This window comes from Exiguobacterium sp. Leaf187, from assembly GCF_001423925.1.
GTDB lineage: Bacteria > Bacillota > Bacilli > Exiguobacteriales > Exiguobacteriaceae > Exiguobacterium_A > Exiguobacterium_A indicum.
Window position 1 is genome coordinate 373 of record NZ_LMPR01000012.1, and the last position, 57333, is coordinate 57705.

General features: G+C 48.1%; 63 protein-coding genes and 1 riboswitch (1 of these 64 only partly in view). Of the genes, 41 read left to right on the forward strand and 22 right to left on the reverse strand.

Annotation, left to right across the window (positions count from 1 at the left end):
* Positions 1 to 212: 212 nt before the first annotated feature.
* The 10 genes from rocF (at position 213) to ASF99_RS15350 (ending at position 10338) form a co-directional block, all read left to right on the forward strand.
* Complete coding sequence (gene rocF, locus ASF99_RS15305) at positions 213 to 1121, forward strand: arginase (RefSeq protein ID WP_055969816.1); 909 nt, start codon at positions 213 to 215, stop codon at positions 1119 to 1121.
* A gap of 125 nt (positions 1122 to 1246) precedes the next feature.
* Positions 1247 to 1810 (forward strand): RNA polymerase sigma factor SigW, encoded by a 564-nt coding sequence (gene sigW / locus ASF99_RS15310; RefSeq protein WP_023466660.1) that lies wholly within the window; start codon positions 1247 to 1249, stop codon positions 1808 to 1810.
* Between the two features lie 16 nt (positions 1811 to 1826).
* Entirely contained in the window at positions 1827 to 2447 is a 621-nt protein-coding gene (locus ASF99_RS15315) for an anti-sigma factor (RefSeq protein WP_023466661.1), read from the forward strand.
* A gap of 79 nt (positions 2448 to 2526) precedes the next feature.
* Positions 2527 to 3387 (forward strand): diadenylate cyclase CdaA, encoded by an 861-nt coding sequence (gene cdaA, locus ASF99_RS15320; protein WP_023466663.1) that lies wholly within the window; start codon positions 2527 to 2529, stop codon positions 3385 to 3387.
* Positions 3387 to 4673, forward strand: a complete 1287-nt coding sequence (locus ASF99_RS15325) for a CdaR family protein (protein WP_023466665.1) — start codon at positions 3387 to 3389, stop codon at positions 4671 to 4673. Before cdaA ends, ASF99_RS15325 begins: the two co-directional genes overlap by 1 nt.
* Positions 4674 to 4702: 29 nt before the next feature.
* The gene (glmM, locus tag ASF99_RS15330) at positions 4703 to 6058 is read left to right on the forward strand and encodes a phosphoglucosamine mutase (protein ID WP_023466667.1); all 1356 of its coding nucleotides are present in this window, start codon (positions 4703 to 4705) and stop codon (positions 6056 to 6058) included.
* Between the two features lie 412 nt (positions 6059 to 6470).
* The gene (gene glmS / locus ASF99_RS15335; RefSeq protein ID WP_023466669.1) at positions 6471 to 8267 is read left to right on the forward strand and encodes a glutamine--fructose-6-phosphate transaminase (isomerizing); all 1797 of its coding nucleotides are present in this window, start codon (positions 6471 to 6473) and stop codon (positions 8265 to 8267) included.
* A gap of 75 nt (positions 8268 to 8342) precedes the next feature.
* The gene (locus tag ASF99_RS15340; protein WP_055969819.1) at positions 8343 to 8909 is read left to right on the forward strand and encodes a hypothetical protein; all 567 of its coding nucleotides are present in this window, start codon (positions 8343 to 8345) and stop codon (positions 8907 to 8909) included.
* Between the two features lie 23 nt (positions 8910 to 8932).
* Positions 8933 to 9700, forward strand: a complete 768-nt coding sequence (locus tag ASF99_RS15345; protein WP_055969822.1) for an alpha/beta hydrolase — start codon at positions 8933 to 8935, stop codon at positions 9698 to 9700.
* A gap of 38 nt (positions 9701 to 9738) precedes the next feature.
* Entirely contained in the window at positions 9739 to 10338 is a 600-nt protein-coding gene (locus tag ASF99_RS15350; RefSeq protein ID WP_055969825.1) for a short chain dehydrogenase, read from the forward strand.
* Between the two features lie 37 nt (positions 10339 to 10375).
* On the opposite strand, the gene ASF99_RS17300 is transcribed toward ASF99_RS15350, so the two are convergent.
* Positions 10376 to 10549 carry a hypothetical protein gene (locus ASF99_RS17300; protein ID WP_156357224.1) on the reverse strand — a complete coding sequence of 58 codons (174 nt, stop codon included), beginning with the start codon at positions 10547 to 10549 and terminating at the stop codon, positions 10376 to 10378.
* A gap of 129 nt (positions 10550 to 10678) precedes the next feature.
* On the opposite strand from ASF99_RS17300, the gene ASF99_RS15355 reads away from it, so the two are divergent.
* From ASF99_RS15355 to ASF99_RS15370, 4 genes are all read left to right on the forward strand, one after another.
* Positions 10679 to 11239 (forward strand): isochorismatase family protein, encoded by a 561-nt coding sequence (locus ASF99_RS15355; RefSeq protein ID WP_023466677.1) that lies wholly within the window; start codon positions 10679 to 10681, stop codon positions 11237 to 11239.
* Positions 11240 to 11252: 13 nt separating this feature from the next.
* Entirely contained in the window at positions 11253 to 11735 is a 483-nt protein-coding gene (locus ASF99_RS15360) for a GNAT family N-acetyltransferase (RefSeq protein WP_023466678.1), read from the forward strand.
* A complete protein-coding gene (locus ASF99_RS15365; RefSeq protein WP_055969828.1) occupies positions 11732 to 12625 on the forward strand; it encodes a phosphotransferase family protein in 894 nt (297 codons plus the stop codon). Before ASF99_RS15360 ends, ASF99_RS15365 begins: the two co-directional genes overlap by 4 nt.
* Positions 12626 to 12689: 64 nt before the next feature.
* Entirely contained in the window at positions 12690 to 13682 is a 993-nt protein-coding gene (locus ASF99_RS15370; protein ID WP_055969832.1) for an NAD(P)/FAD-dependent oxidoreductase, read from the forward strand.
* Between the two features lie 61 nt (positions 13683 to 13743).
* Here ASF99_RS15370 and ASF99_RS15375 read toward each other — a convergent pair whose 3' ends face one another.
* Positions 13744 to 14076, reverse strand: a complete 333-nt coding sequence (locus ASF99_RS15375; RefSeq protein WP_023466681.1) for a winged helix-turn-helix transcriptional regulator — start codon at positions 14074 to 14076, stop codon at positions 13744 to 13746.
* Positions 14077 to 14198: 122 nt separating this feature from the next.
* Between ASF99_RS15375 and ASF99_RS15380 the strand changes: the two genes are divergently transcribed.
* From ASF99_RS15380 to ASF99_RS15425, 10 genes are all read left to right on the forward strand, one after another.
* On the forward strand, positions 14199 to 15053 hold the full coding sequence (locus tag ASF99_RS15380) for an NAD(P)H-binding protein (RefSeq protein WP_055969835.1): 855 nt from the start codon (positions 14199 to 14201) through the stop codon (positions 15051 to 15053).
* A gap of 74 nt (positions 15054 to 15127) precedes the next feature.
* Positions 15128 to 15982, forward strand: coding sequence for a PPK2 family polyphosphate kinase (locus ASF99_RS15385; RefSeq protein WP_055969837.1), 855 nt, complete (start codon positions 15128 to 15130; stop codon positions 15980 to 15982).
* A 192-nt stretch (positions 15983 to 16174) separates the two neighbouring features.
* Positions 16175 to 16600 (forward strand): DMT family transporter, encoded by a 426-nt coding sequence (locus ASF99_RS15390; protein WP_023466686.1) that lies wholly within the window; start codon positions 16175 to 16177, stop codon positions 16598 to 16600.
* 12 nt (positions 16601 to 16612) lie between these two features.
* On the forward strand, positions 16613 to 17275 hold the full coding sequence (locus ASF99_RS15395) for a Crp/Fnr family transcriptional regulator (RefSeq protein WP_035399306.1): 663 nt from the start codon (positions 16613 to 16615) through the stop codon (positions 17273 to 17275).
* Positions 17276 to 17287: 12 nt separating this feature from the next.
* On the forward strand, positions 17288 to 17758 hold the full coding sequence (locus ASF99_RS15400) for a DMT family transporter (RefSeq protein ID WP_055969840.1): 471 nt from the start codon (positions 17288 to 17290) through the stop codon (positions 17756 to 17758).
* A gap of 2 nt (positions 17759 to 17760) precedes the next feature.
* Positions 17761 to 18462: a YjjG family noncanonical pyrimidine nucleotidase gene (locus ASF99_RS15405; RefSeq protein ID WP_055969843.1), complete on the forward strand. Its 702-nt coding sequence runs from the start codon at positions 17761 to 17763 to the stop codon at positions 18460 to 18462.
* Positions 18463 to 18569: 107 nt separating this feature from the next.
* Entirely contained in the window at positions 18570 to 19007 is a 438-nt protein-coding gene (locus ASF99_RS15410) for a GNAT family N-acetyltransferase (protein WP_082487279.1), read from the forward strand.
* 37 nt (positions 19008 to 19044) lie between these two features.
* Positions 19045 to 19527 (forward strand): GNAT family N-acetyltransferase, encoded by a 483-nt coding sequence (locus ASF99_RS15415; RefSeq protein WP_055969848.1) that lies wholly within the window; start codon positions 19045 to 19047, stop codon positions 19525 to 19527.
* 98 nt (positions 19528 to 19625) lie between these two features.
* Positions 19626 to 20693, forward strand: a complete 1068-nt coding sequence (locus tag ASF99_RS15420; protein WP_035399298.1) for a YcjF family protein — start codon at positions 19626 to 19628, stop codon at positions 20691 to 20693.
* Between the two features lie 40 nt (positions 20694 to 20733).
* The gene (locus ASF99_RS15425; RefSeq protein WP_055969851.1) at positions 20734 to 21393 is read left to right on the forward strand and encodes a peroxiredoxin-like family protein; all 660 of its coding nucleotides are present in this window, start codon (positions 20734 to 20736) and stop codon (positions 21391 to 21393) included.
* A 60-nt stretch (positions 21394 to 21453) separates the two neighbouring features.
* On the opposite strand, the gene ASF99_RS15430 is transcribed toward ASF99_RS15425, so the two are convergent.
* Positions 21454 to 22572 carry a glycosyltransferase family 4 protein gene (locus tag ASF99_RS15430; protein ID WP_055969854.1) on the reverse strand — a complete coding sequence of 373 codons (1119 nt, stop codon included), beginning with the start codon at positions 22570 to 22572 and terminating at the stop codon, positions 21454 to 21456.
* A 193-nt stretch (positions 22573 to 22765) separates the two neighbouring features.
* On the opposite strand from ASF99_RS15430, the gene ypfJ reads away from it, so the two are divergent.
* Both ypfJ and ASF99_RS17305 read left to right on the forward strand, forming a co-directional pair.
* Entirely contained in the window at positions 22766 to 23608 is an 843-nt protein-coding gene (ypfJ, locus tag ASF99_RS15435; protein WP_055969857.1) for a KPN_02809 family neutral zinc metallopeptidase, read from the forward strand.
* An 82-nt stretch (positions 23609 to 23690) separates the two neighbouring features.
* Positions 23691 to 23858, forward strand: a complete 168-nt coding sequence (locus tag ASF99_RS17305) for a hypothetical protein (RefSeq protein ID WP_156357225.1) — start codon at positions 23691 to 23693, stop codon at positions 23856 to 23858.
* Positions 23859 to 23919: 61 nt separating this feature from the next.
* On the opposite strand, the gene ASF99_RS15440 is transcribed toward ASF99_RS17305, so the two are convergent.
* Positions 23920 to 24288, reverse strand: a complete 369-nt coding sequence (locus ASF99_RS15440; protein WP_023466710.1) for a nuclear transport factor 2 family protein — start codon at positions 24286 to 24288, stop codon at positions 23920 to 23922.
* A gap of 22 nt (positions 24289 to 24310) precedes the next feature.
* A complete protein-coding gene (locus tag ASF99_RS15445; RefSeq protein ID WP_055969858.1) occupies positions 24311 to 24793 on the reverse strand; it encodes an Rrf2 family transcriptional regulator in 483 nt (160 codons plus the stop codon).
* A 208-nt stretch (positions 24794 to 25001) separates the two neighbouring features.
* Between ASF99_RS15445 and cydD the strand changes: the two genes are divergently transcribed.
* From cydD to ASF99_RS15460, 3 genes are all read left to right on the forward strand, one after another.
* Positions 25002 to 26732 carry a thiol reductant ABC exporter subunit CydD gene (cydD, locus tag ASF99_RS15450; protein WP_055969860.1) on the forward strand — a complete coding sequence of 577 codons (1731 nt, stop codon included), beginning with the start codon at positions 25002 to 25004 and terminating at the stop codon, positions 26730 to 26732.
* Positions 26729 to 28438 carry a thiol reductant ABC exporter subunit CydC gene (gene cydC / locus ASF99_RS15455; protein ID WP_055969862.1) on the forward strand — a complete coding sequence of 570 codons (1710 nt, stop codon included), beginning with the start codon at positions 26729 to 26731 and terminating at the stop codon, positions 28436 to 28438. The genes cydD and cydC overlap by 4 nt, the downstream gene beginning before the upstream one ends.
* Positions 28439 to 28562: 124 nt before the next feature.
* Positions 28563 to 29201 carry an alpha/beta hydrolase gene (locus ASF99_RS15460; protein ID WP_055969865.1) on the forward strand — a complete coding sequence of 213 codons (639 nt, stop codon included), beginning with the start codon at positions 28563 to 28565 and terminating at the stop codon, positions 29199 to 29201.
* Positions 29202 to 29238: 37 nt separating this feature from the next.
* Here the strand turns inward: ASF99_RS15460 and kynB are convergent, their stop codons facing one another.
* The 4 genes from kynB to kynU are packed head-to-tail and all read right to left on the reverse strand — an operon-like array spanning position 29239 to position 33406.
* Entirely contained in the window at positions 29239 to 29862 is a 624-nt protein-coding gene (kynB, locus tag ASF99_RS15465) for an arylformamidase (RefSeq protein ID WP_055969866.1), read from the reverse strand.
* Positions 29863 to 29875: 13 nt separating this feature from the next.
* The gene (kynA, locus tag ASF99_RS15470) at positions 29876 to 30715 is read right to left on the reverse strand and encodes a tryptophan 2,3-dioxygenase (RefSeq protein WP_055969867.1); all 840 of its coding nucleotides are present in this window, start codon (positions 30713 to 30715) and stop codon (positions 29876 to 29878) included.
* Positions 30716 to 30765: 50 nt separating this feature from the next.
* Entirely contained in the window at positions 30766 to 32118 is a 1353-nt protein-coding gene (locus tag ASF99_RS15475; protein ID WP_055969869.1) for an amino acid permease, read from the reverse strand.
* Between the two features lie 10 nt (positions 32119 to 32128).
* Entirely contained in the window at positions 32129 to 33406 is a 1278-nt protein-coding gene (kynU, locus tag ASF99_RS15480; RefSeq protein WP_055969872.1) for a kynureninase, read from the reverse strand.
* Positions 33407 to 33513: 107 nt separating this feature from the next.
* Between kynU and ASF99_RS15485 the strand changes: the two genes are divergently transcribed.
* Genes ASF99_RS15485 through ASF99_RS15495 form a run of 3 tightly spaced genes read left to right on the forward strand, consistent with a single transcriptional unit; the run spans position 33514 to position 35208 of the window.
* Positions 33514 to 34143 carry a TetR/AcrR family transcriptional regulator gene (locus ASF99_RS15485; protein ID WP_055969875.1) on the forward strand — a complete coding sequence of 210 codons (630 nt, stop codon included), beginning with the start codon at positions 33514 to 33516 and terminating at the stop codon, positions 34141 to 34143.
* A 49-nt stretch (positions 34144 to 34192) separates the two neighbouring features.
* Complete coding sequence (locus ASF99_RS15490; RefSeq protein WP_055969879.1) at positions 34193 to 34645, forward strand: DUF4385 domain-containing protein; 453 nt, start codon at positions 34193 to 34195, stop codon at positions 34643 to 34645.
* 35 nt (positions 34646 to 34680) lie between these two features.
* Positions 34681 to 35208 (forward strand): DM13 domain-containing protein, encoded by a 528-nt coding sequence (locus ASF99_RS15495; RefSeq protein WP_055969882.1) that lies wholly within the window; start codon positions 34681 to 34683, stop codon positions 35206 to 35208.
* Positions 35209 to 35268: 60 nt separating this feature from the next.
* On the opposite strand, the gene ASF99_RS15500 is transcribed toward ASF99_RS15495, so the two are convergent.
* The 5 genes from ASF99_RS15500 to ASF99_RS15520 all read right to left on the reverse strand — a co-directional run bounded on the left by ASF99_RS15500 (position 35269) and on the right by ASF99_RS15520 (position 40415).
* Entirely contained in the window at positions 35269 to 36465 is a 1197-nt protein-coding gene (locus tag ASF99_RS15500; protein WP_055969885.1) for an MFS transporter, read from the reverse strand.
* A 222-nt stretch (positions 36466 to 36687) separates the two neighbouring features.
* On the reverse strand, positions 36688 to 37245 hold the full coding sequence (locus ASF99_RS15505; RefSeq protein ID WP_023466727.1) for a nitroreductase family protein: 558 nt from the start codon (positions 37243 to 37245) through the stop codon (positions 36688 to 36690).
* A 121-nt stretch (positions 37246 to 37366) separates the two neighbouring features.
* On the reverse strand, positions 37367 to 37924 hold the full coding sequence (locus ASF99_RS15510) for a hypothetical protein (RefSeq protein ID WP_023466728.1): 558 nt from the start codon (positions 37922 to 37924) through the stop codon (positions 37367 to 37369).
* Between the two features lie 130 nt (positions 37925 to 38054).
* Positions 38055 to 39746 carry a DHA2 family efflux MFS transporter permease subunit gene (locus ASF99_RS15515; RefSeq protein WP_055969888.1) on the reverse strand — a complete coding sequence of 564 codons (1692 nt, stop codon included), beginning with the start codon at positions 39744 to 39746 and terminating at the stop codon, positions 38055 to 38057.
* Positions 39747 to 39758: 12 nt separating this feature from the next.
* On the reverse strand, positions 39759 to 40415 hold the full coding sequence (locus tag ASF99_RS15520; RefSeq protein ID WP_035399222.1) for an HlyD family secretion protein: 657 nt from the start codon (positions 40413 to 40415) through the stop codon (positions 39759 to 39761).
* 192 nt (positions 40416 to 40607) lie between these two features.
* Between ASF99_RS15520 and ASF99_RS15525 the strand changes: the two genes are divergently transcribed.
* On the forward strand, positions 40608 to 41213 hold the full coding sequence (locus ASF99_RS15525) for a TetR/AcrR family transcriptional regulator (protein WP_055969891.1): 606 nt from the start codon (positions 40608 to 40610) through the stop codon (positions 41211 to 41213).
* A 43-nt stretch (positions 41214 to 41256) separates the two neighbouring features.
* Here ASF99_RS15525 and ASF99_RS15530 read toward each other — a convergent pair whose 3' ends face one another.
* Entirely contained in the window at positions 41257 to 42348 is a 1092-nt protein-coding gene (locus ASF99_RS15530) for a diguanylate cyclase (protein WP_235515959.1), read from the reverse strand.
* Positions 42349 to 42484: 136 nt separating this feature from the next.
* Positions 42485 to 42940 (reverse strand): MarR family winged helix-turn-helix transcriptional regulator, encoded by a 456-nt coding sequence (locus tag ASF99_RS15535; protein WP_050677326.1) that lies wholly within the window; start codon positions 42938 to 42940, stop codon positions 42485 to 42487.
* Positions 42941 to 43105: 165 nt separating this feature from the next.
* A riboswitch (Lysine riboswitch) is annotated at positions 43106 to 43294 on the forward strand.
* A gap of 131 nt (positions 43295 to 43425) precedes the next feature.
* Here ASF99_RS15535 and ASF99_RS15540 point away from each other — a divergent pair.
* The 5 genes from ASF99_RS15540 (at position 43426) to ASF99_RS15560 (ending at position 49213) form a co-directional block, all read left to right on the forward strand.
* A complete protein-coding gene (locus ASF99_RS15540; protein ID WP_055969897.1) occupies positions 43426 to 44907 on the forward strand; it encodes an amino acid permease in 1482 nt (493 codons plus the stop codon).
* 80 nt (positions 44908 to 44987) lie between these two features.
* Positions 44988 to 45170, forward strand: coding sequence for a hypothetical protein (locus ASF99_RS15545; RefSeq protein ID WP_035399267.1), 183 nt, complete (start codon positions 44988 to 44990; stop codon positions 45168 to 45170).
* Positions 45171 to 45239: 69 nt separating this feature from the next.
* Positions 45240 to 46187, forward strand: a complete 948-nt coding sequence (msrA, locus tag ASF99_RS15550) for a peptide-methionine (S)-S-oxide reductase MsrA (RefSeq protein ID WP_055969900.1) — start codon at positions 45240 to 45242, stop codon at positions 46185 to 46187.
* Positions 46188 to 46255: 68 nt separating this feature from the next.
* A complete protein-coding gene (locus tag ASF99_RS15555; RefSeq protein ID WP_055969903.1) occupies positions 46256 to 47551 on the forward strand; it encodes a DUF2252 domain-containing protein in 1296 nt (431 codons plus the stop codon).
* Positions 47552 to 47776: 225 nt separating this feature from the next.
* On the forward strand, positions 47777 to 49213 hold the full coding sequence (locus ASF99_RS15560; RefSeq protein WP_055969905.1) for an amino acid permease: 1437 nt from the start codon (positions 47777 to 47779) through the stop codon (positions 49211 to 49213).
* A 46-nt stretch (positions 49214 to 49259) separates the two neighbouring features.
* Here the strand turns inward: ASF99_RS15560 and ASF99_RS15565 are convergent, their stop codons facing one another.
* Positions 49260 to 50921 (reverse strand): glycerol-3-phosphate dehydrogenase/oxidase, encoded by a 1662-nt coding sequence (locus tag ASF99_RS15565; protein WP_023466743.1) that lies wholly within the window; start codon positions 50919 to 50921, stop codon positions 49260 to 49262.
* A 32-nt stretch (positions 50922 to 50953) separates the two neighbouring features.
* Positions 50954 to 51922: a Gfo/Idh/MocA family oxidoreductase gene (locus ASF99_RS15570; protein WP_023466744.1), complete on the reverse strand. Its 969-nt coding sequence runs from the start codon at positions 51920 to 51922 to the stop codon at positions 50954 to 50956.
* Positions 51923 to 51979: 57 nt separating this feature from the next.
* On the opposite strand from ASF99_RS15570, the gene ASF99_RS15575 reads away from it, so the two are divergent.
* From ASF99_RS15575 to ASF99_RS15585, 3 genes are all read left to right on the forward strand, one after another.
* Positions 51980 to 52246, forward strand: a complete 267-nt coding sequence (locus ASF99_RS15575) for a DUF5327 family protein (RefSeq protein ID WP_023466745.1) — start codon at positions 51980 to 51982, stop codon at positions 52244 to 52246.
* A gap of 60 nt (positions 52247 to 52306) precedes the next feature.
* The gene (locus tag ASF99_RS15580) at positions 52307 to 52957 is read left to right on the forward strand and encodes an SDR family NAD(P)-dependent oxidoreductase (protein ID WP_055969908.1); all 651 of its coding nucleotides are present in this window, start codon (positions 52307 to 52309) and stop codon (positions 52955 to 52957) included.
* 75 nt (positions 52958 to 53032) lie between these two features.
* Entirely contained in the window at positions 53033 to 53743 is a 711-nt protein-coding gene (locus tag ASF99_RS15585; RefSeq protein ID WP_235515960.1) for a thermonuclease family protein, read from the forward strand.
* 41 nt (positions 53744 to 53784) lie between these two features.
* On the opposite strand, the gene ASF99_RS15590 is transcribed toward ASF99_RS15585, so the two are convergent.
* From ASF99_RS15590 to ASF99_RS15605, 4 genes are all read right to left on the reverse strand, one after another.
* Positions 53785 to 54762: a cation diffusion facilitator family transporter gene (locus tag ASF99_RS15590; RefSeq protein ID WP_023466748.1), complete on the reverse strand. Its 978-nt coding sequence runs from the start codon at positions 54760 to 54762 to the stop codon at positions 53785 to 53787.
* Positions 54763 to 54794: 32 nt separating this feature from the next.
* Entirely contained in the window at positions 54795 to 55580 is a 786-nt protein-coding gene (locus ASF99_RS15595; protein ID WP_023466749.1) for an SDR family oxidoreductase, read from the reverse strand.
* Between the two features lie 17 nt (positions 55581 to 55597).
* Complete coding sequence (locus ASF99_RS15600) at positions 55598 to 56449, reverse strand: GRP family sugar transporter (RefSeq protein ID WP_200934669.1); 852 nt, start codon at positions 56447 to 56449, stop codon at positions 55598 to 55600.
* 156 nt (positions 56450 to 56605) lie between these two features.
* A protein-coding gene (locus ASF99_RS15605) for an ABC1 kinase family protein (RefSeq protein ID WP_050677314.1) crosses the window boundary here: on the reverse strand, positions 56606 to 57333 show its 3' end. Its footprint extends 901 nt past the window's final position; only the last 728 of its 1629 coding nucleotides appear in the window; the start codon falls outside the window, past its right edge; it ends in the stop codon at positions 56606 to 56608.

Sequence of the window (57333 nt, forward strand, 5' to 3'; positions counted from 1 at the left end):
ATTTTATTTAAAGATCTTAAGCGAGTTTCGTTCGTCTTAAGTTTTTTTTATATGAAATGCCAAGCATAACCAGAGTACGTACGCAAGAACACCGTGATTCCCTTCACGGTGTTTTTTTTGTATATTCATGCGTTTTTTTGTTGAGTTGAACCACTTGTTTGTTACCGCTTACAATACATGTAGAAGTGACTATGACATAGGGGGAATATCGTATGAACATCGCGTATATCAGCGTACCGTACCGTTATGGACAAGGAAAGCCAGGCACTGAACACGGACCTGCTGCTGTCGAAAAAGCGGGTCTACTCGCGACACTCGAAGCACGGGGACAAGAAGCAGTACGCTACGGGGAAGCGGCTGTTTTATCCGAGGATGCAGTCCGGGAAGAAGATCCTAAGCTGAAACGTTTGGAAGGCGTCGTCCATACGACGAATGACTTGCACCTGATCGTACGTGACGCGTTATCGGAACAACGTTTTCCGTTGTTAGTTGGTGGCGATCACAGCATGGCGATCGGAACGATTGCTGGGTTACGTCAGACTGTACCACGTCTTGGCGTCATCTGGTTCGATGCACACGGTGATTTGAATACACCGGAAACATCACCGTCTGGTAACATCCACGGTATGCCGCTCGCTGTAGCCCTTGGGGAAGGACATCAGCGTTTAACGGAAGTCGGAGGAACAGATATCAAGCTGCAACCGGAACACCTCGTCTTCATCGGATTACGTGACGTTGATCCAGGGGAACAAGAGCTGATTGATCGTCTTGGTATTCGGGTCTATGATATGGAAGCGATCCGAACTCGGGGAATGGACGCGATCATGGAAGAAGCGATTGCTTATTTGAAGGAAACGACGGATGCATTCTATCTTAGCTTTGATATGGATGGTCTCGATCCATCACTCGTCGTCGGTACAGGTACACGTGTCGCCGATGGCATTTTCTTAGACGATGCGAAAACGGTGCTCAAGCATTGTGCAACGGCAGAAAACTTCATTGCAGCTGAATTCGTTGAAGTGAATCCGTTACTTGAAGAAGGAAATGGAACAGCGGAACTTGCGAATGAACTGATCGGAGATCTACTTTTGGCAATGGAAACACATCGCTTAGTAAAATAATGGATAGAACTTGAACTCTTTTCAGCGGAGTTCAAGTTTTTTTTGTTACAATTTAAAAGGAGATGAAACATTTATCGGTCGACTTCGTATAAGAGATTGACCGCATAGAGCGGGGGGTATTCAAAGTGGAAGAAACGACACTACGCTTAATTGAGCGAGTGAAACAAGGAGACCGTGATGCATTCGCGGCACTTGTTGATCTATATAAGGAAGGTGCCTTTCTTGTGGCTTTCCGCGTCTTGCGCGATCGAATGGAAGCGGAGGATGCGACACAAGAAGCCTTCATCCGTGTATTTACGAAGATTGATTCGTATAATGCACAATGGAAGTTCCGGACTTGGTTGTACCGAATCGTCACGAACGTATCGATTGACCGATTACGGAAAAAGAAACCTGATTATTCTCTTGATGCTGAGATGTCAGGTACTGAAGGACTGACATTGTATTCACAACTCGAGAGCAAGGATACCTTGCCGGAGGACCAAGTGGTCGATAACGAGCAACGAAACGAAGTCGGGGACGCGATTGCAGCTTTACCAGAAAAATACCGTGTCCCACTCGTCCTGAAATATGTAGAAGATCTTTCGCTAAAGGAAATCAGTGAAATGATCGAATTACCTGTCGCTACTGTCAAAACTAGAATTCATCGTGGACGAGAAGCGCTGAAGAAGCATTTTGCCAAACGATGAGAAGGAGGAACTCACCATGTCACGAGAGCATGTACATGAACGGATCCAGGATTATTTAGACCAAAACCAACCACCTGAGGAATTCGAGCGATTAGAAGCAGAGTTACGAGAAGTAGACGCGATGGACGAGTTCGAAGAGTATCGGCTCCTTGATGCTCGACTGCGTCAACTTCCAGCGCCTAAATTATCGGCAGATTTTACATCCCGCGTGCTGGCACAATTGCCTGAACAGGTGGAGACGCCAAGCGCTGCTTTGCTGCACCAACCGCAACCGTCTCGTTTTGGAGGTAAGATGAAGCAGTACCCATTGCTCGCGGCAGCGGCTGTTTTCTTACTCTTGTCGGTCGGTAGCCTAGGTGGTTATATGGCACAAGAAGAACATGACTTATCTTATACGAATGCACCAGGTATCGTCGCTCAAAATGGTGAGGTCGTTGTCCCGAAAGGCGTCACGGTCGACCAAGATCTATATGTCGAAGGCGGGAACGTCCGCATCGAAGGGAAAGTCAATGGCGATGTCATGACCGTTGACGGGAAAGCGTACACGGCGAGTGCTGGTAGCGTGACCGGAGAAATCAAGGAAATCGATCAATTATTCGAACGCGTATGGTACGGAATCAAGCGTCTATTTCAATAATCAGCTGGGACGAGTCGAACTCGTCCCTTTGTGCTATAATGGAAACTGTTTAAATCAGATGAGTTAGGGGGCACGGTTGGTGAATTACTTCAGCTGGCAACCACTTCAATTTCAATTGTTGAAACTGGGAGAAAACGTACATTGGTACGATTATATTAATGACGTGATTGATATTGCGGTCGTGACGTTCGTCATTTACCGTCTCATGATCATCGTCAAAGGAACAAAAGCGGTCCAGCTCATTAAAGGGATCTCGGTCATTTTGATCAGTTGGTTCCTGAGTGGCTTTTTTGGACTCAAAACACTGCAATTCTTACTGAATCAAATCATCACCTATGGGTTACTGGGGATTATCATCATCTTCCAACCCGAACTCCGGCGTGGACTGGAACATTTAGGACGAACGAGTAAATTCTTCTCGCGTAGTGCGGTCAGTGATGAAGATGAACAAATTCGAATCGTCGATGCGCTCGTATCGTCTGCTCAGTACATGTCAAAACGGCGTATTGGGGCACTCGTGACGATTGAACGGGAGACTGGACTGAGTGAATACGTGGAGACGGGTATTCCGCTCGGCTCACAAATCACGAGTCAGTTGCTGATCAACTTGTTCATTCCGAATACACCCTTACATGATGGTGCCGTCATCGTCCAGCAAGGCAAGTTAGCAGCAGCCGCTTGTTACTTACCGCTGTCTGAGAGTGCACATATCTCAAAAGAGCTTGGAACACGTCACCGCGCAGCAATTGGTGTCAGTGAGGTGACGGATAGTGTCACGCTCGTCGTCTCGGAAGAAACGGGTGGTGTCTCACTCGCCATCAATGGACGTCTATACCGGGAACTCGACGAAGAATCCTTGCGGACGAAGTTACTTGAGACAATCGTCAAGGCCGAACCGACGAATACTTCCTTCTTGAACTGGATGGGGGCGAAAAAATAATGTTCGAAAAGTGGTTCAATGAACGCTGGTTTTTACGTATCGTTGCCGTTGCCTTAGCCGTCATGTTGTATTTGATGGTCGCAGGTTCGAATACGACGGGAAAAAGCGATGCGGCTAGTCTGTTACCGATCGCAGGACAAGGCTCGACGAAGTTTGACGTACCGGTCACGGTCCAGTATGATGAATCGCAATGGGTCGCCTATAATATTCCAAATACGATGGAGGTCACCGTTAAAGGTCCTTCGAGTAGCTTGACGATGCTCCGGCTTGTTCAGGATTTTGGATTATCGATTGATTTGAAAGGCCTCGACCCGGGCTATCATCGTGTCCGTGTCACACCGACCGGCTTCGGAAAAGATGTCGAAGTGACGCCGAAACAACAGACGATCGAAGTCTTCCTCGATAAGAAGATTACGAAAGAAGTACCGGTACAAGTCGCCTTACTCAATAAAAACAAAATCGCTGAAGGATATGTCGCTGGGGAAGCGCAACCGAACCAACAAACTGTTGAAGTCACGGGAGGCGCGGAGAAGTTACAGGCGATTTCAGCAATCCAAGTACCGATTGATGTGACCGGTCGGGCAGAGACGTTCAAAGAGACGTTCAATGCTAAAGCGACGGATGCGAACGGGAATACGATTAATGCATCTTATCAACCGGAGCAATTAGAAATCACAGTACCGATCTATAAGGAAAGTAAGACGGTACCAATCAATGTGAAGACAAAAGACAACGTCAAAAAAGGGTATACCGTTGTCAAGATCGTTCCCGTCACGACGGAAGCTCGTCTATATGGAACAAAAGAAGAGTTGGAACGGATTGGTTCCGTTGATACAGAAGCGGTCTCGCTTAAGGGATTGACGAAGACGACGGAAAAAACCGTCAAACTCGTGGAACCGGAAAACGCGACGGCGATGGATCCGACACAGGTTACCGTCAATATCGTCGTTGAAAAGGAAAACGCGAAATCGACGACAGAAACCGTCGAGGATCGAGCAGAGAAAACGATCCCGGGTGTGACGGTCACATTGAACGGGTTTGATGAGTCGAAGTATACGATTGATTATAACCAAACGATGGATGTCGTTGTCCGTGGGAAAGAATCGGATCTAGCATCGATTGATGCGACGGATATTAAAGCGGTCATCGATGTGACAGGCTTAAAGGAAGGGACGCATGGATTGCCGATTTCATACCAGACGTCGAAAGCCTTCGATGTCTTGCGTCCGGATAACATGGATGTCACGTTAAAAGCCGTGCCTCGGACATCCGTTCCGACCAATTAAAACAAATTAGTGAAATGAGGAAATAACATATGGGTAAGTATTTTGGAACTGACGGCGTACGCGGCGTCGCAAACGTAGAATTGACACCGGAACTGGCGTATCGCCTCGGTCGAACAGGTGGTTACGTGTTAACAAAACACGAAAGCACACGACCTAAAGTCTTAATTGGACGCGATACACGTGTTTCTGGTCAAATGCTTGAGAACGCACTTATCGCGGGTCTTTTATCGATCGGTGCAGAAGTCATGCGTCTAGGTGTCATCTCGACACCAGGTGTCGCGTATCTGACAAAAACAATGGATGCGACAGCAGGAGTCATGATTTCCGCGTCGCACAATCCAGTAGAAGATAACGGGATCAAGTTCTTCGGATCAGACGGCTTTAAGCTTGATGACGCAACAGAACTTGAAATTGAAGCATTACTCGATGAAGCAGAAGATACATTGCCACGCCCAGCCGGAAAAGAACTCGGCTTCGTTCATGATTATTTTGAGGGTGCACAAAAGTATCTGCATATGCTTCGTCAGACATCGGATGAAGATTTCTCAGGCATCCATGTCGCGATTGACGGTGCACACGGAGCGACGTCAAGCCTCGCACCACGTCTATTTGGTGACTTGGAAGCAGAAGTATCGACGATCGGAACGAATCCGAACGGACTCAACATCAATGATGGTGTCGGTTCGACACACCCTGAACACCTTGCTGCCTTCGTCAAAGAAAAGAGCGCAGATGTCGGTTTGTCATTTGATGGCGACGGCGATCGCTTGATTGCAGTCGATGAGAACGGCGATATCGTCGATGGTGATAAAATTATGTTCATCTGCGGGAAATACTTGAACGAACTTGGTCGTCTGAAAGACAACACGATCGTTGCGACGGTCATGAGTAACCTTGGTTTTCATAAAACCGTCAAAGAAAACGGGATGACGGCGCTTCAGACAGCAGTCGGTGACCGTTATGTCGTCGAAGAGATGCGTAAGAACGACTATACGCTCGGTGGCGAACAGTCGGGGCACATCATCTTCATGGATTACTCAACGACAGGAGACGGCATGTTGTCAGGCGTCCAGTTGTTGCAAATCATGAAAGCGACAGGGAAGAAGTTATCAGAACTCGCAGCTGAGATGCCGATCTTCCCACAACGTCTCGTCAATATCCGTGTTTCAGATAAAAATGGCGCAATGAGCGGTCCTGCTGTACAAGCAATCATTGCGGAAGTTGAAGCGGAAATGGCGGGGAACGGACGGATCCTCGTTCGTGCGTCAGGAACAGAACCACTCGTTCGTGTCATGGCGGAAGCTCCGACACAAGAAGCGTGTGATGCGTACGTCGAGCGGATCGCGAATGTCGTTCGTGAGAACTATGCGTTACAAGAAAACTAAGAAACCCGAAGCAGAGCGATTGCTCTGCTTCTTTTTTTACAATTATTTTAGAAAAACAGCTTGAGATTTTTACAAAAAATAGGGATTATACGTATTGATTAGTGAAATATCGGGAATAGTTACAACTACGTTACCTTTCTTGCTTTTTCAAAGTAAAGTTCGTATGATGGTGAAGTCGGACAGAAACGGGGTCAGACGGAACTAAAAAGCGCCAGGGCTTTCTTCGTAGGTTGAAAGCTGACGAGGTGGAGGTTTATCGAATCATTCGGCGGATGCCTCCCGGTAACAGGTCCATACCGTAAATCGTTCTGAAATCGTCCAAGTGATTGGGCGGACAAACAGACCGATCGGGACCCTCTCAACAAGAGCCGTTTCCTCTTCAGGGAAATACTTGTAAATGGAGAGATGTAACATGTGCGGAATCGTAGGTATGATCGGACAGGTCAACACGAAAGAAATTTTATTAAAAGGTCTCGAGAAGCTCGAGTACCGCGGCTATGACTCGGCAGGTCTTGCGTTCGTCAACGACGGCGTCCAAGTCCATAAAGAAGTAGGCCGGATTGCTGCGCTACGCGAAGTCGTTCCTGCAGAGGCAGACGGCACAGTCGGAATCGGACACACACGTTGGGCGACACACGGTGTCCCAAGCGTACCAAACGCGCACCCACACCAAAGTGCGTCAGCACGTTTCACACTCGTGCACAACGGTGTCATCGAGAACGATGAGCAGTTGAAAGCAGAATTGAACGTCGATCTCCTGAGCGACACGGATACAGAAGTCATCGTTCAGATGATCGAAAAGAACTTCAACGAGACAGGCGACGTCGCGGAAGCATTCCGTCAAACACTCCGCGTCTTGCATGGTTCGTATGCGCTCGCATTGATCGATGCAGAAAACCCGGACGTCTTATACGTCGCGAAAAACAAATCACCACTTCTCGTTGGTCTCGGTGACGGTACGTTCAACGTCGTCGCTTCAGACGCAATGGCAATGTTGCAAGTAACGGATCAATTCGTTGAGTTGCATGATGGTGAGATGATCATCTTGACGCGTGATAGCGTGACGATCCAAGATCTCGACGGGAACGTCCAAGAGCGTGAAGCGTACACGGCTGAAATCGATGCATCAGATATCGAAAAAGGAACGTACGCGCACTATATGCTCAAAGAGATGGATGAGCAACCAGCAGTCATCCGGAACATCGTTCAAAAATATCAAAACGAAGCAGGCGACATCACACTCGATCAATCAGTCCGTGATCTCGTACTCGGTCGTGACCGTGTCTATATCATTGGTTGCGGAACAAGCTACCATGCTGGTTTGATCGGAAAACAGTTGATCGAACAAATCGCAGGCATCCCGACAGAAGTGCACATCTCTTCTGAGTTCGGATACAACATGCCATTATTGACAGAGAAACCGCTCTTCCTCTTCCTTTCACAATCAGGTGAAACAGCGGATAGTCGTGCCGTTCTCGTCGAAGCGAAGAAACTTGGTCACCCGGCACTGACGATCACGAACGTTCCAGGATCAACATTGTCACGTGAAGCAAACGCAACATTGTTGCTCCACGCGGGCCCAGAAATCGCCGTTGCTTCAACAAAAGCGTATACAGCTCAAATCGCTGTTCTCGCTGTCCTTGCGTTTGACCTTGCTCAAGCAAAAGGGGTTGCCGTCAACTTCGATCTCATGAAAGAACTCGGTAAAATCTCAAGTGCGATGGAGTCGGTCATGTCTCAAAAAGATCGCTTCCAAGAAATCGCGACAGAATACTTGTCTGAGTCACGCAATGCGTTCTTCATCGGTCGTGGACAAGATGCATACGTCGGGATGGAAGGTGCATTGAAACTCAAAGAGATCTCGTATATCCAAGCAGAAGGATACGCGGGTGGAGAGCTCAAGCACGGTCCGATCGCTTTGATTGAAGACAACACACCGGTCATCGCGCTCGTGACACAACCACACGTTCATCTCAACAACCGTGGGAATATCAAGGAAGTCGTCGCACGTGGGGCAAATGCGTGTGTCATCGCAGCAGAAGGTCTTGAATTGCCAACAGATGCATTCGTCATTCCAGCAGTCGAGCCACTCTTGTCACCACTCTTGTCGGTCTTACCACTTCAATTAATCTCATACTACGCGGCACTCGGTCGCGACTGTGACGTCGATAAGCCACGTAATTTGGCGAAGTCGGTAACGGTTGAATAAGGAAACAAATCGACTCCAAATGACAGGCGTGTAAGCGTCTGTCGTTTGGAGTTTTTATATTAGGAGGAGAACGAGATGAACCGCTGGATCACCGCATTTCCTAAGAGATATGAACAGGACGTTCGGGTCGTTAAAGCATGTCTACCGTTTGGATGGACACGATTATCACCAGGGGCGATCGAAGTAAATATAGAACAGGAACACATACAGATTCCGATGCGTTTGTATTTATCAGAAATCGACTCGGAGCGGATCAAGCAACTGACGTCGACTCAGCAGACGATTTTATATTGCCTTTACACCCGTCACCATGATGGTCATGTTCGTGAGCAGTATCTTCAGCAGTTACTTAAAAACTATCCACACGACGGATGGGTTCTTGCCTATATCATCGAACTTGCTAGTGAATACGTCCGTGACATCGTCGACATCATCGTACCCGCAATCGAGCAATGGGATCCGGAAGTGAAGCGGCGATTCGTCGAGGATGATCCGGCATACATGAAGCGAATCGAAGACCGGATGATCAGTTACTGGAATGCTTATTATCGGTCAAGTGGCGAACGACGATCCGAAGCGAACTACCCAGGCTTTCGGATTATAGAGTCGTTACGGGAGGATGCTTCGGTGGAGGAAGTGTGAAGAGATGAAAAGGAGGGGCGCACTTGATTACGAAATCAAAGGATCTGTACTTAGAAGGACCCGGACCTGCTGTTTTGTTGTTACATAGTTTTACTGGAAGTGCGAATGAGATGCGGGGACTCGCTCGTTTTTTACATGCAGCCGGCTATACCTGTTACGCGCCCAATTACGCCGGGCACGGGGAATCGCCGGAGCGCTTGTTTGAGACGACGATCGAAGACGTCTGGCAGTCCGCGCAAGTCGGACTCGCGTTTTTACAAGATCGAGGACACAAAGACATCTTTTTGATCGGACAATCACTCGGTGGAGTAATGGCACTTCGACTAGCAGAACAGTCAGGATGCGCTGGACTCATCTTACTCTCGACGCCGATTCTTGAGCGGACGATTGCCGGACTTGAGCACCGCGTCCGTCGGTATACGGAACGGTATTTTCAATTTGACGATCGTTCGCCAGAGTGGATCTTAGATTTTGTCGACCGTCATTTTCCACGCCCGGAAAAAGACTTACGGGCACTGCAACAGTTCATCCTCGACACGGGAGTTGTCTTGCCGAAGATCACGCAACCCATCGCTCTATTCCTTGGTGCCTTAGATGATGCCGTCTATCATGCAAGTCTCGAGCGAATCGAAACGACAGTGCCGAGCCGAGATCAGAAAAAGGTCCTTCTTCCGAACAGTAAACATTTACTGACGCTCGATCGGGATAAACAACGTTTGTTCGAAGAAATCCTTATCTTCTTGAAGACGCATCCGGTAGATTCCTTGAAACCATCAGCTGCTGTGCAGTAGGCTAGATAGGTAAGCTAGACGTGAAAGGGGAAGGGATCATGCGAATTTTAGTAGTAGGAGCAAGCGGAACGATTGGGCAGGCAGTCGTCGAACGGCTGAGTGGGCGGCATGACATCATTCGTGCCGGACGAAGCGGAGCGGATGTACAAGTCGACATCACATCAGAGGAAAGTATTCGGGCGATGTATGAAACAGTCGGTTCTGTTGATGCCGTCATCAGTGCCACAGGTGGTGCTCATTTCGGTCCATTGACGGACTTAACACCGGAGCTTAATCAAATCGGAATCGACAGTAAACTAAAAGGTCAGGTCAATCTTGTCTTGCTTGGTTTAGAGTCAGTACGAGACGGGGGAAGCTTTACGCTGACGACCGGCATCATGATGGACGCTCCGATTCGCCAAGGCGCATCCGCTGCGCTTGCGAACGGTGGGGTCAAAGCGTTCGTTCACGCAGCAGCGATCGAGATGCCACGAGGTATTCGGATCAACAGTGTCAGTCCGAACGTACTGATCGAGTCGCTTGAAAAGTACGGACCCTTCTTCCGTGGTTTTGAAGCCGTTCCGGCGTCACGTGTCGCGACGGCGTTCGAAAAGAGTGTCGAAGGGGCACAGACAGGGCAAAATTACGAAGTCTATTAACTAAAAAAGCAGGTAGCGAAAATCGCTACCTGCTTTTTTAGAACCCGGATATGACATAACGTTCGATTCCGAATAGTAATAGAGTGATCCCGAGACAAATGAGTAAGTTGCGTACGAACCAACGACCTGTCATCGTCCGGTTCATGATCAGTTTCTCCAGTGTCAGATTGACGAGAAGCACACATAAGAAGATGACGCCAAACCAAATCATCCAGACACATCCTTTCCTTCTTCTTAACGAATCCAACAGCTAAAAAGTTTCACGCCCGTCAAGAGCAGGAAATCATTCAGATGAACGGGAAGGAAACAAGCAGTCGATTTTACAAGGAGGAACATGACGATGAAACAAGCAGTCCTAGTGATTGATTTTCAACAGGAACTCGTCGACGGAAACACAGAAGAACGACCGGTATACTTAAAAGAGCAAGTTGCGCACGTCATCGAAGCGGTCGTGCTTGAAGCAGACGAACGAAACGTTCCGGTCGTCTTCATTCGGGATTTGGACGTCGCTGGCGGAACAGGACCTGGGTTTGCAGTCCATGACTCGATTCCCGTTCCAGCGTCCAGTGTCACGTTCGATAAAGCGGCGACGAATGCGTTCCATGATACACCCTTGCTCGATCATCTACGCCAAGCATCGATTGAACATCTGATCGTTTTAGGCTGTAAGACGGAACACTGCATCGATACCGCGGTGCGCAGTGCGACGGTGCACGGCTTTGATGTCACACTCGTCGCCGACGGGCATACGACGAACGGCTCCGATGTCCTGACGCCGGAGCAAATGATCGCCCACCACAATCAAGTCTTGCACGGTCATTATAACGTCGAGCACTTTGCGATTGTTCGTCCGTCAACGGAAGATGTCTTCACCCCAACCCACAATGACTACCGGACATGAAGAGGAGAATAAGATGATTGAATTACGAAAAATAACAGCGTCCGATTACGATCGCTACGCGACGCTCGTCCAAAACGAACGTGTCATGCGTTACATCACGGAACAGGCATTAACAGATACGGAAACGAAACAACGCTTTGACCGAATCCTTGAACAACAGCAGCACGACCGACTCGGATCGTATCTGATTTATACCGAAGAGACATGGATTGGAATCGGGCACATGACCCGGAGTCAAACGCAACCGTTCGAAGCAGAGCTCGGTTACATGCTGCTACCCGATCAGTGGGGACGCGGATACGGCACAGCGATTGCAGAGCGTCTCTTACAGTTAGCGACAGAAGAAGAGTTACAGGTCGTCACGGCAACGATTGATCCAGCACATGAAGCGTCGCGCCGTATTTTGATCGGATTAGGTTTTGAATCGACCTATGTTGGACCGATTGACGGTCTACCAGGTGAAACGCTACAGAAAATAGTGGGGACGACAGAATGACACGAGACGAATGGATTGAACATTTTCAACTCGATGTCGCAGCATGCGCGACTGTCGACGAATCGTATAGTTCTGAAGTCGATCGTCTCATTTTAGCGGATGGTCAGGTCGTTTTCTTAAAGCGCCCCTATACGGCTGAAAAGTGGTACCGGGAGCGAGGCTGGATTCATGCACTAGAAGGGTTTGTACCCGTGCCGCACATCTTAGCTGAAGCAGCTCCCGGGCAGACGACCGGGGCGTTCGTGCTTGCTGCCTTACCGGGACAGGCACCGGTCACGATGACTAAAAAATTGGCGTACGAAATTGGTCGAACGCTCGCAATGCTGCATACGTGTACAGGAGAAGCTTACGGCGAGTATACGGAAGATGGATTTTATGCCTATCCGGTTCAGAACTGGCGACGCTTCCGGAATGAAAAACTCGATGGATTCATGCCGTTCATCACATCCGAACTCGATCCCGTTTTTTTAGAGAACATCCAAACAGAGTTAGTCAGACGAGAACAGTCGTTACCGGAGCCTTCATGTCCCGTTGCCACACATTGTGACTTCCGCCTAGCAAATTTACTGACGGTAGGTGATCAAGTCATAGGGGTGATCGATTTCGAGACGACCCGTTATGGGGCGATCGAGATGGACTTCACGAAGATCATCCGTAATCTCAATACGTTCGGTTCCATTTACGTCACGGCATTTCAAGAAGGATACGCGACGTTACACTCAGACGTGCCAATTGAGATGTATCTAGCACACTATCGTTTGTGGGAAGCACTCACGGCTGTTGGCTGGTGCATCAAACGTGGACTAGAAGAGCACCGGGCGTTCTTTGAGGAGAACATCATGCTCATCGAGCAGGAATTACAGATGACGAGCATATCGGACGGGTATTGATTCACCCATGTCTTGGAAGAAACCTCTATACTTAGGGAAATGAGGAATATGAGGGGGAAGCGAGATGACAGGGAAACGAATCGGAATCATCGGTGGTGGACTCGCCGGAATCTTTGCGGCACGTCAATTGCAGGCAGCAGGACATGCTGTTGAAATCATCGAAAAAAGCCAGAGCGTCGGGGGGCGAATGGCAACTCGTCGGATTGATGAAGGAACAGCGGATCATGGTGCCGTCTTCTTCACGGTTCGGACGGAAGAGTTGGAACGCGAAGTCGACGAATGGCTTGAGAAGGGATGGGTTCGTAAGTGGTTCGGAACGGATTTTCCACGCTATGTCGCAACGAACGGTATGAATCAACTCGTACAAGCGATTGGTCGAGGGATTCCCGTTCAGTTGAATGAGCAGGTCACGCATATTACGGCAACAGAGGATGAACTCGTCACACAAGCGACGGATCATCAAGGTACGTATGATGCGTTACTCGTGACGGCGCCTGTGCCGCAAGCATATGAACTGTTGCAGTCTTCTGATCTGGCGCTTGGAGATGACGATCATGAGCAGTTACGCCAAGTGACGTTCGAGCCGACATTCGTGGGTCTGTTTGAAATCAAAGAGCGACTGACGATCGGAGAAGTTGGTCTACAAGACGAACAACTTGTCGATGGGATGTTAAAACTCGTCAATAATGCCGAAAAGCAGATTTCGAAGACGACACTCCTAAGCGTCTATATGACAGCCCGCTTCAGTGAAGACTGGTACGAGCGTCCGGAAGAAGAGACACTCGCTGAAGTCGAGCGGCTGTTACAACAGCAACTCGGACCGGCGACGATTGTTTCGCGTCAGCTCAAACGTTGGCGTTACGCTCAGGCACGTGCGGTTTACCGGACACCGCATTTGAAACTAGCGGCACATCCGCTTTGGCTTGCCGGGGATGCGTTCCTTGAAGCCGATGATGCGTCAGGGCGGACGCGCGTCGAGAGTGCTGTCATCTCCGGATTACGCGTCGCAGAGGCGATTGATACCCACTTACGTCAGACGGTGACAGCGACGGAATGAACGACAACATGCACTTCTTTTCTGAATCGAGAAGAAGCGCATGTTTTTTTGTTACTCACGATCATTCCCCCTGGAAGTGTTGCTCACTCCAAGCTGCCATTTGGTCAAGAATCGGTAAAAAACTATGTCCGGCATCCGTCAGGGAATATTCAACGCGAGGAGGAACTTCGCCAAAGACGTGTCGTTGAATCAAACCGTCCGCCTCGAGCTCGCGAAGCTGACGCGTTAATGTTCCTTTAGAGATGCCTGTTAATTGTTGCAGTTCATGAAAACGATGCGTCCCGTGTGTCAGGTGCCAGAGCAAGATGATCTTCCATTTGCCAGCGACCATCTGTTGGACCCGAGTGACTGGACAAGCCGTCCGTTGATTAGTTGTTGAATCGAATACAGCCACGTTCATCCTCTCCCATTGGTTCGTTTTGAGGGACCTAGTTTCAGATAAGTGCCTACTTTTTTTAGTGTATCACCTGGCGTATCATGAAGAACAACATCAAACTTCAAAGGAGTGGTTTCATCATGAAATGGTTAATTACAGGAGCAACCGGAAAATTAGGGGCGCGCATCGTGCAACATCTCAGTGAACAAGTCGGCAACGAACATGTAGCGGTTAGTGTCCGTGACGTTGAAAAAGCAGCGTCGCTTGCAGCGCAAGGAATCGACGTCCGGCATGGTGATTTCGATCAGCCGGAAACACTCGGACACGCGTTTCAAGGTATCGATCGTCTGCTGATCATCTCGACGGACGGTGAAGAAGCAACACGGATCCGGCAACATCAAGCCGCTGTCACGGCAGCACAAGCGGCAGGCGTCAAGCTGATCGGTTATACGAGTATCGCCAATGCGGCACAGAGCACGAACGGACTTGCGCGAACACATCGGGTCACAGAAGAAGCGATTCAAGCGACAGGTATCCCGTATGTCTTTTTCCGCAACAACTGGTATCTCGAAAATGAACTCGGAACGATGGATGCCGTCGCACAAGGTGCAGACTGGTTAACAGCAGCAGGTGAAGGCAAAGTCGGATGGGCGTTACAAGAGGAGTATGCGCTAGCGATTGCGACGGGACTGACGCTCGAGCATCCAAAAGCGATCTATGAACTATCAGGTCCGTTGCATACACAAGCAGAACTCGCGAATGCAGTCGGAACAGTACTTAACCGATCGGTCGCTGTAGATGAAGTAGATAGCGCGACCTATGGCGAGCGGATGCAAGCAGCTGGCTTACCTGACTTCTTGATTCCAATGTTGACGGGTATCCAGGCAGATATCGCAGCCGGAACCCTTGCGGTGGAAAGTACTGATTTTAAAGAATTACTCGGTCGTCCTGTGACGACGCTAGAAGAGGGAGTCCGTCTCCTTTTGAAAAGATAAGTTCATCTGAACGTTTTCAGGATGAACGAGTAGGGTAAATCCCCTTTAGAAGCAATTAAAGGAGGAGCCCTACCATGAAACTGTCATCCTATCGTGTCAAGGAAGGCGAGCAAGTCTCGTTTTCGAATTACCCGACATCAGAAAAACATGAGATTTCGGAAGCGGAATTGCGAGAGAAGCGGATTCCGAAAAGTGTCGAGACGTTACAAGAGTTACACTGGCGTTTACATGCCGAAGAGAAGAACGGCGTCCTCGTCATCCTGCAAGCGATTGATGCAGCGGGGAAGGATGAGGCAATCAGCTACATCTTTTCTAACTTGAACGCACAAGGACTCCGGACGATTTCCGTCAAAAAACCGTCGGATACGGAGCAAAAACACGACTATCTATGGCGGATCCACGAAGGACTACCGGAAAAAGGCGAAGTCGGCATCTTGAACCGTTCCTATTATGAGGAAGTCATTGCGCCACGCATCCATGATTTGCTCGAGGAAGAGGAAAAGCCGGATGACGGAGATGTCTGGCAGATGCGCTATCGCCAAATCAATGACTTTGAACGCTATCTCGTCGAGAACGGCTTCCGGGTCGTCAAGTTTTTGTTCCATGTCTCAAAAGAAGAGCAACGGCAACGATTATTGACTCGTCTGAAGGATCCAACGAAAAACTTTGAATTTTCGTTCAGTGATATTGAAGAACGCAAGCACTGGGACGAATACCATGAGATTTTTGCTGAACTCGTCTCGGCGACGTCGACATCGTATGCACCATGGTACATCTTGCCGGCAGATGACGAATGGTATTCTCGCTATATCGTCACCGAAGTCATGAATGACGTTTTGAAGGAAATTGATCCGCAATATCCGAAGTTGTCGGAAGAGGATCAGGAACAACTAGATGAAGCGATTAAACTATTGGAAGAAGAAGCATAAATCATTTACACCAAAAGCGATTGTTCTCTTGCTGAGAAGAATCGCTTTTTTTTTGATGCATTTGGCTTTGTATGAATTTTTTTCAGTTATCATGAAGCATGAACTTATTCACATCTCAGGACAAATGTCCTATTCAAGTCAGAAGGACTCTCGTTAAATGAAAGTATCATGGAACAAGAGAGGAGTATGCACATGCGTGGTGTCTTATTTGCGATTGCTGGTGGCTTTTTCTTGACGCTCCAAAGTGTCGCCAATGCCCGGATCAGTCAAACGATCGGGACGTGGCAAGCGGCGACGATCACTCAGATGACTGGGTTCATCGTTGCGATTCTCTTAGCAATCGTCTTACGGGATCGCAGTTTTTCAGCGATGCGACGTGTCAAACCACTCTATCTGGCAGGGGGAGCCTTTGCGGCGATCATATTATTCAGCAACATGACGGCTGTCCACCGGATGGGCGTGACTTTGACGATTTCGCTCTTTTTATTGGCGCAATTAGCGCTGGCACTCTGGATTGACGGAAGAGGCTGGTTCGGCGTCATGAAACGTCGACTGCGGGGTCCGCAGATCATCGGCATCTTGATGATGGTAGCAGGCATCTTCATCTTAAAGAGCTAAGGAGGAGAAGAAGTGACGGACATTGTGACCTATTTGGAACGGTATCAGTTAATGCATGTCTTTGATGCATCACTACGCAAGGCGATGCACATCCAGACGTTCGCACCGGGTGAGGCTTTATGCCGACAAGGCGATGTTGCGCATGAACTCTACCTGCTCGTCGAAGGGAAATTGAAGATCACGCATATGTCGGCAACGGGGAAACGTCTCGTGTTGTCCTTCAAGCATCCGTTTGATCTCGTCGGTGATATTGAGTTCGTCCGAAAGATTGATTTGATGAACACGGTCGAGGCAGTGACACCAGTGACCGTCTTACGCATTGCCTATCCGGATTTGGAAGAAGCACGTGTCCATCATTCTGCCTTTTTATTATTTTTACTCGAGACGATCACGAAAAAGTTTGAATTAAAATCGCATACGCTCAGCTTCAATCTGTTGTACCCGGTTGAAGTTCGGCTCGCCAGTTATTTGCTGTCGATGACACCTAATACGGATGCTTTTGCGAGTAAGGAACTCGTCGATGCGGCAGATTTGATCGGGACGAGTTATCGTCATGTCAATCGTGTCTTACGCCAGTTCGTCGATGATGGGTTGATTCGCCGGACGCAGCATACGATTGAAATCATTGATCGAGACGGATTGATGGAGCGCGTTGGAGAAAGCATTTACGAATGAAAGAGGTGTGATATGGTTACAGGAATCATTCTTGCCCTTTGTGGGGGCATGCTCGTCTGTATTCAAAATACGTTTAACGCAAAAGTCAAAGAATACGTCGGCGCTTGGGCGACGACAACGTTAGTCCTTGGACTCGGGTTCCTCGCTTCACTGACGATTGGTTTGATCGTCGAAGGATCACAACTGTTTGCACTAAAAGAGGCACAAACCTGGTTTTGGTTCAGCGGGATCATTGGTGTCGGTGTCGTCCTCTGTGTGACGCAAGGCGTTCAACAACTCGGACCGAGTCGAGCGATTTCGATCGTCATGGTATCACAAATCCTGTTTGCCTTACTCTGGGATACGCTCGGCTGGTTTGGTTTACAGACCGTTCCGTTTACGTGGACGAAAGCACTCGGCGTGCTATTGATTGGTGGTGGCGTGCTATTATTTCAACTAGGTGGCAAAACAACGACTGTACAACACGTACGAAAAGGAGCTTGACTATGTTTTACACGACGGTATTATTCGATATTGACCATACATTACTCGATTTTGAAGCGACGGAACGGATTGCCTTTCGCCGCCTGCTCGAGCAACAAGATTTGCAGTGGACACCGGAGCGAGAAGCGCGCTATAAAACACTCAATCAAGCGCTTTGGAAAGCACTCGAACGAGGTGAGGTGACACGCGAGGAAGTCATTCACTCACGGTTCGTGACGTTCTTCGCGGAAGAAGGACGGACGGTCGACGGACGAGAAGTTGACGAAACGTATCGCGGCTATCTCGCACAAGGAACAGAATTGATTCCGGGTGCGACGGCGCTGCTTGAGCAGCTAGCCGGAAACGTCACGATGTACGTCGTCACGAATGGTATCTCGAAGACGCAACGCGCACGGCTCGAGGGCGCCGAATTAACGGACTTCTTTGAAGGGATTTTCGTTTCAGAGGAGACGGGTTTTCAAAAGCCGATGGCAGGATTCTTCAATCATGTGTTTGCGCGAATTCCGCAATTCGACCCAGCGCGAACGATCATCGTCGGGGATTCCTTGTCAGCTGATATCGCAGGTGGCAATCAAGCCGGTATCGCAACATGTTGGTTTAATCCAGAAGGAAAATCAGCGACGGATATCAAGCCGACGTTTACGATTACGTCGTTAGCCGAACTACCTGCGGTGGTTGAAAACGCAGCAGTCCTTCAACAATGAATCAAACCAACCGATAGGAAAGAGAAGGAAAGGGGGCGATCACTGTGCAACGATGTGATCAACAGACGCTGGAGGCAACTCCCGTCTAACTAAAAGGGGAAATGAACATGATTCAACTTGTACCGGTAACAGCAGAAAACTGGGAAGCGTGTTGTGAGCTAGCACTGACAGTAGAACAGCAAGACTTCATGGAAGCGAATGTCTACTCGATCGCGCAAGCGAAGTTCGAACCGAGCCTTGTCCTTCGGGCGATCATTGCAGGTGAAGCCGTCGTTGGTTTTGTGATGTACAACACGGAGCTAGAAGAACTCAACGGCTACTGGATTTACCGCATCATGATTGATCAAGCGCAGCAAGGGAACGGAATCGGACGATTGGCGATGCAAGCCGTAATTGACGAGATGCGCGTGTTACCTGCAGCTAAACGAATCGTCGTCGGCTATCGGCCGGATAATCAGGCGGCACACCGTCTGTATGCAAGTCTCGGCTTCATCGACCACGGGGATCGATTCGGTCGGGAAATGGCAGTGCGATTAGAAGTATAAAACTTGATGAGATGATAGAACGAATAGAGGAGACACCATGCACATTCGACTAATGAAAGAATCGGATTATCCAGAAGTCGTTCGAATCTACGAACAAGGAATAAAGACGGAGAATGCGACATTTCGCACGGAAGCAATACCGTACGAAGAATGGACGAGGCATCACCACGCACACAGCCGCCTCGTTGCAATGGAAGACGAGCAACTGCTCGGCTGGGTCGCGTTAAGTCCATTCTCTTCGATTCCGGCATACGCCGGTGTCGCTGAAATCAGCCTCTATATCGCGGAAGAAGCACGCGGTAAAGGTGTCGGCACACGCTTGATGGACGACGTCATTCAAGCAAGTGAAGCAGCCGGAATCTGGACGTTGCAATCGCAAGTCTTTCCGGAAAATCAAGCGAGTCTACGCCTTCATGAACGTTTTGATTTTCGGGAAGTCGGTCGCCGAGAGCGAATTGGTCGGCTCGGAGGCAGATGGCGCGATACGGTATTGCTCGAGCGACGCAGCACATATCTCTAAAATTCGGCAAGTGGACACAATGTTCCCTTGCCTTCTTTGTGTTGAAAGCAAGGGATAATGGGAAAAGACAGACAGCAGAAGAAGGGGGAGGGATCACGATGGATGATTTTTTTGGTGAAGGACTTGAGACCAATCAGCAAAAACGGAAACGCAAACTGGAGGAAATCTTTGATCAGTCGTTTGAATCGGAGCGACGGGATTTCAATCAATCGCTGGAGCAGGACGTGACGGTTGCCTTGATCGGAGATGTCAATGCGGGAAAATCCTCGACCTTGAACGCGATTCTTGGTCGTGAAGTCGCAACGGTCGGAGCGCGCCCGGGTGAAACGGTCCGGATTGATCAAGTAAGGCAGCATCCGGAAGATAAAGTCATCTTCGTCGATACACCAGGATTGAATGATGCCAATACACAGAACTCGGAAGCGACGTGGACGTACTATCAAAGTGCCGATGTCATCCTTTATTTTTTAAATGCGGCAGGTACCGTCTTATCTGAGACGGAGACGAAAAACTTCCGTAAGATCTATCAACATAACCAAAATGTCTTGATCGTCGTTACGAAGATGGATGCGACGGATGATGTCGACACGATCGTTCAGCATATTGCAGAAAAACTACCAGGACCCAAAATCATTCCCGTATCAGCACGAGAAGGAACGAACATTGATCGGCTCCGTCGGGAGGTCCTCGACATCTTAAAAAAGTTCGACAAGGATAATGTGTTCGTTCGTCAGATGGATCCGACCGTTCGTGGCAAGATCGCCAACAACTGGATTGTGGGTGCCGGAACAGCCGCAGGTGCGATTGGTGCCGTCCCGTTCCCGGGAGCTGATATCATTCCATTGACTTCAATTCAAATCGGCTTGATGCTCAAGTTATCGAATCTGTACGAACGACAGTTATCCAAGGAGAGTGCGAAGGAGTTGCTTGTCGTGACAATCGTCGGAAACTCCGGAAAAACCGCCTTTCGGCAAATGGCGAAGCTCGTTCCGGGGTATGGTGCCGTCATTGCCGCGGGCGTTGCTTCGACCGCCACCCTTGCACTCGGATATGGAACAAAATATGTCTATGAGAATAAGCTCGAGCTGACACCGGAACAACTGATGGGGTTCGTGAAACGATTCCGGAAGAAGGCAGAAGAGTCGTCAGAAGAGACAAACGAGTAATCTCCCTGTTATTCTATACAGCAATAAAGGGGGAGAACATATGACACGATTACTCGAAGAAATCAAACAGTATCAATCGGAATTCCGACAAAAGGCACCTGCTGAGAAACAACGGTTGATGGCGGAAGCGACAGCAGAACTTACTGCTTCTGGTATCGCAAAAGGTCTAGGTGTCGGTGATACGATTCCACACTTTACGTTACCCGATGTATCTGGCAAGCCTGTGGCGATCGAGACATTACTCGAGCAAGGTCCTGTCATCTTAACGTTCTACCGGGGTGGCTGGTGTCCATACTGCAATCTCGAGCTTCGCGCGTACGAACGGGAAATCGACCGAATTCGTGCTCAGGGAGCGACTGTCATTGCAATTAGTCCGGAGACAGCTGATTTTGCTGAGCAAACGGTGAATAAGAATGCGTTAAGTTTCCCTGTCTTAAGTGACGTTGATTTACATGTATCCCGTCAATTTGATTTGGTCTTCGACCTGCCAGATTATTTGATCGAGATTTACAAGGCATCGGGACTTGATGTAGCAAAACACAACGGAAATGAGGATTGGCAGTTGCCGAAACCGGCGACGTTCATTATTGATACGGACGGTGTGATTCGTTTCGCAGAAGTACCATCCGATTATACAAAACGCGTTGATCCAGAACACATCCTCCAAAACCTTGAACAGAATAAAAAGTATGAAGATTGACTTAAACGGTCTGGCTTCTCTCTACTTGTTGGGAGAAGTCAGACCGTTTGAAGTTTCCCTTTATTTTGTATCAAGAAGTACTCGTCTCAGCCATTCTTGAAATTTGAGATCAGTCTGTTGCCAATCCATTGCCCGTGCAAAATGATGAGCGGAGATGCGAATGGCTTCGTACTCCTCTGGATCTCGGAAACAAGCTCGCATTTCGGCAGCGAGTGCACCAGGTGTTTTGTTTTTAGCCATGTAGCCTGTCATGCCGTACTGAACGGCGTCTCGGACACCAGGAGCATCATATACGATGGATGGTGTTCCGACCGCCGCCGCTTCAATAATAGAAAAACCTACGCCTTCACGTATGGAAGGGAAAAGGAGAGCGGTGGCACGACTCATCATGCGGCGCGTTTCTGTTTCAGTGACTGAATCGTAATATGTGATAGCATCCTTCACTTCTTTAGGAAGGGGAAGTGTAAGGTATTGCAAAAGATGAGTGCTGTTACGGATACCAATCAGCCAGAGGCGTGTCTCAGGAAACTCACGTTGGACCATGAGGAATGCCCCAATCGCATCTTGAAGTTCTTTTTCGTTCAGACGGTTGATATATAGAAAGGTTGGAACATGTTCTTTTAACTCCCATTCCTGTTCAGACCACGGGGAAAAGGAAAGTCCTGGCGGCAACATCGTGATATGACTGTTAGTAAAACCAGCACTTTGTAGTTCGTCTACAACAGAGGGGCTGACAGTCAAGGCATGACTATCTTTATACCAGCTTAACCGTCGAGTCTCTGTCCATTCGCCAAGCTTTGAAAAAGGAAACACAAGCGTCGTCGACCAACGCTCACGAATCAATTGATAAAGAAATAAAGTTCGTTTATGACGTGGAACATAAAGTGGTGTGAAGAAATGAAACCCATTCAAATGATCCAGAACTAAATCAATCGTTTTAGCATAAGACCAGTAATAATAAAGGGCATATGGAATAAGAGAAGCTGTCGTACCATAACGGAGGTAAGTGATACCATCTCGATACTCCGTCGGTGATCCGCCCTTGAATGAGACAGACAAATGGGTAACTCGGTAGGTAGTACTGACACGCCGCAACATTTCATGAATAAAAGTTTCAGCTTCTCCGGCTTGTGGATGTCGAGCATCACGCCAAGATAAAAAAAGTAGATGAGGTTTCATGTCGTACCTCCTTTGCGTAGAAAAAATTGGATCCGAAAGATCGGTTCTGCTACTAATCTTCTCTACAGTAGAAGGATATTCCTAGAAAATGCATCAAATCAATAGACTTCTGTTTCATCCATGATGTCCTGAAGCGTTACGTATAAAAGCTTTTGGGTAAAGAACAATAACGAAACGGGTAGGAGGAAAGCGCATGAAATGGAAGGGAAGAGAACGGAGTTCGAACGTCGAGGACCGGCGGGGAATGGGTGGGAAAGGAATCGCCGGTATCGGCGGTGGTGTCGGGATCATCCTGCTGATCGTCATCACTTTGATGGGTGGTAATCCAACTGAACTACTCGGAGACTTAACCGGTGGGGATCAGCAAAATACGACGTATGAGGAAACAGCGCAGGAAAAAGAAGCAGCGGACTTCGTCTCCGTCGTCTTGGCCGATACGGAACGAGTCTGGGCGAAAGAATTTAAAGAAGATGGTAAGACCTATAAAAAACCGACACTCGTCTTATATACGGATCAAGTTAGTTCGGCTTGCGGACAAGCAGGGAAGTCCGTCGGTCCCTTTTACTGTCCCGGTGATCAGAAATTATACATTGATTTAAGCTTTTATAATGAACTGCAGACGAAATACGGAGCACCGGGCGATTTTGCGATGGCCTATGTCATTGCGCATGAAGTCGGGCATCATGTCCAGACGTTACTCGGAAAATCGGATGAGATCATGCCACTTCGAAAGCAAATGAGTGAGGAGAAGTTCAATAAATACCTCGTTCGATTCGAGCTACAGGCAGATTATTATGCCGGCGTCTGGGCGCATCACGCGCAAGGAGAAAACTTGCTCGAAGAAGGCGATCTCGAAGAAGCGTTGACAGCAGCCAATGCTGTTGGGGACGATACGTTACAAGAGAAAGGACAAGGATATGTCGTACCGGAGAGTTTCACCCACGGCACATCGGCGCAACGAGAGCGTTGGTTCCAAAAAGGCTTTGATAACGGCACGATCGAAGGCGGAGATACATTCAAAGCGAAGAATCTATAAAACGAAGCAACGACAGTCCTTTGAAATATCTTCCAGTCATTTCTGTAAAGAAGAGGGAAGGATTCAAAGGGGAGTGTCGAAGTTGAAGCACATCAGTCTATTTCTATTGTTCTATACGGCTGTCGTCGGATTGACGTACATCGTGTCACGATTTGCGCCAGACTTGTTGGTCTATATGGTCTATTTCGCCATTGCATCATTACTTGTCATCACAGGCTATTTGTTGAAACGACTCGTAATGAAGCGCTAAATACCAAAAAACCTGTGTTCTGCTTGCGCGGAACACAGGTTTTCGTTATTTAAAAGCCATCTTATGAACGGAACATCGTCGGATCATCTGGAACGTTCTCCAGATAAGCGATCCGTCCGTTTTCATCGAGACGTGCGATATCTTTTCCGTCTTGCGTGAAGACACTACCGTCTGCCCGTTTTCCGCAAACTGCCCAGCGTGTTTCATATGTTCCTGGTGTTGTTTCTTCCCAGCCTGCATACATGTGCTTAATGTCCTGATTCGCCGTGAACACATGACGGACGAACTGTTTCCAGGCGTCGATGCCGTGCTTTGGTTGTCCGTTCAGGACGAACGTGATGTCTGTCGTGAATAAGGAAACGAGATCCTCAAAAGCTTGTTCATCTGTGCGTGACGCGTCGAATAAGTCGAAATAACGATTCAATACCATAGTAAAAACCTCTTTCTGTTCATTAAAGTGTCATCATCCGGTCTGTGATTAACGCATGCAACCGTTCTAAATGCTCCGGTGGACAGGAGGCGTCGATTGCTTGACGGATCGAGCCAATCGATTCGCGCTTCAACGTCGATTGCCACGCCTCTTCCGCCTCTGTCATCAGATTCGAGAGTAGACCGATTTCCTGTTCCTGAATTCCCATCAAATCCTCAAAGACACCGCTTGACGCATACAACGTCTGCTTGCCCTCGATCGCTTGATAAATGTCAAAGATTTGAATTTCGTCTGCCGGACGTCGTAAGCGAAAGCCGCCTTTGACACCCGGTACGGAATACAACAGATCCGCCTGGACGAGTTTTCGTAAGAGCTTTTGGAAATAAGTCGGCGAGGCACCGAGTTGCTGGCTGATGAATTCACCGGGCAACACAGCGCGATCCGGAAGGAAGGTCAAAAGCAACATCGCATAGACGGATTGCTCGACCCCGGTTTTCATTTGCATGAGAAATCTCCTTTCGTTAAACGTGGATAATGTATATCCATAATAGTTTTATTCGAAAGAATTGTCGAGTCATATGCTCTCACAAAACCGTCACACCTTTTCGACAGCATCTGCATGGCATCCCCGTTCCGGATTCGGTATACTAAATGTACGATATGTGAAAATATTCACTAAAAGTCGTTCACACTTTGTGAAAGGACGTTTGTATATGAATCCATTAAAAGGAATCGTCCAGATTCCACGTAATATTCTCATTCAATTCATCATTGCGGCTTTCTTAATGGGGGTCGCGGTCGTCGGTCAGTCATACGGCATCGTGTTGACGGTCGATCGCATTTTCCTAAAAGAACAACCGTTTGAAGCTGTCATTCCGTTACTGCTCGTCGTCCTCGGGATGTTATTGCTCCGAGTCGCCGTGACGTATTGGAACGGTCGTCTCGGTACGACGTTATCGGCACACATGAAGCAGGCACTTCGGGAAGCACTCGTCGCGAAATACACAGGTCGTTCGGTCGAGATGATGCTACAAGGGCAAGCGGGACAGAAGGTCAGTGTCTTGCTCGACGCTGTAGACGAGATGGACAGCTACTACAGTCAGTACTTGCCGAAAGTTGTCCAGACGACGATCGTTCCCTTGATGGTCTTGATCGCGGCATTCAGCTATGACTGGATCACCGGTCTCGTCATGATGATCACGGCACCGTTCATTCCGTTGTTCTACATCATCATCGGCATCATGACGCAAAAGCGGGCGGATGCTCAACTCGAGAAGATGACGGCATTCTCGGGAACGTTCCTTGATACGTTGCAAGGACTGACGACCTTGAAGTTATTTGGTCGTGCGAAACGACAACGTGACGTCATCGAAAAAAGCAGTCTTGATTTCCGGGATGCGACGTTAACGGTCTTGAAGCTCGCCTTCTTGTCGTCGTTGATGCTTGAGTTCATCTCGATGCTCAGCATGGGAATGATTGCACTTGAGGTCAGTCTGCGCTTGATTTTGTTCCAAAGTATTACCTTCATCCCGGCGTTCTTGATGCTCGTGTTGGCACCAGAATACTATCTTGCCTTAAAAGAGATGGGAGCTGCCTTCCATACGGGACGCGGTAGTGTCGCGGCAGCGAAACAGATCGCAGCCGAACTAACGGCAGACGATCGTCCTGTTGCCTTTGGGCAATCAGAACTTTCGATGAACCGTCCACCACGAATCGTCTTGAATGAAGTCGGCTTTACGTACCAAGAAGGACGTTTTGCCTTGCAAGATATCGGGCTTACGATTGAGCCGTATCAAAAGGTAGCGTTGATCGGTCGCAGTGGGGCCGGTAAATCGACCGTCTTGCAGTTGATTGCCGGACTTGCGGATCCACAAGAAGGACGGATTCTACTCGACGGAACCGAGCGCGGTCAGGTGGAGGAAACAAGCTGGTTTCGTCAGTTGAGCTACATTTCTCAACATCCGTATCTGTATGCCGGAACGCTGGCAGAAAACATCGCGATTGGTGAGCTTCGTCAAGCGACGCCGGAAGAGATTTTCGAAGCGGCGCAGGCGGCAGGGCTCGAGGAGTTGATTGCGACGTTGCCTGAAGGGATTGACACGGTGATCGGAGAAGGTGGACGCGGTCTATCGGGTGGCGAAAAACAGCGTGTTGCGTTAGCGCGAGCGTTCTTGAAACGCCCGAACGTCGTCGTCTTTGATGAACCGACGACTGGACTTGATGTCAAAACGGAGCGACTGCTCCAACAAGCGATTGAGCAACTCGGACAATCGGCAACGGTCATCACTGTCGCGCACCGTTTGCATACGATTGAACGATCGGATCAAATCGTCGTTCTCGACGGCGGACGAATCGTCGATCGTGGCACCCATGATGAATTGCTTGGTCGCGATTCGGAATATGCGCGGATGCGTAGCGTCCAGAGAGGGGAGGAAACACGATGAAGGAATTATTAGGAGTCTTTCGGTTGATGGTGCATCAAAAACGCGATATCGCCTGGTCGATCTTCTTCGGTGTCCTCGCCGGTGTGACAGCGGTCGGTTTATTCGCAGCAAGTGGTTACCTGATTTCAAAGGCAGCCTTGTTGCCACCGATCCAGACACTCGCCGTCTTGATCGCCCTGCAAAAAGTGTCGAGTCTGACGCGCGCCGTCAGTCGGTATGCGGAACGTTACTATTCGCACCGGGCGACGTTTACGATTCTTAGTGACATCCGAACGTCATTTTACCGTCGTCTCGAGCCGCTTGCGCCAGGGATTTTTGGTAAGTACCGCAGTGGTGACTTACTTGCGCGGATCGTCGGGGATGTTGAGAGTCTACAAAATACCTTCTTACGTGTCCTCTATCCACCTATCGTGTTACTGCTCGTTTTCTTCTGTACGATCTTTTTCGTCAGTTTCTTCTCATGGACGATTGCCGGGATTCTGTTGCTTGGTTTAATTCTGACCGGTTTCTTGATTCCGGGATGGTTCGCGTACCGTGAACAACGCTTCGCCCGTTCAGTCCGTGTTCGACGTGGTGACTTGTCGACAGAAGTGACAGAGTTATTCCAAGGCTATCGTGATTTGAAGATTTACCAACAACTCGACCAAAAGGAACAGGACTTGAATGCCGTCGCGAAACGGTATGTCGAGGAAGAGAAACGTAATGGTTTACACGCTGTCTCGAACCTGGCCTTGAATACGATGGTGACGTTGATCATCTCTTGGCTTGTCCTTGGTGTCAGTGCCTATCTCGTCGCAAGCGGACAACTCGAGGGAGTTTTCCTCGCTTTACTCGTCATGACATCGCTGACCGTCTTTGAAAATGCGGCACCGATGGCGATCTTACCCGGCTTTTTTGAAGACAGCCGGCATGCTGCGAAACGACTTGATGAAGTCGTGACCGAGCAAGAAGAGCCAACTTATGACACGTTTGTTCTCAATAAGGCACCATCCTTTGAAACGAACGCGTTGACGTTCACGTTCCCTGATGCACCGCGTCCGGTCTTACGTGACGTCACCGTCTCGATTCCTGCCGGCAAGAAGACGGCGATCGTCGGGGCGAGTGGTTCCGGGAAATCCACGTTACTGCAATTGATGTTACGGATGTATCCAGCGGACGGATTAACGATTGCTGGTCAAGATAGTCGGACGGTTGATCCGGAAGGACTCTGGCAGCACGCGAATGTCGTCCTGCAACAAAATCACTACTTTTATGGAACACTTCGTGATAATCTACTTCTCGCAAACGAAGCAGCGACGGATGAAGCGATGCGACAAGCACTCGATGATGTCGGATTAACGACATTCGAGTTGAGTGATCGTGTGTTTGAAAAAGGAGAGAACTTATCCGGAGGAGAAAAACAGCGGCTAGCGATTGCCCGCGTGCTCTTGCGAGAAGCATCGCTTTACTTGCTTGACGAACCGACGTCATCCGTTGATGCTTTGACGGAACAGATGATTCTCAAGCGACTGTTTGCGCGAGCAACGGATGCGACACTTGTCCTCGTCAGCCACCGCTTAGCGGGTCTTGAAGCGATGGATCAAATCATCGTCATGGATCAAGGACAAGTCATCGAAGTCGGAACGTATGCCGATTTGATGACACGACAAGGGGCGTTTTATGAGTTAAAACAAGTCGAGCAGTCGGTGTTTGCTCCGATTGGATAAAAAGTATGGAAGGCAATGAATCAAGTAAGGTTCATTGCCTTTTTTATTTAGCTTGGAAGAACTGAAAAGACATGACAGTCTACTTCTGAAATGGTAAAGTCTAGAAAAAACATAGGGGGATTTCATGCATATCAAACAATCATCCATCGTCGTCGATCAGACGACCGTTTCATATGATCATTTTCAAATGGGATCCAAACAGGTCTGCTTCTTGATTTCGGGAGCATCGTACGTATACGACCATCCATACTTTTACTACAGTCGAATGGCATTACTCGCGCGAGGCATCGATGTCATCTGCATTCACTATGTGACAGAAGAGCTATTTTCAATGTCAGACGCTGAATCAAATGCCTGCATGACGCGCCGAGTTGACGCTGTCGTCTCGGAAGTGCTTGCGACGCATCCATACGAAAACGTTCAGTTTATCGCAAAATCGTTAGGAACGATTCCGCTTGCCGCGTTACTTGCTAAGCCGAGTCTACAGACAGCACGCTTCGTTTTCTTAACACCCGTCCTAAATGAAGTGGTTGAACAAATCGCCACCTCGTCGCAAGTTGGACTGATCGTCATTGGCACGGCCGATAAGTTTTATGATGAGGCAGCACTTGAAACGTGTCGGACATCACAATTAATGATCGATGTTATCGAAGGAGCGAATCATTCACTCGATCAAGGATTTGAGGTCGATTCGTCACTTGCAGTTCTCGGACATGTCATTCGTCAGATCGAAGCCAGTCTATTCGAACCGCTACATCAGTAAAAAATCCGTCCAGCAGAGAGGCTGCTGGACGGATTTTTTAGTATGGACGAAGTAAGGCGCGAACGGGACTACCATCGCCGTCGACGAGCGGGAGCGGGACGGCATTCAAGTGGTAATCACCAGGCGTGATCGCATCGAGGACGAGTCCTTCGAGGATATGGATTCCATGCTGTGTCAGTGCGTGATGGGCTGCCATTTCCTTGCTATCAATCGCATCGACGCTTGGTAAGTCAAGACCAATCAGCGAAATCCCGAGTTCTCCGAGACGTTCAGCAAGACTTGGAGTCAAGACGGGAATCGTTTCTGGGAACGTTGATTTGTCGATCCAACCATCCGTTTTGATGATCAAGCGCTGGACGTCATTTAGCTCAAAGCCATCTAAATCAGCGGCTGTGATGTCTGTACGCCCTGGTAAGTAAATGACACGCGCATGTCCGATGTAGAGGTCTGGATCCAGGTCGATGATTTTTTGTCCAGCATCATCAAAATGAAACGGCGCGTCGACATGGGTACCGGTATGCAGACTCATCGTAACTTTGCCGACGTTAACGGAACCGGTGTCTGCCTTATTCCATGTCAATGTGGCTTCAAACGGTGTATCCCCCGGCCACGTCGTGACGTGACGATCAAGTGGTTGTGAAACATCAATCCATCGTGTCATCGTTTCATCCTCCTCATAATGTCGTGCGGACCGACCACAGTTCCGGGAAGAACCGGTGGTCGAGCACACGCCGTAGATAACTGACACCAGACGAACCGCCCGTTCCTGGTTTTTGTCCGATGATCCGTTCGACGGTACTCATATGGTTAAAGCGCCACATCTGTTGCTGGCTTCCGATATCGAGTAGTTTTTCACCGAGTTCATACAGATCCCAGTATTGCTCGACATCTCGATAGACGCTTGCCCAAGCGGCCTCGACACTTGCATTCGGCGTCCAGTCTTGCGTGACATCACGCTCAAGGACGGACTCGTCGATCGGTAGTCCATGACGCGCCATCGCGCGAATCGTTTCATCGTAGATGCTTGGTGTCTTCAGATCTTCCAGCAACATTGGATAGAGTGTTTCGTCATGCGCATACACTTTTAGCATCTGCTCATTCTTGAAGCCGAGCACGAATTCGATTTGACGGTTTTGATACGATTGGAAACCGGATGAGTGACCAAGCGCGTCACGGAATTCCAGATATTCGGCAGGGGTCAAGGTCGACAAGACATTCCACGACTGAATCAACTGGTGCTGAATCTTTGAGATACGTGCGAGCATCTTAAACGATGATTCGAGATCATCGTTTGCGACCGCTTGCGTCGCTGCTCGCATCTCATGCAGGATCAGCTTCATCCAGAGTTCGCTCGTTTGATGAATGATGATGAACAGCATCTCGTCATGATGCCCCGATAAGCGATGTTGACTCGTAAGCAATGGATCTAGTTGCAAATAATCCCCGTAGGACATATCTTTCTTAAAATCCGTTTGAATCGATGCTTCAATAGACGTAGGATCTGTCTTTGTCATTCCCATTCATCTCCTTTATCATGTTAATTCAGTTTTCGTTTTTCAGCGGTCTATGGTTGTTCCGGATGCGCCCGTTTCCAGAAGAAATAGGCGATCGATAAGAACACTAACCACGGCACACCAAACTTCAAGACGATTTGAAAATCTGTGAACCATGTCGTTAGTACGAGTGCGAATAACAACAATGCACCGAGGGCAGTCAAATACGGATAGCCCATCATCTGGACCGGTAACGTCCGTCCACCTTCACGTTCCCAGGCTTTACGGAAGTACAGGTGGGAGATGAAAATCATGAACCATGTGAAAATCGCCCCGAACATCGAAATTCCCATCATGAATGGATAAGAAACGCTCGATTGACTGCTGATAATCCCCGCGAGAAAAATCCCGAGTGTCGATAAGGCGAGTGCGAAGAGCGGTACACCTTTTCGATTCAAACGACCAAATACTTTTGGCGCATACGTTGCCTTCGATAAGGAATACATCATCCGTGTCGAAGCATACAGCTGACTGTTCATCGCAGACAGTGCCGCCGTCAGGATGATGAAGTTCATGATGCCGCCTGCATACGGAATCGATAGCATCTCCATTACTTTGACGAACGGACTTTGATTGACACCACCTGCTTGTTGCCACGGGACGATCATCAACATCAAAGCAATCGTGATGACATAAAACGTCGAGAGACGGAATACTGTCGCTTTTAATGCTTTCGGTACGGCGACATCTGGATCCTTCGCTTCACCAGCGGTTACGGCAATCAATTCCGTTCCGAGGAAGCTGAACAGGGAGATGAAAATCGCGATCCAGAGACCTGAGAAACCGAACGGCATGAAGCCACCGTCATTTGTGAAGTTTTGTGGACCAATCTCAGGACTTGGACTACCGATGACCAAGTAGGCACCGAGCAGAATGAATAGCAAGATGGCACTGATTTTAATGACGGAGAACCAGTATTCGAAGGTCGCGAACGTATTGACTGTCGTGGCATTGATGTAAATCAACGCGGCAGCGAATACGAGAATCCAGACGACCCCGGGAACGTCCGGGAACCAGTATTTCATATAGATGGCAATTGCACTGACTTCGACACCAATCGCGAGAACGTTTGCAATCCAGTATGAATAGCGGACGAGAAAACCCGCATATGGACTAATGTATCGTTCGGCAATCGTACCGAACGAGCCAGATGTTGGATGAGCGACCGTCATTTCAGCCAGACAGCCCATTAAAAGTAGGACGATGAAGGCGCCGACTGCGTAACTGATTAAAACGCTCGGTCCGGCAAGCCCGATCGCAAGTCCACTTCCGAGGAAAAGACCGGTTCCGATCGCACAGCCCATCGCAATCATCGTGAGTTGGCGTGTCTTGAGTTCACGCCGTAGTTCAGTAGGTTGTTCCATGGTGTACTCCTTAAGCAACGACTTCGCGTTCATTCGCGAAACGTTCGTATTCTTTATCTTTCATGATTCGTTTGAGTGTCGCGACGACGTCATAGACATCGGTAAACGTATTATAGAGCGCGACGGGTGCTAGACGGACGATGTTTGGCGCCCGAAAATCGGGAATGATCCGATTTTCCTTGAGTGCTTTACAGATCCGTGCTGCTTCCGGGTGCTCGAGGCTGAGATGCGCCCCGCGGCGTTTATCGTCGATTGGATTTCCGATGACGAAACCGTACGGTGTGAGTTCCTGCTCGACGAGTTCCATCATGTACTGCGTCAACGCGAGTGATTTTGTCCGAACGGCTTCGATACCGACTTCGTCAAACATCTCTAATGCACCGATTTGTGGAGCGAGACTTAAGACGTGTGGTGTCCCGATTTGGAAAGCACCGGCATGCGCCGCCGGTGTCATCGTATGATCCATATCGAACTGCTTATCCTTCCGTGAACCGAACCAGCCTGTCAGACCAGGCAACGTTCCGAAATGACGTTCGTGGACGAATAATCCACCAACCGTTCCAGGACCACCGTTCAAGTGTTTGTAATTACACCAGTAGGCAAAGTCGACACCCCAGTCATGGAACGCGTGGGGAACGGCTCCGACGGAATGACAACCATCAAAACCAATCAGGATGCCGCGGTCGTGTGCCGCCTTCGTCAAACGCTCCATATCGAGAATTTGTCCACTTCGGTAAAGTACTGTCGGCAAGACGATCAACGCGATATCATCTGTCATCGCGGCGATGATATCGTCTTCTTCTAAAAAGCGACCGTCCCGACTCGGTACTTGGATGAGATGTGTCTCCGGATCCAGACCACGTAAGCGAAGTTGGCTTTGGAGGGCATAGATATCCGACGGGAACGTCAGCGCATCCGCTAAAATCTTATCTCGTCCTTCTGTTGGTTGGAAGAATGTCGCGACGAGTTGATGGAGATTGACGGTCGTCGAACCAGTGACCATGACTTCTTCAGCTTGTGCGCCGACGAGCGGAGCGTTGAGAGCAGCGAGACGTTCTGATAATTCAAACCAAGGATGACGTCCTTTCATCCAGCCATCGATTCCGAGTTCTTTCCAGTCTGATAGCGACTCGAGCAACGTCTTCTCGGCACGCTTCGATAATAAGCCGAGCGAGTTTCCGTCCATATAGATACTACCCGGTTGCAGATAAAACTCATCACGATAGGCGGCGAGTGTATCTTGCTCATCCCGAGCAACAGCATCGGTCCGTTTTGCTTGCAGTGTCATAGTCATCCTCCTCAAATGAATGCTCAATCAATTTTGACAAAAGCGTAGCAAACAAATTGACATTGTGTCAATATTGTCGAATAGAGAAAACAAAAGGAGTGAAGGACATGTCATCTTCTCAACCAGAAAAAATCGATAAACGTCATCTGCGCACGGTGCGGACACGCGAGAAACTGTTGAGTGCGGCACGTGACGTCTTCTTAGAACAAGGGTTTCAAACGGCAACGATTTCACAAATCATTAAACAAGCTGGCGTCGGCTACGGAACAGCCTATGTCCATTTTGAAGGGAAAGATGAGTTGCTCGTCGTCCTGATGGAAGATGTCATGAGCCGCTTCCACGCGATCGCGGAACGAACATTCGAACCGACGACGCCGCTAGAGGCAAAGGAACGCATCGTGACGCAAGCGACGGATTTCTTACGTCTCGCGGAAGAAGAACGAGCGATGTTACGGGTTGTCGAGCAAGCAATCGGCGTCTCCTATATCGTCCGTGCGAAATGGAAAGCGATTCGGGAACGGTTCATTGATCGGATCAGTCAGGATATCCAGTATGCGCAGGAGACAGGACTTGCGCGGCAGGATGTCGACTCGAAACTCGTCGCCCGTGGTTGGTTCTTTGCGAATGAGATGTATTTATTCGAAGTCGTCCGCGAAGAGACGACAGCGACGATCGAAGAGATTGCGCACGTCTTAGCGACGATTTATACGCAAGGGCTCTACCGGATCGAGGATTGATGAACGGACGGGAAGGGAACGTTTCGAAGTAGAAGGGAGCGTGACCGGGATGCCGTTTGATTACGATCTCGATTTCAAGACGACGGATTTTCGTAAGGAGCCGGAAAAGTACCGGGTTGGACGCGGGGAGCAAGGGGTCTTACTCGTCGAACCTTACAAAAGTGAGATTTTGCCGCATTGGCGTTTTAAGACGCCGGACATCGCGAAGGAATCGTCTGAGAAAATTTATGAGATGTATTTAGCTTATAAAGAAGACGGAGACTTCGTCGGCATGGATATGGCGCGGAAGTTCATTCAGATGGGACATACGCGCGCACGACGTTACGCGAACTACAAGGGTGGGCGTAAATATAAAGATAAAGAGACCAAAGAATTACACGCGCGCGAGATTGACGAAGAAAAAGCAAAATCTGCGGCCATCTTCCAAGAAAAATGGGATTTGATCCGGGCGGATGAAGAGTATTTGGCATTAAAACGGGAACATCAAAAACAATACGGTTAAACGGAAGTCATGCTTTCTCTCAATGGAGGAATGGAGTGGAGACGGTGCGAACAGGATCGAAAATTATCGTCGGAATCGTCATTGTTTGCGTACTGGCTTTAGTTTGGTGGCTCGCATCACCTCTTTTTTTGAATGAATCAGTCGATGAAGGACTGCCGCCAGGTTCTTCAACAGTGGAACAAAAGGAGGAGGAAAACAACTCCGAAACGTCACAACCTTCTCCTGAAGAAACGGAAGCTGAATTATCAGGCCAATTCATGGACGGTGAAAAAAATTACAAAACATCAGGGAACATCAAGACGCTAACTGTAGACGATACGTTGTATCTACGTTTTGAAGATTTTCAAACGACGAATGGTCCGGATTTGTTTGTGTACTTGATCGAGCCCGGTGAAGATACAGCAGACGGCATTCGTCTCGGCACCTTAAAAGGAAATCAAGGAAATCAGAACTATATGATTCCAAAAGACGTCGATTTGACGAAACATAGCCGTGTCGTCATTTGGTGTCGTGCTTTTGATGCTGACTTTGGAACAGGTGATTTAAAAGCAATGAATGAATGAATGAATGAAAAAGCAATGCGCTTCCGAATAAAAAATCGGGAACGCATTGCTTTTTTGACGTTAAGAAGTTTGTTCGACTTTTTTAATTAAACGCGATTGACGTTTCTGCCAGATGAACGATCCGATGAACGTCACGACGAGGAAAATCAGACCGAGTGCAAACGGATAGAGAATGTTGACGTCATACAGGACACCTGCAAGCGTCGGTCCGAGTACGTTCCCGATGCTCATGTAGGCGTTGTTCATTCCCATAGCAAAGCCTTGCTCATTACCAGCGAGCTTTGAAATCATCGTATTCAAGACGGGACGTAAAATCGATGTCGCAAGGAAGATGACGAGGGTAATCGCAAAGAATCCACCGTAACTTGATGTCAATAATGACAACAGGAAACCGAGTGCTGCGATGAACAGGAATAGGTTCAAGACCTTTCCTTCTCCGAGACTACTTGACAACTTATCGACGATGAAGATTTGAGCAATTACGCTGATGATACCGGTCGACGTCACCATGATCGCGATGTCTTTCGGTGAAGCACCGAATTGGTCATCGACGAATAGACCAAGTACTGATTCGTATGCCATGAGACCGAAGCTCATGACGAGTGTAATGACGAGCGGTACGAAGTACGGTTTCTTAAACGACGTGCCGAGTTTTCGAAGCATCGACCCTTCGTCTGGTGCCATCGCTGTCGCATCGTGTTTTTCGCTTTCTTGAAGTAACAGGACGCTGAACAAGACGGCTGCCCCTGAGACGATCGCTGAGACGAGTAGTGGCAATTTTAAGTCGTATTCGGCAAGGAATCCACCAATTCCAGGACCGATGACGATTCCGAGTGACATCGCAGCTGAGACGTAACTGTTTCCTTTTGCGCGCTGATCCATCGTCGTGATGTCCGCGACGTAAGCAAAGATCGCTGGAATCAGGAGTGCGGCACCGGCACCACCGATTGCGCGCGAGATATAGAGGACCGTGACGGAATTGGAGAAGTAGAAGACGAACATCGAGAGCGTCAAGCCGATCAATCCATAGATGATCATCTTGCGACGACCGTATTGGTCCGCCCATTTTCCGGCAATCGGTGACATGACGAGTTGTGCTCCGGCAAAGATGGCGATCATTAATCCAGCCGCCGTTCCACCCTGTCCAATCGATGCTAAGTAAGCGGGTAGAATCGGAATGATGATCCCGAAGCTCCCGACCGCAATGAACATGTTGATCATGAGGACCGTTAATTTTTTTCGTTGATCCGCGTGCAAGGGGACCCCTTCTTTCGACCCGCTTTCTGTAAGCGGTTATTTGTTTCACCTTCATAATCTTAGATTCAAGCTAAATCACTTGTCAATCATGAAGGGTTTCTCTAACAGAAAAACGTTCCGATTGCGTCTCCGTTTGGGGAGAGAGACGTCATCGGAACGTTTTTATTTTTGAATTGGGGCTTGATTGGCGCGAGCAGGGGTAGCTCGCAGAATGCGCACCTCTTAAAAGTGCGTCAACTTGTCCTTTGCGGACGTTCTAGGTTTGACAGGTGGAACGATGGCAGGCCAGCCGATTTGAATGACGCCGAGAACGCGTTCGTTTTCAGAAGCGTCAACGAGTGAGGCATACTCTGGTGTGAACCAGTGTTTTCCGCTCTTCCAGCAACACCCAAGACCTCGTTCTGTTGCTACCAACTGCAGATTTTGAATCATCGCAGCCGTTGCGAGAGTATCCTCTAGTTGTTGATCCGGTGTCCCTTGTACCTGACAAAGTACCGTTAAATAAACTGGGACTTCCCGTAATTTTTGTTCAGCCTGTTGACGTTGTTCAGACGTTTTCGTCTCGAATTGACCACGCGCCGTTAGTAACTCCATTAAGGCATCGACATACCGTGTTTGTCCGTCTTCGATTGCGAGAACAAAGCGCCAAGGCTCTCGTAATTTATGATTCGGAGCATAAATCGCTGTATCGAGTAATGCTTCTACCAATTCGACCGGAACCGGTTGTTCCGTATAGGATCGGATCGAGCGGCGTGTTTCAATCACTTGTTGGGCATGCATCCGTTTCATCTCCTCACTGAGTACTTTTTCACTATAAATGATAACGATTATCATTGTCAACGTTATTTATCAGAAAACAAAAAGACGATTCCCAAGAGGAAATCATCTTTCGTTTTCGTATTTAAGAGGCTTTTCGTTCCTCGTCTTGATCTTGAGCAACGGTCGTTAGCTTCTTTTTCATGAGGCGAATCCGATATAGGGCAAATAGATAATGAGCGAAATAAATCGTAAAACCAAGGAAAATCGTTAACGCTACATGAATTTGAACGCCAGGAACAGCATGAAGCTGAATGAAGAGTAAGACAGCCATTGCCATCGTATAAAGTACCATTTCCACCGATTGTGGCATGACGCGTTGACGTTTTAAGAAAAAGGAACGCATGAGTGGCAGGACGACGAGACTGACGAGACGATCAACCAGTCCGATGACGAGCACGCTGATCACCATCGCTAAACCATTTTCAAAAGCGATTAACCGTGGGAAGACAAGATAAGTGACGAGTAATAGTGGTCCAACTAATAAAAAGATTGAAATCGAGGCACGTGCAAATACGAAGAGCCCGTTGACACTTGTTAAAAAGGCACGAACGATCTTTTGTGACCAAGGGGATGGTCGACCAACTTGCCAAGCAAAACAACAAGCAAAGATGAACGCATAAAATTGCAGAAAGGCAACCATAAAGCATCTCCTTTAGATATGAAACTCATTGTCCATAGTGTATCGATTTTAAGGCTGAAGTGCAAAGAAGAACTTTTCGTAAAGTATAAGAAAAGACCAGCTGATAGGACATCAACTGGTCTGTCGTCAATCAATCTAGATTCGGTTCTTTTTTTCCGTGCAAGAAGAAGGACAGAATCAGTGCAAGCGCAGACAAGACGGTCGCAATCCAGAACGCATCGGTGATCCCTTGGATCGTCGCTTGTTTCGTCAGCATCGTAAACCAACTCGTTGAAGCGGCTTGGGAGCTACCCAGCTGTTGACCAAGATCGTTTAAATGTTGCGAAAGCGTCGGGTCGAGCGTCGTGAACTGATTCGCATCGTCTGCCAAGTGAGCCGTCGTTTGACGGGTCATGACGGTGACGAGAATTGCCGTTCCGATGGAGCCGGCGACTTGACGAAGTGTGTTTTGGGTCGCGTTTCCGTGTGGGATCATCTTCATCGGTAAAGCGTTCATACCGGCAGTCATGATCGGCATCATGATGAATGCCATACCGAATGACCGAAGCACGTAGATGCCCATGATGGAATAATACGACGTATCCATGTTTAATTGCGTCAATTCCCATGTCCCGTACGTCATCAACGTCAAACCGAAGATAGCGAGCGGTCGAATACCGAAGCGGTCAAATAAACGACCGGCAATCGGTCCGGTGATTCCCATGATTAGTGATCCGGGCAAAAGGAGAAGACCTGAATCGACCGGTGAAAAACCGCGAATGCTTTGAAGGTAAATCGGTAAAAGCAACATCCCGCCGAACAAGGCCATCGTGACGATGACATTGATGAAGAGGGTGAACGAAAATTCCGGAACCTTTAACACACGAATATTCAACATCGGATCTTCCATCGACAGCTCACGCATTGCAAAAGCAGCAATTCCAATTAAGCCGATGACGATCGTGCTGATGACGATTGGGCTATCCCAGCCGTCATTCCCGGCTTCACTGAATCCGTAAAGGAGACTCCCGAATCCGATCGTACTAAATAAGACGCCCAGTGCGTCGAAAGAAGGTTTCGAGAGTGGCTGCGTCAGGCGGAACCAGGCTGTACCGAGTAACAACGTCACTAATCCAAAGAACGACATCGCATAAAACATGACGTGCCAGTCATAGTTTTGGATGACATATCCCGTGATCGTAGGTCCGACAGCTGGAGCCAGAATCATCGCGATTCCGAGCATTCCCATGGCAGCACCGCGCTTATGCGGTGGGAACAATGTCATGAAGACGTTTGATCCGAGTGGCATCAAGATACCAGCACCCGCAGCCTGAACGACACGACCGATCATCATGACCGGGAAGTTCATTGCCATCGAACAGATGACCGATCCGAAGAAAAACAGTGTCATCGAAGCGAGGAACAATTGACGGAACGTGTAGCTTCGCATCAAAAAGGCACTGATCGGAATCAAAATCCCGTTGACGAGCATGAAGCCCGTCGTCAACCATTGGGCAGTGGATGTCGACACGTTAAAGTCATTGATCAGAACCGGTAACGCGACATTGATCAACGTTTGGTTCAAAATAGCAATGAACATACCGATGAGTAAGACCGTCAGTACTTTCGGAATACTGACGTTTTCAGTCGATACCTGTTTAGAAGGTGCTGCGACTGGTGGTGTCACGGTCATCGTCGGTTCCGCCTCGAGGGATTCCTCAAGAGTCGGTCCGTCAGTCGCCAGTGCCATGTCGGATGGGCGACTTCGACGGGCAATCCAGTTGACGCCGATGATGATCAGAATCGTGAACGCACTGTATCCGAACAAGAAGGTAGTAGACATGAACGTCCCTCCTTAATCCTTATGAATGCGGACGGTCACATTCATACCAGGTCGAATGTCGAGTGATTTTTCTTGCGAGAGTGAGACTTTAACAGGAATGACTTGTGCGACTTTCGTGTAGTTCGCATTTCCGTTTGAAGAAGGCATCATTGAGAACGTGGAAGCCGTCGTCATACCGATTTGCTCGACTTCACCAGAAAGTGTCGTGTCCGGGTAGCTGTCGACGTAAACATCCACTGTTTGTCCGACTTTGATTTCATCGATTTCTGTTTCTTCGATGTTCGCTGTGACCCAAAGGTCGTTTAAGTCAAAACCATAGGCGAGAGGTGTACCTGCTGCGACGAAGCCGTTCTTTGTCGCCATCGACTGAACGATCGTTGCTTTTGAGGGCATTGAAACCGAGAGATCCGTCGGTTTTTGTCCAGCTTGTGCCGTCATGACGTGTCCGACTGTTGCGCCACTGGCAAGTGATTCGCCTGTTTTCGCAGACCAGTCTGTTAATTTACCAGCGCTTGGGCTCGCAACCGTTATCATCTTACCGTCGATTTTCGCGTTGTCTGTTTTGACATAGCTCGTTGCTTGATCGTAATAGTAGTATCCGACAACACCACCACCGATTAAAACGATGAGTGTCACGATATTGATGATCAATAATTTTTTCATACTCATGGGTGTGTTAGCATCCTTTCTTGTGTACAATCGATTCAAAAAAAGTACTCCTCTGGGGGGAGGAGTAATTAATATAGTTAATTATATGGAACGTTAGCTAACAAACAACCGACAATTTCCGACAAAATGTTGGAAAAATAGATGATAACGGATTCATTAATGAAAAGAGGATGAAAAAGGAGTGAAATATGGATGAATGAGAGCCGTGATCCCCGACCAAAACGGTCACGTGACCGTATTACGATGGAATTATTTCGTTTACTGAAGACGCACAGCTTCTCGAGCATTACTGTCAAAATGTTGACGGATGGAGCAGGTGTGAATCGTTCGACCTTCTACGCACACTATACGGATAAGTATGATTTGCTCGATCAAGTCGTTGAGGAGCAAATGAAAGCACTTGAACAAGCGATTCGGATCACGGGTACAGGAACTGTCTTTCCGACAGTCGAGCAGGTGAGTCGCTATTTTGCTCGTTTGTTCATTCATATCGAAGAAAATGAACTATTCTATCAGACGATGCTCGTTCAAGGACCGATCAAAACGTTCATCTCTCGTTTTCTCGATACATTGAAAGAGAATTATCGAATTGTGTTTCGACCGCAAATCACAGAAGAAGCTACGTTCGTCGATCGAGACTTATTATTGAACTATGTCATTGGTGGACAGTTAGGATTGTTGATTTCTTGGTTACGAAACGGTCGACCGTATTCATCAGAATACATGGCAGAACAATTAAGTCGGATGATCGTCTTTGGAACGGTTGAGAGTATCGGTTTTCCTAAAGAAACGGAATGAAGACGTAAAAAAAGACACTTCCCTGCGGAAGTGTCCAATCAGTTTAAGCTTGTCGGAATGCAAGTTCTTTCGTATAGATCGTACTCCGATTCCGTCCGCTTTCTTTTGAATAATACAACGCTTTATCTGCCTGTTGTAATGCTTCAAGTGACGTATGCGAACCACTGGAATGGGAAATCCCAAGTGAGATCGTAATTTGCAGATCAGGTACATCTGCTGTTGGGAACAGGTTACGTGCGACCGTCAACCGAGCTAGTTCTGCTATTTTTTGCGCTTCTTTCGCCGAAGTACTTGGTAAGATGATTAAAAATTCTTCACCACCGTACCGTCCGACGAGGTCGTCTGGACGGGTCAAGGAAGCGAGAGTCATGCCGAGTTGGCGTAACACATCATCGCCCGCATCATGACCATATGTATCATTGACATGCTTGAAGAAATCGATATCGATGAGTACAAGCGAATAGCCTTGGTCGGTCGAGCCGACAAGCGAAAGCGAGTCATCCAGGCGACGACGATTGGCGAGCCCTGTCAAAGCATCCGTCATGGCGAGTTTCTGCTGATACTGGATGTTTTCGAAGTGACGGCGTAATTCCGTCAGCAATCGAAAAGCGACAAAGCCAGCTAATAAATTAAAGAAGACGTACGCAATCGAGATTTTAAAGAATGTCGACCAGCTGTGCGTCAGGACGTAGATGGCGGGTAACGAATAGAGAATACCGACCAACACCATAAGCTGAAAATGACGCATCGAGACATGGACGAATCGACGAATGATCCCGATCGTCGTGATGAACAAGACGATGATCAACGTCGATAAATAAAATCCTTCCATTTGATCAACTGGTGTTAAAAAGTAACGTGTCCCGATGATCATTGCACCAGCAACGATGGCGCTTGGGAAACCACCGAACAGCATGGCAATCGCGACGGGAACGATACGTAAATCAACACGGGCGACATCGATTTGAATCCCATTGAACATCAATAAGACCGCAATCAAACCAGAGACTGCTCCGAGTATAAGTCGAATGCTCCATTTGGAGTTCAATGAAATACGCGGTTGATTCCGAAACGGTAAGAACAAGAGAGTAATCGTTGTAAACAGTAGACAAAAGTTAATGATGAATTGATTCATGATGGACAACAAATCCTCCCAGCTCCCCAACTAACAGATTTCCATATATATACTTCCAGTATACTCAACTAGATAACGGTTAGACAGGCATAAATGTTTAGATGAAAAATAAAAAACGGTAGAAGATCTACCGTTTTTAAGAAGATGAAGTAAGAGAATCCTCATCCATCGTCAGTAAAATTTTATCAAAGACACGAATCATCGTTTCCAGCTCTTCTTCCGTCAATGTACCGAAGCGATCTTGTAAATAGTTTTTCCGGACGATTTCGAGATCCCGAAATGCACGTTCTCCGTCATCCGTCAAAGCGAGGACGATTGAACGACGATCTTCCGTCGAGCGTGTCCGTGTGACATATCCTTGTTTATACAGCTTATCCGTCAAAGCAGTGACTTGACTCGTCGCGAGCTCAAATTGTTCCGCAAGAAGCGTCGGGCGCTGAGGACCATTTTCTGAAAGGCTTCGTAAGATGAAAAATTCACTCCGGGTCGCCGTTCCTTCAAATAGCCGGTTAAGTTCACGTCGCAGGGTACGAAGAATGACACGCATTTGTTCCTCGAGTCGATAAGTTAGCAAATCACGTTCCTGTGGCATGCAAGCAGCATCCTTTCTCTCAGTGGACTTCTACCATTTAGTGTACTAAACATATCGGATTTTTACCATCGACTACCCCAGATTCGAAAAAGGCAATTGACAATTTCGTGGCGTTTTGTGTAATATGGCGTAGTAATAACTAACTTAATTCAGTTCTCACTCAACCAGTGGGATGGAGGTTGCAGTTCTTAAGAGTACGGTTACGGATGTCGTCAAGCGACAGATGAGGTGACCTGAAAGGAAGAATTGCCGAAATCAATCATCGCTTTGAAGATGATCGATTGGGATTAGATCAAATAGGTCTAATACTGTCACAAGTCGGGTATCACCTACTTGTGGAGAGCTATCTTTCACGACGGTAGAATGAGGCGCATCCATTTTATTATGTTGCGTTCTCATCTTCCATCTGGAAGATGAGGGCGCTTTTTGTTTTTTCATTCAAAAAGTGTCCTCTCAAAAATTTATTAAAGAGAGAAGCGAACGAAATGAACAATCTAGATGTGAAACAAACAACAGATTCGACAGCAGAAGGATTAAAACGTGGATTACAAGCCCGTCATATGTCAATGATCGCCATCGGTGGAGCGATCGGAACAGGACTCTTCATTGCGTCCGGTGCTTCCGTCGCAGCAGCAGGACCAGGTGGTGCGCTCCTATCGTATGCAATCGTTGGTCTGATGGTTTACTTCCTAATGACAAGTCTTGGTGAAATGGCAGCGTACATGCCGGTCGCTGGATCCTTCTCGACATATGGAACAAAATTCGTCGATCCATCATTCGGCTTTGCACTCGGCTGGAACTACTGGTACAACTGGGCAGTCACGATCGCAGTTGAACTCGTCGCAGCACAAATCGTCATGACGTACTGGTTCCCGGATGTTCCTGGATTTTATTTCAGTGCCTTATTCCTCTTACTCATGATCGGCTTGAACTACTTCTCCGTTAAAGGATTCGGGGAAGCGGAGTATTGGTTTGCGATGATTAAAGTCGTTACCGTCATCGTCTTTTTAGTCGTCGGTGTTGCGATGATTTTCGGTGTCTTTACATCGGAGCCACCGGTTGGCTTTAAAAACTTTGCTCTTGGCGATGCACCGTTCGTCGGTGGGATTCCTGCCGTCATCGGAATCATTCTTGTTGCTGGATTCAGTTTCCAAGGAACGGAGCTCGTCGGGATTGCCGCGGGTGAGTCAGAAGACCCGAAAAAGAACGTTCCTAAAGCAGTCAAACAAGTTTTCTGGCGTATCTTACTTTTCTACGTCTTCGCGATTTTCGTCATCGGAATGCTCATTCCGTATACGAGTCCGAACTTGGTTTCGAATGACATTACGGACGTAGCGGTTAGTCCGTTTACGCTCGTCTTTGAAAAAGCAGGTCTTGCGTTCTCAGCAGCACTCATGAACGCCGTCATCTTGACGTCTGTTCTATCTGCCGGAAACTCAGGTATGTATGCTTCGACTCGGATGCTTTATACGCTTGCTCGCCAAGGAGATGCACCGAAGTTGTTTGCGAAAGTATCGAAAAACGGTGTACCGCGTAACGCTTTGCTCGCAACAGGAGCAATCGGTGCACTCTGTTTCTTGACGTCAATGTTTGGTGGACAAGTCTACTTGTGGTTACTCAATGCTTCCGGTATGACAGGATTCATCGCATGGCTCGGGATTGCAATCAGTCACTATCGTTTCCGTAAAGGATTCCTTGCACAAGGTCACTCGTTGAAAGACTTACCATATGTGGCACCAGCGTTCCCATTCGGTCCGCTGTTCGCATTCGGTCTTTGTTTCCTCGTCATCGTCGGTCAAAACTATGCCGCATTCCTCGCGGATCAAATTGATTGGGTCGGAATTGCCGCAACGTATGTTGGTATTCCATTATTCCTCGCCTTCTGGTTGGGACATAAATTCAAAAACCGGACGTCAATCGTTCGTTATGACGAGATGGACTTCCCAGAACATCCACGTCAATCGTAATCAACTAGCCACCTTCAAATGAAGGTGGCTTTTTAGATGTCGCTTCAAGTAAGATGAAAGAAAAACAGGGGGCGATCTTTATGAATTACTGGTACCACTTTAAGCGTGCCTTCTTACCGATCGCATTATTGCTTGTGACGCTTGCCTTATACCAAATGATCTATCGTTTGAATAACATCTGGTATTCGCTTGGAGGACTTCTTCTTGTCTTTGCGGCGATCTACTTCGTCATGCGTCGTCTAAAAGCGAACCCGGAGGATTGAATGAGCAGGAAAGTCGAGTCCATTCTCTGAACGAGGTAAAATAGTCATATACAGAGGAGGGGAAGATAGATGGCAAAAGCAATATTTGCAGGTGGTTGTTTCTGGTGCATGGTCAAGCCATTCCATAAATATGATGGGGTAGAGCAGGTCATTTCAGGATATACCGGTGGTCATACAGAGAACCCGACTTATAAAGAGGTCTGTTCGGAAACGACAGGTCACTTGGAGGCGGTTGAAGTCACGTACGATCCGTCCGTCATTACGTACGAAGAATTACTCGAGATTTTCTGGCGTCAAATCGATCCGACAGACGGTGGTGGTCAGTTCAACGACCGTGGTGAATCGTATCAGCCGGCTATCTTTTATGTCGATGAAGCACAGCGTGAAACGGCGGAACGTTCGAAAGCAGCGCTTGACGCATCAGGACGTTTCTCGCGTCCGGTCGCGGTAGAGATTCGTCCAGAAAAGCCGTTTTGGCCAGCAGAAGAATATCACCAAGATTATTATAAAAAGAATCCGTTCCGTTATCAGATGTATAGTGTCGGCTCAGGTCGCGCGAAATTCATCAAAGAAGCGTGGAAGGACCACGGTAAGGAAAAAGAACTGAAAGAGCGTCTGACACCAATTCAGTATAAAGTCACACAAGAGAACGGGACAGAACCCGCTTTCCGTAACGAATACTGGGATGAAGAACGTCCAGGACTGTACGTCGATATCGTTGACGGCACACCACTCTTCACATCGAAAGATAAGTTCCAGTCAAACTGTGGTTGGCCAAGCTTCGCTAAACCCATCTCAGAAGACAAGATGGAAGTCGAACTCGATACGAGTCACGGGATGACGCGGACGGAAGTGCGTTCTGCGAATGCGGATAGTCACCTCGGTCATATCTTCGATGATGGTCCGACAGAACTTGGTGGTCTTCGCTATTGTATCAACTCAGCAGCATTACGATTTATTCCGCTTGAAGAGCTTGATTCGGCAGGATATGGGGAATATAAAAAACATTTCGAGTAACACGTAAGGAGCAGTCAAACGATTTCGTTTTGACTGCTCTTTTTTTCAAATGGAAGGGAGAGAATCGAATGTTTCGACCCGTATATGAAGAGATTCGACAAATGACGATTGCGAAAGTGCTTGATTTCTACGATCACGAAATCCGTCAGCTCGATGAGCAAGCACGTCAGGAAAAGTACGACAAGATGAGCTTGAGTCCGTTTCGCTTTTTCCGTGGGAGTTCGCATCTGTTTTATTATGACGTGACGCGAATTCCCCTTGGTTTTGATACGCCTCGTGATAAACCGACGTGGATTCAGGGAGATCTTCATTTTGAGAATTTCGGTGTCCATGGCAATGCGAAGGGAGAGATCATCTACGACGTCAATGACTTTGATGAAGGATACTTAGGATCTTATCTATACGATTTGATTCGCATGGCGGTCTCCGTCCGGTTGTTCGCTGAAGAGGCAGGATACGATCCGACTCCTGCGATTCGAAATTATGTCCTGGAATACTTACACGATTTAAAAAAGTACGCTCTCGGAAAAGATCCGAGTGATGTCTGTTTTACGCGGGATAATACGAAAGGACCAATCAAGAAGTTGATCAAAAAAGCAGAAAAGAAACGTGAGGAATTAATGGGAGAGCGTACGGAACTAGTGGATGGCGTGAGACGTTTTTGTACATTACCGGATATGCAAGCGATAGATGATACGACGCGAATAGCGATTGAGTCTGCCTGGTCCTCCTATATCGAGACGATTGACGCAGAGGATCGTCGTGACGAAGCGTTCTATACAATCAAGGATATCGTGCGGAAACTAGACAGTGGAACGGCATCGATTGGTCTTGAACGCTATTACATCTTGATTGAGGGGGAGGGAGGGGAAGAAGATTTGATTCTAGAGATGAAACAAGCTCAGACTTCTGTCCCTTCGTTGTTCCTTCCCGTCTATCGTCCAGAAGCAGAAACAGTTCATCAAGGACGCCGGATCATCACGTCCCAAAAAGCGATGCAGGCACATGAGGATCCATATCTTGGCTACCTGACGATTGGGAAAAAGGAATATTATGTACGTGAGCGCTCGCCATATAAGAAAAAACTAAAAGCAAAGCATATCAAAAGTCAGGAAGACCTTGAGAACGTGTTGTGTATTCAAGGTCAAATTACCGCGAAAATCCATGCGCGGGCAGATCAGGACGCCGGGATTAAAGAAAAAATTTTGACACATCATGCGGATGTTGAAATCATCCAAGCCATTGGTGTTTCGGACACTGCTTTTTTAGAGCAAATCGAGCGTTGGTCAGAAGCCTACGTGACACGAACAAAGCTGGATTACCAAGTGTTTTTAGAGTGGATGAAGACCCGAAAAACAATTTAAAAACCTAATAAACTGAGGCTTGTTAAATGGGTGTGTAACATGTGTTACATATCCATCTTTTTTTTACAGATTTTTTTGTTTAACGAATGAAAGCGTTCAACAAAATAGAAATAGGTATAATGACCTATATCAATTTATCAGAAAACTTCGTAAATTTTTGATTAAGTTCTTACGGACGACTCGCTCCGTAGGACAAATCAAAAGAGACATAGGGGGAAGTACATCATGAGCTTGACGCGGAAAAAAGATGTTTCCGCTATGATTGCTGCAAGTAAACGAAACAGTGGACTTGCTCGAAATCTTGGCGCGATGGATTTAACGTTTTTAGGAATTGGCGCCATCATCGGAACCGGAATCTTCGTTTTGACAGGAACAGGAGCATTGACTGCAGGACCAGGACTTATCGTATCATTCATTCTATCTGCCATCGCCTGTGGTCTAGCTGCTCTTGCTTACGCTGAATTCGCATCAACGATTCCGGTCAGTGGATCCGTCTATACGTACACGTATGCGACGATGGGTGAGATCTTCGCTTGGATCATCGGTTGGAACTTGATCCTCGAATATGGACTCGCCTCGAGTGCCGTTGCAGCCGGATGGTCTGGATACTTCCAGTCCTTACTTGCAGGATTCAACATCCATGTGCCAACAGCCTTATCAGCAGCTCCTGGAGCAGTCGAAGGAGCCAAGACATACTTCAACCTTCCAGCATTCTTAATCCTCTTTGCCATTACGGCATTGTTGTCGATGGGAATCAAGGAAACGAAACGTGTCAACAACATCATGGTCGTCATCAAGGTCGCAGTCGTCATTCTCTTCATCGTTGTTGGTGTTGGCTACGTTGAGCCATCGAACTGGACACCGTTCACACCATTTGGTTGGGGAGGCGTCTTCTCGGGTGCCGCAATCGTCTTCTTCGCGTACATCGGCTTTGATGCCGTCACATCAGCAGCTGAAGAAGTCCGCGATCCGCAAAAAAACTTGCCACGCGGGATCATCGGTTCACTCGCTGTTTGTACAGTCCTTTACGTCATCGTCGCAGCCATCATGACGGGTATCGTACCGTACCAACAATTTGCCGGTGTCGATCATCCAGTCTCACTTGCAATTCAAATGGCCGGTCAAAGCTGGGTAGCTGGATTCATCGATCTCGGTGCGATCCTCGGGATCACAACAGTCATTCTCGTCATGACTTACGGAATGGTGCGTCTTGCATTCGCCATCTCGCGTGACGGAATGTTCCCGAAAGTGTTCTCTGAAGTGCATCCGAAGTACCAAACACCATTCAAGGCGACTTGGATGATCGGACTGGGTAGCTCACTCGTTGCTGGATTCGTTCCACTCGATGTCATCGCAAACCTCGTCAACATGGGTACACTCGCAGCATTCGTCTTGATCTCTGTCGCTGTCTTGATTCTTCGTAAGACACAGCCCGATCTCCCACGTGCGTTCAAATGTCCAGGTATGCCATATGTGCCAATCGCAGCAATCGCTGCATGTCTTTTCTTGATGTTCAACTTGAAACTCGAGACATGGATTGCTTTTGGAATCTGGCTTGCTATCGGTTTAGTTCTTTACTTCACATTTGCACGTAAGAGTTCGAATTTACAACCAGGCAACATGCCGGCAGCGGAACTCGCTGCTTCGAAAGAAGAACAGTAACACATAAGAAGACCCGGTCGCCTGAAGGCGATCGGGTCTTTTGATGTTATGAAAGTGGAACAGGTCCTTTGACGCGGACCGCATCAAATTCACGACGAATACTTTCATTGGCTTTGGCTTCATCTTCTGCTGACCAGCCGAGTTCGCTACGCATCAAGGCGAGAACACCATCTGCGTACTGTTCAGCGTGAGGGAAATCAAAGAAGACGGCCGAGGCACGACGGTTTAAAAAGTCGCCGGGTTGCATGACGAGTTCAGCTTCTAATCCATATAGAAGGGCGCCGAACCAGTGTAGCGGTAATTGATAACGAGCTGCCTCGTCGCCACGTGTCCGAATCAACTCGTAGACACGTTCGACATTCGTACCGTAACGTTGGATGAGCCATGTCGCCTCATTCGGTGACAATCCGAGGGCTTCTCCTTTTGGTTGTTGTTCCTTCAAGTAGCGGGCAAATCCTTTACTTCCTTGTGGATGACCACCACCAAGCAAGATATCGTGCGTACGGGAAGCGAGGTAAATCCGATTTTCTTCTTTCTTGAATTGGTCTGCGACCATATCGATGATTCGTTCTGCCATCTTCCGGTACCCGGTCAACTTCCCACCAGCGATTGACATCAGCCCGGATTTCGAGACGAAGATTTCATCTTTTCGGGACAGTTCACTCGGATCCTTTCCATCTTCATGAATGAGTGGACGTAGTCCGGACCATGTCGATTCGACGTGTTCAGGTCGTAACTCGACATTGAACATTTGATTCGTCGCCTCTAGGATATAATCCTGATCCTCCACGGTGACACCCGGCTCAAGAATATCTCCTTTATAGTTCGTGTCGGTCGTTCCGACGTAGGTTTTCCCTTCGCGTGGAATCGCAAAGATCATCCGCCCATCTGGAACGTCGAAATAAACGGCCTGTTGTAGTGGGAAATGCGCTTGATCGATGACGAGATGAATGCCTTTCGTCAGGTGGAGTGATTTCCCAGCTTTCGAACCATCTTTTTCTCGTAGTTCGTCGACCCACGGACCAGTTGCATTGATGATTTTCTTTGCCCGAATCGTATACGTTTTGTCACTTAAGACGTCACGGACTTCGACACCAACAACTTTTCCGTTGTGGTAGACGAGCGATTCAGCCTTCGTATAGTTGACGGCACGTCCACCGTAACCAACGGCTGCCTTTAAGACTTCGACTGTCAATCGGGCATCATCCGTTTTATATTCGACATAACGACCACCACCGACTAAGTGTTCCGAACGTAATAGTGGCTCGTAACGTAATGTTTCTTCTTTGCTGAGCATCGTCCGGCGTTCATTGCGTTTGACGCCTGCGAGCTGGTCATAGACGCGTAAGCCAATCGATGTCGAGAAGCTGCCGAACGTCCCGCCTTCGACGAGTGGAAGCATCATCCACTCCGGCGTCGTCACGTGTGGGGCGTTCTCATACACGATGGCACGTTCTTTTCCGACTTCGGCAACAAGTTTGATTTCGAACTGCTTCAGATAACGCAATCCACCATGGACGAGTTTCGTCGATCGGCTCGATGTCCCTTCGGCGAAGTCCTGCATCTCAATCAATCCTGTCCGCATGCCTCGACTTTGTGCGTCAAGCAAAATACCGGCTCCCGTGATACCGCCCCCGATGACGAGCACGTCTAAAAGTTCTTGTCCCATCTCTTCTAACCAAGCTGTCCGTTCCGTACTTGAAAACATCTTGTCTTCCCCCTGTTCGTCTGAATGGATAGTTAGTCTACTTCTATCCATGTACCCGATTTTGCACTCTTTTGAGCACGATCAATGATTTTCATGACGAGTTCAGCCTGTTTCGGAGAAACAGGTGGTGTTGTTCGCTGTCGAATGGCTGGGGCGAGATCTGTATAATAATCCCCAAATTGCCCGGAGACAAAAGGAAAGTCTTCAAGGGGACCGTTTGCTTCAGCCAATTGATACGTCGCTCGTTTCGTATCGACTTCATCGACGAAATAGCTAGCCTTTGTCCCGTGTACCATTAGCGAAGGACCAACAGCCGGAACGATGGAACCGATGTGCAAAATAGCGCGTCGCGTGCCGAATGCTAAAATCAAATGTGTATAGTCATCAACGATCCCACCTTGCCGTTGGATCGTTTGATCACAAAAGACGCGATCTGGTACTGCATTGAAGGCGACGAGTGCTTGATCGATCAAGTGTGATCCAAGATCGTACAAGAGACCAGCACCGGGTACGTCCTGTTCGCGCCAACGATCCTCAACGTCTGGACGATAGCGATCATAATGCGCTTCGAACGTTTGGAGCGTGCCGAGACGTCCGGATTCGAGTAAGGTCATCAGCGTTCGAAAGTCCTTCGTATACCGACGATTATGATAAACTGTCAGTAACCGATCGTGTACACGTGCTAGTTCCGTCAACGTTTCGGCTTCTTCAAACGTGACAGTGAATGGTTTCTCGACGAGTACATCACAGCCCGATAGCAAAGCGAGGCGCGCAAGTGGATAATGTCGTTCATTTGCTGTCGCGATGACGACTAAATCGATTTGTTCTTTAGCGAGCAGGGCTTCAAGTGTCGAATAAACAGGTAGCGTCGCGTCATAAGCAGCGACTGCTTCCGGACGACTCGACTGAACAGCGACTAACTGATAATCAGGTGCGTGTAAATAAGGAGCATGTAAATGTTCACCGGCAATACCAAAACCAACTAAAGCGGTACGAATCATGGAAAACACATCCTTTTCAAGTTCATACCCTCAATCTACCATAAGGAGGAATACAAGATGATTACGGAACAACACATCATCGAAAAGATGCGTCAAGCGATGCAACGCATTGAGCAAACGACAGGAGCCGCGCAGAAAGAGCAGATTGCATCAATGAAAACGTACTGTGAACTATTACTTGAATCTGAGGCGACATCAAGTTCAACGATATCGCTACCTACGTCAACACCTCAGGCAACACCAACAGTCGATCCGATGTTAGCGCGTTTCATGGGTGTTTCGCAGGAGAAAGAAGAAAAAGGCACTTCATTGCTCGATTTTTGAATGAAATGACGCGATTCAGGGAATAACCATCACAGTTGAAATGAGAAGGGGAGATACGTCATGAAAACAGTAATCGTCATCGGAGCAGGGCCAGGAAACGGATATGAAATCAGTAAACGATTCGGAAAAGAAGGCTTTCAAGTCGTTTGTGCGGCGCGGACGCAAGAAACACTCGCAGCCGTCATCACGGAACTAAAAGAAGCGGGCGTGGAAGCGGTTGGAGTGGAATGTGATGCTTCTCGAAAAGCCGATATCGCATCACTCATCGAATGGACAGAGGAGCAATACGGACAAGTCGATGTCTTAGTCTACAATGCTTCGATTTTACATCAAGCGTCTGTCCTCGAAGTTTCGGCAGAACAGATTATGAAAGAGTTCGAAATCGACGTACTCGGTGCACTGCATGCCGCACAACTCGTTGCTCCGTCGATGCAGGAACGAAAAGACGGCGTTATCCTGATTACTGGAGGCGGCGCTGCGATGCAAGCGATCAAATCGTTACCAGGGCTTTCAATCGGGAAGGCAGGCGTTCGCCAAGTGACGCATATGTTACATGATACGTTGAAGGAAGACGGTGTCTACGTCGGAACTGTCACGATTGCCGGGGAAGTGAAGCGTGGAACGGCACTTGATCCGAAAAATGTAGCGGAAGCGTTCTATCAACTTTATACTAACCGAAATGAAGTTGAAACGGTTCTTTCAGCAGACTAACGAATAAACAAGATAGCGTATGCGGGTTCGGGCTTTGACCGAATCCGTATTTTCATGGAAAGGAGCGAAACAGAAGTGAGACGATATGCAATGATGAGTCTACTTTTTTTATTCGTTCTCATCGGTTGTGCACCAGAAGAAACCGATTTGCTTGGCATCAAGCAACCGGACGACGAAAAAATCACGAAGGCGACGGTCGAACGCGTCATCGATGGGGATACGTTAAAAGTGAAGTTGGCGGATGGGAAAACGGAGGACGTTCGTCTACTCCTTGTCGATACACCAGAAACCGTCAAACCGGATACACCGGTTCAACCGTATGGAACGGAAGCTTCAGCGTTTACGAAAGAGACCTTACCGAGCGGGACAGCAATTCGGTTGGAGCGTGATCATTCCCGGACCGATCGATACGGAAGATTACTCGCATACGTCTGGTACGGCGATAAGATGTTGAATCAGGAGTTACTCCGAAAAGGACTCGCACGTGTAGCATTCGTCTATGAGCCGGACACACGTTATGTCGATATGTTCGAACAGATCGAACAGGGAGCCAAGCAGGCGAAGAAAAAGATTTGGGAGCACGATGGCTACGTCACGAATCGTGGCTTCGACGCTCAAGCGATTACAGAAACGAAATCCTGCGAAATCAAAGGCAACATCAATCGGTCGGGTAAAAAAATCTACCATGTACCGGGAGGTCAGTCCTACGATGAAGTGAAGCCAGAGCAACAGTTTTGTACGGAAAAAGAAGCAGAAGAAGCCGGATTTGTCCGCGCTGCACGCTAATGAATGCACACAAAAAGCCATCGGAATCGATGGCTTTTTGTTTACTCTACAGGTGGTGAGGGGGATTGATACTGCTGTACTTTATCATCTTCATCAAAGGAAATCGTGACATCGGTGATTCCTTTAAGAATTCGGATTTGAAGTTCAAGCCGGTCCTTGATGTCGTCCGCTTGGGCAATCGTTAAGTTAGGATCCACTTCAATCTCTGTCTCGACATGGAAGTGATCCCCTTCCTTAATGACTTCAAGCTTTTCAATATCACGAACCGCTTCATCACGTAATAGGATTTCACCGATTTTAGCAGTCAGTACTTCATCAATCTCACCGAGCGCACCGGCAGCATTTTGAATAAAGACATTATAGACGACGTAGAACATCATCAGACCAATCAAAATCGATGCAATGCCCTCTGCTTGATAAAACGATGTGTAATGCGAAATCAGAACGGCAATGATCGCGATGATACCACCGAGAGTCGCAACAAGATCTTCCATGAAGACAAGACGTGTAGCTGGTTTTGCCTGCCCAAGATGGGTGAAGCTTTGACCAACTAGTGTCAGCCCTCTAGACTTAAGCCCGGTTTCATGAGCAATCTCGATCATCGCTTTATAAAAGACGCCGACTTCGAGGACAACACCAATTCCAAGTGCCGTCAAAATGATCCAAAGCCCAGTCGTCTCTTCGCCAGGACCATGTGTGATATGCAAGATTCCTTCACGAATCGTCTCATACGCAAGCAACGCAACGACGATGATTGCAGCAAGTAACACGAGGTTAACAAGGCGACCGAATCCGTTCGGGAATCGCTTCGTTGGTGCTTTTTTACTTAGAGCAGAACCGATATAGACGAAAAATTGATTCGCCGCGTCACCGATCGTATGCATCATTTCAGCAAACATTGCAACGTTCCCAGTCAAGATATAAGCGACGAACTTGATGATAGCAATGATCGTGTTGACGATTGCAGCAGCAAGTGCTGACTTATTGCCGCGACGGATCAATGAGAAAAAAGTGGCCATGAGCGGTTCTCTCCTTGTCTATTCAAAATAGGTTAACCGCGTCCTGCTTGGAACGATGGATAAAGTGTCATTCCGCCGTCCGCAAAGAGTGTGATACCAGTGACATAACTCGCTTCGTCCGACGCAAGCCATGCGGCAACGGCTGAAATTTCCTCAGGTTTTCCGATATTGCCCATTGGAATCATACTCTCGACTTCTTTTCGTTGTTCCGGATCTTCGAATTTTTCAGCGTTGATCGGTGTATTAATCGCACCAGGTCCAATCGCATTGACCCGAATTCCTTTTGGTGCATATTCCATCGCAAGGGTTTGTGTCATTAATTTAACGCCACCTTTACTTGCAGCGTAGTGGACGAACGTTGGCCATGGAATGATTTCATGAACACTCGACATGTTGATGATGCTACCTTTAACATCGTGTTCGACGAAGTACTTCAGAGCTTCACGCGCACCGAGGAATGCACCTGTTAAGTTGACGTCGATGACTTTTTGCCAGTCTTCGAGTGACATCTCATGGGAGGCTGAAGGCATTTCAATCCCTGCGTTGTTGACGAAAACATCCAACTGACCAAAGTGAGCGACAGTCTCTTTGACAAGGTTGATCATATCGTCTTCTTTCGAGACATCTCCTTGAATTGTAATAGCTTCGCCGCCTTTATCTTGAATCGATTCAGCGATTTTCTTCGCTTCTTCCGGATGACTGCGATAGTTGATGACGACACGCATACCTTCCTCTGCATAACGGCGAACGATGGCTTCACCGATTCCCATTGATCCACCTGTTACGATGGCTACTTTTCCCTTTAAACTTTCATACATGATGCTTCACTCCTTCATTATTGTTTCGTAAATCCAATCATGATCCCGCCAGCAACGACTAAAATACAACCGATGATGACGAATGTCATTTCTTTCTTTGTCTTCGTTTCTTTTAGTAAGAGTACGCCACCAATCGTTGAGATGACGACCCCTGTTTGAGATAAGGAGAAGCTCGTTGCGACCCCGACTTTTGCTGTGGCAAACAGTAAAGCGACGTTCCCGACAGCCCACATGAGTCCACCGATAGTATTGCCGGCTGTTTTTTTCGTGAAGAGATCTCCTTCTCGTAAAGAAAGAAGAATGGCACTCACGACCATCCCGACAGCTTGTGGTAAGACAGCTTCCCAACCGTTGATATCGAACCAACGGGCAATGACGACGTAGCCAACATATCCGACAGTAGAGATGAGGAGGAGCGTCAGTCCTTTTCCGATATTCTCATCTTGTTTACTCTTATCTTCCTTGTAAGATGTGAAAGCTGCTCCGGCAATGATCAATACAAGGGCACTGATTCCGAGAATCAACGCAGTTGTCGTTGACCACTCTCCAAAAGCGAGAACACCAAACAACGATGTTCCGACGAGTTGCATCCCTGTTGAGATTGGCATCGTCTTTGATACACCCATTTGACGGAATGCGGCAAATTGATTTTTTTGACCGAGCGCCCAGAATGCACCAGAAAAGAATCCGGCAACCCAAGCAGTCGTCGACATCTCTGGGCTGACAAAAAAGAAGGTGACGATCGCGAAAAGCAATGCACCCAGAGTCGTACCGATAATTTGTTGCGCCGTTGAACCTCCGATTTTCGAGACGACGAGCGGCAACGATCCCCACATTAATGCAGGAACGATGGCAATTAAAATATCAATCAAGTGTTTCACCTCTCCTTACTGTTATCTCTCTACTTGAAGCTGTACCCCACGAGACGCGAGGAAAAACCTCGAAGCGCGAAGAGGAATTATTCTGAAATAAAAAAAACGTCCACCGAAGTGGACGCATATTGTCGTTCTATTTAACGGAACGGTTTAACGGAACGGTTCATCGGCGATCCGGACAATTTGTCGTCCGATCCGTCGACCATTCCATAAAGCGATGACGGCGATCGTCAAGGAAATGCCCATGACGTCGTACTGCGTAAAATAATAGCCGAGATAACTAAAAGGCAGACTGATGATCCCGACGAGTGAACTCGTCCACTGCCGGATTTTGAGTGACTCGATGTTCGCGACACGAGAGAACTTTTGTTGCTCCATGATCCGCCAACGTGTCGGTTCGCTTAAGGCATCGTTAACAAGACGCGGGAAGGCGAGCAATCGCGCACCGTAAGATCCGGCAATCTGGAGATAACGATTTTGGTTTTTTCCTTCGTCATCGAGCCAACGTCGAACCATGGGTTTGGCTAATTCGAGCAGGTTGATTTGCGGTGAAAGAATCTGAAGAATCCCAAGAATCGTCGAGGCAGCACGACCGAAGAAAGCAAACTCGGCAGGTAGCTGAATCGGTTCGTTTCGGACGAGTAATTCGATATCGGATAAGACCTTCTCAATCAGTTTCGTATCGACGTTTTCCATATCACTCTCGAGATAGAACGTGACCGCTTTTTCAATCGCTTGTCGGATGTTTTGCTTATTCGCATTCGGCAACAGGAATCGTAAATCCTCGAGACCATCGACGATTGCATCATAATCTAATGTGACGAAGGATTGGAGGATTCGTTGAATCGCTCGCATGTCATCGGGCGTCGTCGCTCCAA

Bases quoted from the DNA above. Each gene is read 5' to 3' on its own strand.
- ASF99_RS15315 (WP_023466661.1), top strand. From the start codon at position 1,827: ATGTCACGAGAGCATGTACATGAACGGATCCAGGATTATTTAGACCAA.
- ASF99_RS15410 (WP_082487279.1), top strand. From the start codon at position 18,570: ATGATTCAACTTGTACCGGTAACAGCAGAAAACTGGGAAGCGTGTTGT.
- ASF99_RS15460 (WP_055969865.1), top strand. From the start codon at position 28,563: ATGCATATCAAACAATCATCCATCGTCGTCGATCAGACGACCGTTTCA.
- ASF99_RS15535 (WP_050677326.1), bottom strand. From the start codon at position 42,940: ATGCCACAGGAACGTGATTTGCTAACTTATCGACTCGAGGAACAAATG.
- ASF99_RS15570 (WP_023466744.1), bottom strand. From the start codon at position 51,922: ATGATTCGTACCGCTTTAGTTGGTTTTGGTATTGCCGGTGAACATTTA.
- ASF99_RS15425 (WP_055969851.1), top strand. From the start codon at position 20,734: ATGACACGATTACTCGAAGAAATCAAACAGTATCAATCGGAATTCCGA.
- ASF99_RS15510 (WP_023466728.1), bottom strand. From the start codon at position 37,924: ATGGTTGCCTTTCTGCAATTTTATGCGTTCATCTTTGCTTGTTGTTTT.
- ypfJ (WP_055969857.1), top strand. From the start codon at position 22,766: ATGAAATGGAAGGGAAGAGAACGGAGTTCGAACGTCGAGGACCGGCGG.
- ASF99_RS15340 (WP_055969819.1), top strand. From the start codon at position 8,343: ATGAACCGCTGGATCACCGCATTTCCTAAGAGATATGAACAGGACGTT.
- ASF99_RS15530 (WP_235515959.1), bottom strand. From the start codon at position 42,348: ATGAATCAATTCATCATTAACTTTTGTCTACTGTTTACAACGATTACT.
- ASF99_RS15490 (WP_055969879.1), top strand. From the start codon at position 34,193: ATGCCGTTTGATTACGATCTCGATTTCAAGACGACGGATTTTCGTAAG.
- ASF99_RS15590 (WP_023466748.1), bottom strand. From the start codon at position 54,762: ATGGCCACTTTTTTCTCATTGATCCGTCGCGGCAATAAGTCAGCACTT.
- kynA (WP_055969867.1), bottom strand. From the start codon at position 30,715: ATGACAAAGACAGATCCTACGTCTATTGAAGCATCGATTCAAACGGAT.
- kynB (WP_055969866.1), bottom strand. From the start codon at position 29,862: ATGACACGATGGATTGATGTTTCACAACCACTTGATCGTCACGTCACG.
- ASF99_RS15595 (WP_023466749.1), bottom strand. From the start codon at position 55,580: ATGTATGAAAGTTTAAAGGGAAAAGTAGCCATCGTAACAGGTGGATCA.
- ASF99_RS15325 (WP_023466665.1), top strand. From the start codon at position 3,387: ATGTTCGAAAAGTGGTTCAATGAACGCTGGTTTTTACGTATCGTTGCC.
- ASF99_RS15545 (WP_035399267.1), top strand. From the start codon at position 44,988: ATGAATTACTGGTACCACTTTAAGCGTGCCTTCTTACCGATCGCATTA.
- rocF (WP_055969816.1), top strand. From the start codon at position 213: ATGAACATCGCGTATATCAGCGTACCGTACCGTTATGGACAAGGAAAG.
- ASF99_RS15365 (WP_055969828.1), top strand. From the start codon at position 11,732: ATGACACGAGACGAATGGATTGAACATTTTCAACTCGATGTCGCAGCA.
- ASF99_RS15350 (WP_055969825.1), top strand. From the start codon at position 9,739: ATGCGAATTTTAGTAGTAGGAGCAAGCGGAACGATTGGGCAGGCAGTC.
- ASF99_RS15475 (WP_055969869.1), bottom strand. From the start codon at position 32,118: ATGGAACAACCTACTGAACTACGGCGTGAACTCAAGACACGCCAACTC.
- cydC (WP_055969862.1), top strand. From the start codon at position 26,729: ATGAAGGAATTATTAGGAGTCTTTCGGTTGATGGTGCATCAAAAACGC.
- ASF99_RS15360 (WP_023466678.1), top strand. From the start codon at position 11,253: ATGATTGAATTACGAAAAATAACAGCGTCCGATTACGATCGCTACGCG.
- ASF99_RS15355 (WP_023466677.1), top strand. From the start codon at position 10,679: ATGAAACAAGCAGTCCTAGTGATTGATTTTCAACAGGAACTCGTCGAC.
- ASF99_RS15390 (WP_023466686.1), top strand. From the start codon at position 16,175: ATGCGTGGTGTCTTATTTGCGATTGCTGGTGGCTTTTTCTTGACGCTC.
- ASF99_RS15555 (WP_055969903.1), top strand. From the start codon at position 46,256: ATGTTTCGACCCGTATATGAAGAGATTCGACAAATGACGATTGCGAAA.
- msrA (WP_055969900.1), top strand. From the start codon at position 45,240: ATGGCAAAAGCAATATTTGCAGGTGGTTGTTTCTGGTGCATGGTCAAG.
- ASF99_RS15440 (WP_023466710.1), bottom strand. From the start codon at position 24,288: ATGGTATTGAATCGTTATTTCGACTTATTCGACGCGTCACGCACAGAT.
- ASF99_RS15525 (WP_055969891.1), top strand. From the start codon at position 40,608: ATGAATGAGAGCCGTGATCCCCGACCAAAACGGTCACGTGACCGTATT.
- ASF99_RS15400 (WP_055969840.1), top strand. From the start codon at position 17,288: ATGGTTACAGGAATCATTCTTGCCCTTTGTGGGGGCATGCTCGTCTGT.
- ASF99_RS15560 (WP_055969905.1), top strand. From the start codon at position 47,777: ATGAGCTTGACGCGGAAAAAAGATGTTTCCGCTATGATTGCTGCAAGT.
- ASF99_RS15505 (WP_023466727.1), bottom strand. From the start codon at position 37,245: ATGCATGCCCAACAAGTGATTGAAACACGCCGCTCGATCCGATCCTAT.
- ASF99_RS15370 (WP_055969832.1), top strand. From the start codon at position 12,690: ATGACAGGGAAACGAATCGGAATCATCGGTGGTGGACTCGCCGGAATC.
- ASF99_RS17300 (WP_156357224.1), bottom strand. From the start codon at position 10,549: ATGATTTGGTTTGGCGTCATCTTCTTATGTGTGCTTCTCGTCAATCTG.
- ASF99_RS15405 (WP_055969843.1), top strand. From the start codon at position 17,761: ATGTTTTACACGACGGTATTATTCGATATTGACCATACATTACTCGAT.
- ASF99_RS15515 (WP_055969888.1), bottom strand. From the start codon at position 39,746: ATGTCTACTACCTTCTTGTTCGGATACAGTGCGTTCACGATTCTGATC.
- kynU (WP_055969872.1), bottom strand. From the start codon at position 33,406: ATGACACTGCAAGCAAAACGGACCGATGCTGTTGCTCGGGATGAGCAA.
- ASF99_RS15565 (WP_023466743.1), bottom strand. From the start codon at position 50,921: ATGTTTTCAAGTACGGAACGGACAGCTTGGTTAGAAGAGATGGGACAA.
- glmM (WP_023466667.1), top strand. From the start codon at position 4,703: ATGGGTAAGTATTTTGGAACTGACGGCGTACGCGGCGTCGCAAACGTA.
- ASF99_RS15420 (WP_035399298.1), top strand. From the start codon at position 19,626: ATGGATGATTTTTTTGGTGAAGGACTTGAGACCAATCAGCAAAAACGG.
- ASF99_RS15445 (WP_055969858.1), bottom strand. From the start codon at position 24,793: ATGCAAATGAAAACCGGGGTCGAGCAATCCGTCTATGCGATGTTGCTT.
- ASF99_RS15485 (WP_055969875.1), top strand. From the start codon at position 33,514: ATGTCATCTTCTCAACCAGAAAAAATCGATAAACGTCATCTGCGCACG.
- ASF99_RS15415 (WP_055969848.1), top strand. From the start codon at position 19,045: ATGCACATTCGACTAATGAAAGAATCGGATTATCCAGAAGTCGTTCGA.
- ASF99_RS15385 (WP_055969837.1), top strand. From the start codon at position 15,128: ATGAAACTGTCATCCTATCGTGTCAAGGAAGGCGAGCAAGTCTCGTTT.
- ASF99_RS15580 (WP_055969908.1), top strand. From the start codon at position 52,307: ATGAAAACAGTAATCGTCATCGGAGCAGGGCCAGGAAACGGATATGAA.
- ASF99_RS15380 (WP_055969835.1), top strand. From the start codon at position 14,199: ATGAAATGGTTAATTACAGGAGCAACCGGAAAATTAGGGGCGCGCATC.
- ASF99_RS15520 (WP_035399222.1), bottom strand. From the start codon at position 40,415: ATGAGTATGAAAAAATTATTGATCATCAATATCGTGACACTCATCGTT.
- cydD (WP_055969860.1), top strand. From the start codon at position 25,002: ATGAATCCATTAAAAGGAATCGTCCAGATTCCACGTAATATTCTCATT.
- glmS (WP_023466669.1), top strand. From the start codon at position 6,471: ATGTGCGGAATCGTAGGTATGATCGGACAGGTCAACACGAAAGAAATT.
- ASF99_RS15430 (WP_055969854.1), bottom strand. From the start codon at position 22,572: ATGAAACCTCATCTACTTTTTTTATCTTGGCGTGATGCTCGACATCCA.
- ASF99_RS15575 (WP_023466745.1), top strand. From the start codon at position 51,980: ATGATTACGGAACAACACATCATCGAAAAGATGCGTCAAGCGATGCAA.
- ASF99_RS15540 (WP_055969897.1), top strand. From the start codon at position 43,426: ATGAACAATCTAGATGTGAAACAAACAACAGATTCGACAGCAGAAGGA.